Origin of the sequence: Phyllobacterium endophyticum (assembly GCF_003010935.1) — a bacterium.
Lineage (GTDB): Bacteria > Pseudomonadota > Alphaproteobacteria > Rhizobiales > Rhizobiaceae > Phyllobacterium > Phyllobacterium endophyticum.
Genome location: NZ_PGGN01000003.1, coordinates 691,249 through 748,919, shown reverse-complemented (window position 1 = coordinate 748,919; position 57,671 = coordinate 691,249). Strand labels below are relative to the sequence as shown.

48 protein-coding genes and 2 pseudogenes (2 of these 50 only partly in view) are annotated in these 57,671 nt (G+C 56.5%); 28 read left to right on the top strand and 22 right to left on the bottom strand.

What is annotated here, in order from left to right; genetic code table 11:
* Positions 1–570, bottom strand: partial view of a zinc-dependent alcohol dehydrogenase family protein gene (locus tag CU100_RS17705; protein ID WP_245419092.1) — the 5' portion only. The gene continues 441 nt to the left of window position 1, outside the view; the window shows 570 of its 1,011 coding nt (coding positions 1–570); it begins with the start codon at positions 568–570; its stop codon lies off the left edge, out of view.
* A gap of 96 nt (positions 571–666) precedes the next feature.
* On the opposite strand from CU100_RS17705, the pseudogene CU100_RS27735 reads away from it, so the two are divergent.
* Together CU100_RS27735 and CU100_RS17700 are read left to right on the top strand one after the other, a co-directional pair.
* A pseudogene (locus CU100_RS27735) lies at positions 667–846 on the top strand (helix-turn-helix domain-containing protein); the annotation flags it as partial.
* Between the two features lie 12 nt (positions 847–858).
* Complete coding sequence (locus CU100_RS17700; protein WP_245419090.1) at positions 859–1,629, top strand: LysR substrate-binding domain-containing protein; 771 nt, start codon at positions 859–861, stop codon at positions 1,627–1,629.
* Between the two features lie 216 nt (positions 1,630–1,845).
* On the opposite strand, the gene CU100_RS17695 is transcribed toward CU100_RS17700, so the two are convergent.
* Together CU100_RS17695 and CU100_RS17690 are read right to left on the bottom strand one after the other, a co-directional pair.
* Positions 1,846–2,220 carry a VOC family protein gene (locus CU100_RS17695; protein WP_170113879.1) on the bottom strand — a complete coding sequence of 125 codons (375 nt, stop codon included), beginning with the start codon at positions 2,218–2,220 and terminating at the stop codon, positions 1,846–1,848.
* Positions 2,221–2,245: 25 nt separating this feature from the next.
* The gene (locus CU100_RS17690; protein ID WP_210204107.1) at positions 2,246–3,229 is read right to left on the bottom strand and encodes an aldo/keto reductase; all 984 of its coding nucleotides are present in this window, start codon (positions 3,227–3,229) and stop codon (positions 2,246–2,248) included.
* A gap of 89 nt (positions 3,230–3,318) precedes the next feature.
* Between CU100_RS17690 and CU100_RS17685 the strand changes: the two genes are divergently transcribed.
* Positions 3,319–3,720: a MerR family transcriptional regulator gene (locus tag CU100_RS17685; protein ID WP_106717868.1), complete on the top strand. Its 402-nt coding sequence runs from the start codon at positions 3,319–3,321 to the stop codon at positions 3,718–3,720.
* Positions 3,721–3,754: 34 nt separating this feature from the next.
* On the opposite strand, the gene CU100_RS17680 is transcribed toward CU100_RS17685, so the two are convergent.
* A complete protein-coding gene (locus CU100_RS17680; protein ID WP_106717867.1) occupies positions 3,755–4,249 on the bottom strand; it encodes an Lrp/AsnC family transcriptional regulator in 495 nt (164 codons plus the stop codon).
* Positions 4,250–4,451: 202 nt separating this feature from the next.
* Between CU100_RS17680 and CU100_RS17675 the strand changes: the two genes are divergently transcribed.
* The 3 genes from CU100_RS17675 to CU100_RS17665 all read left to right on the top strand — a co-directional run bounded on the left by CU100_RS17675 (position 4,452) and on the right by CU100_RS17665 (position 9,290).
* Positions 4,452–5,858 (top strand): flavin monoamine oxidase family protein, encoded by a 1,407-nt coding sequence (locus tag CU100_RS17675; RefSeq protein WP_106717866.1) that lies wholly within the window; start codon positions 4,452–4,454, stop codon positions 5,856–5,858.
* A gap of 317 nt (positions 5,859–6,175) precedes the next feature.
* Positions 6,176–7,528, top strand: a complete 1,353-nt coding sequence (locus CU100_RS17670) for an epoxide hydrolase family protein (RefSeq protein ID WP_106717865.1) — start codon at positions 6,176–6,178, stop codon at positions 7,526–7,528.
* Positions 7,500–9,290: an adenylate/guanylate cyclase domain-containing protein gene (locus CU100_RS17665; protein WP_106717864.1), complete on the top strand. Its 1,791-nt coding sequence runs from the start codon at positions 7,500–7,502 to the stop codon at positions 9,288–9,290. The genes CU100_RS17670 and CU100_RS17665 overlap by 29 nt, the downstream gene beginning before the upstream one ends.
* Positions 9,291–9,450: 160 nt before the next feature.
* Here the strand turns inward: CU100_RS17665 and pepT are convergent, their stop codons facing one another.
* The 6 genes from pepT to CU100_RS17635 all read right to left on the bottom strand — a co-directional run bounded on the left by pepT (position 9,451) and on the right by CU100_RS17635 (position 17,218).
* A complete protein-coding gene (gene pepT, locus CU100_RS17660) occupies positions 9,451–10,689 on the bottom strand; it encodes a peptidase T (RefSeq protein WP_106717863.1) in 1,239 nt (412 codons plus the stop codon).
* Positions 10,690–10,739: 50 nt separating this feature from the next.
* Positions 10,740–11,978, bottom strand: a complete 1,239-nt coding sequence (locus CU100_RS17655) for a CapA family protein (protein WP_106717862.1) — start codon at positions 11,976–11,978, stop codon at positions 10,740–10,742.
* 116 nt (positions 11,979–12,094) lie between these two features.
* The gene (locus CU100_RS17650) at positions 12,095–13,732 is read right to left on the bottom strand and encodes a dipeptide ABC transporter ATP-binding protein (protein ID WP_106718039.1); all 1,638 of its coding nucleotides are present in this window, start codon (positions 13,730–13,732) and stop codon (positions 12,095–12,097) included.
* The gene (locus tag CU100_RS17645; RefSeq protein ID WP_106718038.1) at positions 13,729–14,583 is read right to left on the bottom strand and encodes an ABC transporter permease; all 855 of its coding nucleotides are present in this window, start codon (positions 14,581–14,583) and stop codon (positions 13,729–13,731) included. Before CU100_RS17645 ends, CU100_RS17650 begins: the two co-directional genes overlap by 4 nt.
* A 49-nt stretch (positions 14,584–14,632) precedes the next feature.
* On the bottom strand, positions 14,633–15,610 hold the full coding sequence (locus tag CU100_RS17640; RefSeq protein WP_106717861.1) for an ABC transporter permease: 978 nt from the start codon (positions 15,608–15,610) through the stop codon (positions 14,633–14,635).
* Positions 15,611–15,616: 6 nt separating this feature from the next.
* Positions 15,617–17,218: an ABC transporter substrate-binding protein gene (locus CU100_RS17635; RefSeq protein WP_106717860.1), complete on the bottom strand. Its 1,602-nt coding sequence runs from the start codon at positions 17,216–17,218 to the stop codon at positions 15,617–15,619.
* A 189-nt stretch (positions 17,219–17,407) separates the two neighbouring features.
* Here CU100_RS17635 and CU100_RS17630 point away from each other — a divergent pair, with 189 nt between their 5' ends.
* Positions 17,408–18,322, top strand: coding sequence for a LysR family transcriptional regulator (locus CU100_RS17630; protein WP_106717859.1), 915 nt, complete (start codon positions 17,408–17,410; stop codon positions 18,320–18,322).
* Positions 18,323–18,601: 279 nt separating this feature from the next.
* Here the strand turns inward: CU100_RS17630 and CU100_RS17625 are convergent, their stop codons facing one another.
* Both CU100_RS17625 and CU100_RS17620 read right to left on the bottom strand, forming a co-directional pair.
* Positions 18,602–22,150 carry an AAA family ATPase gene (locus tag CU100_RS17625; protein ID WP_106717858.1) on the bottom strand — a complete coding sequence of 1,183 codons (3,549 nt, stop codon included), beginning with the start codon at positions 22,148–22,150 and terminating at the stop codon, positions 18,602–18,604.
* Entirely contained in the window at positions 22,150–23,418 is a 1,269-nt protein-coding gene (locus tag CU100_RS17620; RefSeq protein WP_106717857.1) for a metallophosphoesterase family protein, read from the bottom strand. The genes CU100_RS17625 and CU100_RS17620 overlap by 1 nt, the downstream gene beginning before the upstream one ends.
* A gap of 782 nt (positions 23,419–24,200) precedes the next feature.
* Here CU100_RS17620 and CU100_RS17610 point away from each other — a divergent pair.
* The gene (locus CU100_RS17610) at positions 24,201–24,944 is read left to right on the top strand and encodes a hypothetical protein (RefSeq protein WP_106717856.1); all 744 of its coding nucleotides are present in this window, start codon (positions 24,201–24,203) and stop codon (positions 24,942–24,944) included.
* Between the two features lie 12 nt (positions 24,945–24,956).
* Here CU100_RS17610 and CU100_RS17605 read toward each other — a convergent pair.
* Positions 24,957–26,079 (bottom strand): annotated as a pseudogene (locus CU100_RS17605) (branched-chain amino acid ABC transporter substrate-binding protein).
* A 316-nt stretch (positions 26,080–26,395) separates the two neighbouring features.
* Here CU100_RS17605 and CU100_RS17600 point away from each other — a divergent pair.
* A complete protein-coding gene (locus CU100_RS17600; RefSeq protein ID WP_106717855.1) occupies positions 26,396–27,577 on the top strand; it encodes a Fic family protein in 1,182 nt (393 codons plus the stop codon).
* 378 nt (positions 27,578–27,955) lie between these two features.
* Here the strand turns inward: CU100_RS17600 and phnF are convergent, their stop codons facing one another.
* Together phnF and CU100_RS17590 are read right to left on the bottom strand one after the other, a co-directional pair.
* A complete protein-coding gene (gene phnF, locus CU100_RS17595) occupies positions 27,956–28,741 on the bottom strand; it encodes a phosphonate metabolism transcriptional regulator PhnF (protein ID WP_106717854.1) in 786 nt (261 codons plus the stop codon).
* 6 nt (positions 28,742–28,747) lie between these two features.
* A complete protein-coding gene (locus CU100_RS17590) occupies positions 28,748–29,920 on the bottom strand; it encodes an alpha-D-ribose 1-methylphosphonate 5-triphosphate diphosphatase (RefSeq protein WP_106717853.1) in 1,173 nt (390 codons plus the stop codon).
* A gap of 98 nt (positions 29,921–30,018) precedes the next feature.
* Here CU100_RS17590 and CU100_RS17585 point away from each other — a divergent pair, with 98 nt between their 5' ends.
* From CU100_RS17585 to phnE, 3 genes are all read left to right on the top strand, one after another.
* Positions 30,019–30,876, top strand: coding sequence for a PhnD/SsuA/transferrin family substrate-binding protein (locus tag CU100_RS17585; RefSeq protein WP_106717852.1), 858 nt, complete (start codon positions 30,019–30,021; stop codon positions 30,874–30,876).
* A gap of 73 nt (positions 30,877–30,949) precedes the next feature.
* Positions 30,950–31,699 (top strand): phosphonate ABC transporter ATP-binding protein, encoded by a 750-nt coding sequence (locus CU100_RS17580; RefSeq protein WP_106717851.1) that lies wholly within the window; start codon positions 30,950–30,952, stop codon positions 31,697–31,699.
* On the top strand, positions 31,692–32,486 hold the full coding sequence (gene phnE / locus CU100_RS17575; RefSeq protein ID WP_106717850.1) for a phosphonate ABC transporter, permease protein PhnE: 795 nt from the start codon (positions 31,692–31,694) through the stop codon (positions 32,484–32,486). Before CU100_RS17580 ends, phnE begins: the two co-directional genes overlap by 8 nt.
* A 63-nt stretch (positions 32,487–32,549) precedes the next feature.
* Here phnE and CU100_RS17570 read toward each other — a convergent pair whose 3' ends face one another.
* Positions 32,550–32,795, bottom strand: a complete 246-nt coding sequence (locus CU100_RS17570) for a hypothetical protein (RefSeq protein ID WP_245419124.1) — start codon at positions 32,793–32,795, stop codon at positions 32,550–32,552.
* Between the two features lie 271 nt (positions 32,796–33,066).
* Between CU100_RS17570 and CU100_RS17565 the strand changes: the two genes are divergently transcribed.
* Both CU100_RS17565 and CU100_RS17555 read left to right on the top strand, forming a co-directional pair.
* The gene (locus CU100_RS17565; protein ID WP_106717849.1) at positions 33,067–33,276 is read left to right on the top strand and encodes a cold-shock protein; all 210 of its coding nucleotides are present in this window, start codon (positions 33,067–33,069) and stop codon (positions 33,274–33,276) included.
* Between the two features lie 759 nt (positions 33,277–34,035).
* Positions 34,036–34,908 (top strand): LysR family transcriptional regulator, encoded by an 873-nt coding sequence (locus CU100_RS17555; protein ID WP_106717847.1) that lies wholly within the window; start codon positions 34,036–34,038, stop codon positions 34,906–34,908.
* Positions 34,909–36,329: 1,421 nt separating this feature from the next.
* Here CU100_RS17555 and gabT read toward each other — a convergent pair.
* Genes gabT through CU100_RS17525 form a run of 4 tightly spaced genes read right to left on the bottom strand, consistent with a single transcriptional unit; the run spans position 36,330 to position 40,670 of the window.
* On the bottom strand, positions 36,330–37,613 hold the full coding sequence (gene gabT / locus CU100_RS17540) for a 4-aminobutyrate--2-oxoglutarate transaminase (RefSeq protein WP_106717846.1): 1,284 nt from the start codon (positions 37,611–37,613) through the stop codon (positions 36,330–36,332).
* Between the two features lie 25 nt (positions 37,614–37,638).
* The gene (locus tag CU100_RS17535; protein WP_106717845.1) at positions 37,639–39,114 is read right to left on the bottom strand and encodes an NAD-dependent succinate-semialdehyde dehydrogenase; all 1,476 of its coding nucleotides are present in this window, start codon (positions 39,112–39,114) and stop codon (positions 37,639–37,641) included.
* A 5-nt stretch (positions 39,115–39,119) separates the two neighbouring features.
* Entirely contained in the window at positions 39,120–40,046 is a 927-nt protein-coding gene (locus CU100_RS17530; protein WP_106717844.1) for a 2-hydroxyacid dehydrogenase, read from the bottom strand.
* A 33-nt stretch (positions 40,047–40,079) separates the two neighbouring features.
* The gene (locus tag CU100_RS17525) at positions 40,080–40,670 is read right to left on the bottom strand and encodes an amino acid synthesis family protein (protein WP_106718037.1); all 591 of its coding nucleotides are present in this window, start codon (positions 40,668–40,670) and stop codon (positions 40,080–40,082) included.
* A gap of 172 nt (positions 40,671–40,842) precedes the next feature.
* Between CU100_RS17525 and CU100_RS17520 the strand changes: the two genes are divergently transcribed.
* The 10 genes from CU100_RS17520 (at position 40,843) to proX (ending at position 51,402) form a co-directional block, all read left to right on the top strand.
* Positions 40,843–42,648, top strand: a complete 1,806-nt coding sequence (locus CU100_RS17520; protein ID WP_106717843.1) for a helix-turn-helix domain-containing protein — start codon at positions 40,843–40,845, stop codon at positions 42,646–42,648.
* 140 nt (positions 42,649–42,788) lie between these two features.
* Positions 42,789–43,778, top strand: coding sequence for a flavin reductase family protein (locus CU100_RS17515; RefSeq protein ID WP_106717842.1), 990 nt, complete (start codon positions 42,789–42,791; stop codon positions 43,776–43,778).
* Between the two features lie 18 nt (positions 43,779–43,796).
* Positions 43,797–45,308 (top strand): aldehyde dehydrogenase, encoded by a 1,512-nt coding sequence (locus CU100_RS17510; RefSeq protein WP_106717841.1) that lies wholly within the window; start codon positions 43,797–43,799, stop codon positions 45,306–45,308.
* Between the two features lie 34 nt (positions 45,309–45,342).
* Complete coding sequence (locus tag CU100_RS17505) at positions 45,343–46,422, top strand: LLM class flavin-dependent oxidoreductase (RefSeq protein ID WP_106717840.1); 1,080 nt, start codon at positions 45,343–45,345, stop codon at positions 46,420–46,422.
* 1 nt (position 46,423) lies between these two features.
* Complete coding sequence (locus tag CU100_RS17500; protein WP_106717839.1) at positions 46,424–47,239, top strand: alpha/beta fold hydrolase; 816 nt, start codon at positions 46,424–46,426, stop codon at positions 47,237–47,239.
* Positions 47,232–47,621: a carboxymuconolactone decarboxylase family protein gene (locus CU100_RS17495; protein WP_106717838.1), complete on the top strand. Its 390-nt coding sequence runs from the start codon at positions 47,232–47,234 to the stop codon at positions 47,619–47,621. Before CU100_RS17500 ends, CU100_RS17495 begins: the two co-directional genes overlap by 8 nt.
* A 14-nt stretch (positions 47,622–47,635) precedes the next feature.
* Complete coding sequence (locus CU100_RS17490) at positions 47,636–47,959, top strand: NIPSNAP family protein (RefSeq protein ID WP_210280666.1); 324 nt, start codon at positions 47,636–47,638, stop codon at positions 47,957–47,959.
* A gap of 171 nt (positions 47,960–48,130) precedes the next feature.
* Positions 48,131–49,333, top strand: coding sequence for a quaternary amine ABC transporter ATP-binding protein (locus CU100_RS17485; protein ID WP_183635530.1), 1,203 nt, complete (start codon positions 48,131–48,133; stop codon positions 49,331–49,333).
* Positions 49,326–50,261 (top strand): ABC transporter permease, encoded by a 936-nt coding sequence (locus CU100_RS17480; RefSeq protein ID WP_106717836.1) that lies wholly within the window; start codon positions 49,326–49,328, stop codon positions 50,259–50,261. Before CU100_RS17485 ends, CU100_RS17480 begins: the two co-directional genes overlap by 8 nt.
* A 97-nt stretch (positions 50,262–50,358) precedes the next feature.
* Positions 50,359–51,402: a glycine betaine/L-proline ABC transporter substrate-binding protein ProX gene (gene proX, locus CU100_RS17475; RefSeq protein WP_106717835.1), complete on the top strand. Its 1,044-nt coding sequence runs from the start codon at positions 50,359–50,361 to the stop codon at positions 51,400–51,402.
* Between the two features lie 568 nt (positions 51,403–51,970).
* Here proX and CU100_RS17465 read toward each other — a convergent pair.
* Positions 51,971–52,945 carry an AraC family transcriptional regulator gene (locus tag CU100_RS17465; protein WP_170113878.1) on the bottom strand — a complete coding sequence of 325 codons (975 nt, stop codon included), beginning with the start codon at positions 52,943–52,945 and terminating at the stop codon, positions 51,971–51,973.
* A gap of 220 nt (positions 52,946–53,165) precedes the next feature.
* Here CU100_RS17465 and CU100_RS17460 point away from each other — a divergent pair, with 220 nt between their 5' ends.
* Positions 53,166–54,008 (top strand): VOC family protein, encoded by an 843-nt coding sequence (locus CU100_RS17460; protein ID WP_106718035.1) that lies wholly within the window; start codon positions 53,166–53,168, stop codon positions 54,006–54,008.
* A gap of 167 nt (positions 54,009–54,175) precedes the next feature.
* Positions 54,176–54,601, top strand: coding sequence for a putative quinol monooxygenase (locus CU100_RS17455; RefSeq protein WP_106717832.1), 426 nt, complete (start codon positions 54,176–54,178; stop codon positions 54,599–54,601).
* A gap of 214 nt (positions 54,602–54,815) precedes the next feature.
* On the opposite strand, the gene CU100_RS27105 is transcribed toward CU100_RS17455, so the two are convergent.
* Positions 54,816–54,989, bottom strand: a complete 174-nt coding sequence (locus CU100_RS27105; protein WP_183635528.1) for a hypothetical protein — start codon at positions 54,987–54,989, stop codon at positions 54,816–54,818.
* A gap of 330 nt (positions 54,990–55,319) precedes the next feature.
* On the opposite strand from CU100_RS27105, the gene CU100_RS27100 reads away from it, so the two are divergent.
* Both CU100_RS27100 and CU100_RS17445 read left to right on the top strand, forming a co-directional pair.
* Complete coding sequence (locus CU100_RS27100; protein ID WP_210204100.1) at positions 55,320–57,227, top strand: SDR family NAD(P)-dependent oxidoreductase; 1,908 nt, start codon at positions 55,320–55,322, stop codon at positions 57,225–57,227.
* 217 nt (positions 57,228–57,444) lie between these two features.
* Positions 57,445–57,671, top strand: the start of a protein-coding gene (locus CU100_RS17445; RefSeq protein WP_106717831.1) for a response regulator. 493 nt of this gene lie beyond the right edge of the window; only the first 227 of its 720 coding nucleotides appear in the window; its start codon is at positions 57,445–57,447; the stop codon falls past the right edge of the window.

The following is a 57,671-nucleotide window of genomic DNA, read 5'->3' as shown; positions in this document are numbered from 1 at the left end:
GGTTGCAACAACCTTCGCACCGAACGCCTTCGCCAGTTGCAGAGCGAACAGCGAGACACCACCCGTGCCTTGCGTCAAGACCGTATCGCCGGCACGGACGCCCTTTACCGCCGACCATGCCGTCAAGGCCGCGCAAGGTAGCGACGCAGCTTCTTCAAAGGACAAATGTTCCGGAACGGCAACAACGGCTTCAGCATCTACGACTTTATATTCCGTCAGCCAGCCATCGTGGTGCGCGACCCATTGCTCGGTGTCTGCGGTATATTTTCCGCCAAAAAGATTAGGGAAAAAGTTCCCCAGGACTCTATCGCCTACAGCGAAGCGTTTCACCCCGTGTCCAACTTCGATGACCTCTCCGGCACCGTCGGAGAAGGGGACGCGTCCCACCGGAATTGGAAGGGGATACCAGCCGTTGGCGATGATGATGTCCCGGAAATTGATTGAGCTTGCTCTCACGCGGAGTAGGACTTGCCCATGAGCCGGCGATGGGATTGCCTCCTCTTTCAGCGTCACGCCCGAAGCTCCCCCGAGCTCTTCTAGACGATAGGTTCTCATTGAAGATTTTGTCATGGTGTCGTTCCTTCTTGTTCAAACAAAAAGGTAATCCGACTAGCATTGTTACATAATCCGGTTCAGTATGCACAGCGTGTGTAGCAGGGCTGAACAATGGATCGATCGACGTTTGACGGGATGGCCGTCTTTTTGGCAGTAGCCGAGTTGCATGGTTTTCGGGCTGCTGCAAAGCGGTTGGGGCTGACACCTTCGGCGATCAGTCAGTCGATCCGCACACTTGAAGAACGGGTTGGTGCCCCCCTGTTTCTGCGGACCACAAGGAGCGTCGGCTTGACGGAGGCCGGAATGCGGCTGCTGTCGCATGCCCGTCCGGCGATGGAGATGTTAACGACAGGCTTGGCGGCCGCGTCCGATCTTGGCGCCGAGATCGGAGGTCGCCTCCGCATCAACGCACCGCGCCCGAGCCTGCCGCTTCTAGTCAATCGTCTCTTGCCGGATTTCCTGGAAGAGTACCCGAAAGTGCAACTGGAACTGGTCGGCGACGATAGCTTGGCGGATATTGTCGAAGAGGGGTTCGATGCCGGCATACGCCTCGGAAATTATGTTCAGCTGGATATGATTTCCATCTGGCTGACCCCTCCAGAGCCGTTTATCATCATTGGTAGCCCGGATTTATTTGCTCGAAATGGAAGGCCAAGTCGTCCCGACCAATTGAAAGATTTCCGTTGCATTGAGCTGAAACTTGACAGTGACGCGGATAGCCAATGGCACATGCAAGAGGACGATGTTCCTGTGGCCGTTCAAATTCGTGGAGTTCTCGTCGCTAACGATGTCGATACATGCGTGCGAGCCGCCTTAAGAGGTGTTGGGTTGTTTCGACTACCACGATCGATCGTGATGCACCATCTCGTTGCGGGAGCGCTTGAAACCGTCCTTGACGAGTTTGCGACTGGTATTCCCGGCCTGTCGCTCTATTACCCAAGTCGCAGCCAGTCGCTCCCAAAGTTGCGAGCGTTCATAGACTTTGCAACGAAACGCATGCGCCGGGAATTCCAAAGTGAGGATTATATCGCCATGGGGAACCCTGCCGGGCAACAAACCAACACACGACCGTGACGTTTCGCGTTTCAGACGTCAGGTCACCCAATGTGTTACGATCTGAGAAGGGAGCGAATACCAGCGGCAATGCGATTACTAACAACTGGGGCTTCGGACCGTCCTCTGAGGCCTCACCTTTGAGACACTCCCGGAGCCAAGTCACGCGTTCACCATTGACTTTAGAATGCTCAACGCAGCGGCGAGCCTCTCGAGCCATGTCGTGGCAATTTACTGTTACTTTTTAGACCAGTTTCCTGCCGGGATGGGCCGATCCTCGACGATCTCGATAAGGAGGCCGTCGGGCCCACGGACGTAAAAGCTTGTATGCCCGTGTCGCGGATCGATCTGCAGTTCCTGAACAATCGGAACACCGGCGTTCTTTATTCGCGTCAAGGCGGAGCCCGCAGCCACATATGAGAAGGCGAGGTGGTTGATGACGCTTCCCTCGGTCGGGCGGAAGCCATCTTCTGGCCACAGCTCCTTTCCGGCAAACTGGTTGCCGTTGTCAGGCGTCGGGCGCGCGAAAATTACGATGTCGACATTGTCGACCCGGACAACGTTCAGGAGCACACCGAAGAACTCGACGGCGCGCTCGTGTTGCGGCTTCATTGTCGGCAACAGGTCAAGCGATCGACTACATATCGTCTGAGAAGACCGGTCTGATACCCTGAACGGCATCGCCTAGAGGCTCCAGCACCTTCAGTTCGTCGTCTGTCAGATGAACGTCGATAGCCGCCAGGTTTTCGTCGAGACGACTACGTTTGCGCGTCCCGGGAATTGGCACGACAGTGAGGCCGTGAACGGTTGCCCGACCGTGAACCCACGCCATGGCGATTTGAGCCGGCGTCACGCCACGTGCTTGCGCGAGGGTCGATATGACCGACACCAGTCTCGCGTTTGCATCAATATGCTCTCCGGCAAAGCGGGGGAAGACATTCCGGACGTCACCAGCTTCAAGAGCGGTCGCCTTCACGGTGCCCGTCAACATGCCGCGGCCAAGAGGAGAATAGGGGACGAAAGCGATGTTCAGCTCTGCGGCGGCGGGGACAACGCTTTCCTCGACGTCACGGGAAAAGAGTGACCATTCCGATTCGAGGGCCGCGATGGGATGGATGCTGTTAGCGAGGCGAAGCTCTTCGCCCGTAACTTCCGAAAGCCCTATATATCGGACTTTACCGGAAGCGACCAAGTCGGCCATCGCGCCGACGGAATCTTCGAGCGGGACCTTACGATTGCGGCGGTGCATGTAGTAGATGTCGATCGTCTCGATGCCGAGGCGACGAAGAGAAGCTTCGGCTGCCTGAAATATATACTCAGGCCGGTTGTCGATGAAGTAGCCCTTCGCGGGATCATCATGGGGAAAAAAACCGAACTTCGTCGCCAGGACTACCCTGTCCCGATTGGCGCGAACGAACGGACCGAGAAACGTTTCGTTCGCACCATTGCCGTACATGTCGGCAGTATCGATAAGGGTTACACCACGATCAAGAGCGTGGTTGAGAGTGGCCATGCTTTCGGACTCATCTGTTGCACCGTAAATATCGGTGGCCATGGCCATGGCGCCGAGACCCTGCGCCCCTACGGTGGGGCCGTTCATCCCAAGTTTAACTGCTCGAATTTGTGTTTTGCTTGTCATCTCTGACCTCCTGATGTTGACAAGCAGGGTTTATAAGTATGGAGTATAGTCCATAGTCAAGAGGGTTTTTCATGCTGATCTCAAGTTTCGCGAAAGCGACCGAAATGACCACTGATACCGTGCGCTTTTACGTCAGGCTTGGTCTCTTGAAACCCGAAACGACAAGCAAGGGCGGCAGACATCCCTATATGATTTTTTCCGAGAAAGACCTCGATCGAGCTATGAAAATCTCGATCCTGCAATCTCTTGGCTATGCGTTGCGAGAAATTGCGCCCTTGCTTGAGCAAGATGCAGCCGGCATTCTGACTCCAGAGCGGTCGAAGGAGTTGCTTGCAGAGCAACTCGCCAAACTTGTCGACAAACGTGACCATCTGGATCGAATGATCGCCTATGTCGAGAGCAAGATTGAATCTCTTAATGATGTCAATCTGCAACCCCCAGACTTTCGAGACTATGTCGGACAACGAAAATAAGGCTGCAGGTCTTTTCCGCTTTGATCGAGATAAATCATCTGTTCCGTACCCTATCTAAGGGCAATGCTCGACCAGCGGAGTAACTACGCATGGCGAAACCTGATCGAATATCCCGAACGGTCGCCAGAGAAAGCAGCTGCCGCAGTACGGTTGCTTCGTATGTGGCCATGTCGGGAACGACGACCTCGACCAGAAAATCGACATCGCCTGAAACAAGATGACACGCTATGACCTCGGGCATGGCGAGGACCGCCTCCACAAACGCGTCAGCCTGGTCTTGTGCATGACGCTCGACGCGCACACCAGCGAAGACCGTAAGCCCAAGCCCCACCGCCTGGCGGCTTAGGACAGCACGATAGCCTTCAATAACACCTGCGTCCTCCAGCAACTTTACGCGCCGGGAGCACGGCGACGGCGAAAGTCCGACGCGATCGGCAAGGGTGATGTTGGGTAGACGCGCGTCAGTCTGGAGCTCGAGCAGAATCTTGAGGTCAATCGCATCCAAGGCAAAATTGGTGTTATTGCTCATTTTCGATCCAATAAATTCGTATTTCTGCCAATTTAGGCCATCCTTACGCGCGTCTTTAGCACCATCGTTATGCAACTATCCGCTACAAAAATCAACGTGGCCCACGGCGGCCGCGACTGCCAATAGGCTCAACATCGGCGAGGACACCGCAGTGATTCCAAGCCAGCCAAGCGCGCTCAACCATCGTAAGTGAGGACGACCCATGTCTATTTTGCCGCCGAGGCTTCCTCGGACCGATCACCCTAAGAAGATCATCATTGCTGGCGCTGGCATGAGTGGTTTGATTGCTGCTCTTGAACTCGAGCGCGCCGGCCACGACGTCACGATCATTGAAGCCCGCGATCGCGTCGGCGGCCGTGTGTATACACAGCGGGGAAGCGATGGCATGCCCATTGCCGAGGCGGGGGCAGGTAGAATACCCCGTTCTCACCGATGGGCCTTTAACTACATCGAGCAAATGGGCCTGACCGTTCATCCACTATATCCTAGTGGCCTGCGACCTGCGGCGCTAATAAATGGAAAGCGTTGGCCCATCGATCCAGACCTCGACCTTGCAACAACGGTCTCGTTGCCGGACAACGAGCGTGCACTTGGGTATGAAGGCCTCGTCAAGACATACCTCCTCGACAATGTGGAGCGGCTGCTTGCCGCCAAAGTGATCGACACGCCCTCATGGCCTCCTCATGACATGGCGGACCTGGATCGCTTCAACATTATAGACCATCTCCGCGAGCTCGGCGTATCACGCGAGGCCATCAAGCTTCTGACGCTCGGAGCGTTCCCGACGGCGATTTCGCCCCTTATGCTGTCCCGGGTTTTGGCGCACTACGACCGCAACAGCCTGTCGATCATAGACGGTGGCAATGATAGCCTCCCAAGGGCAGTCGCGGCGCGTCTCCGCTCAACGATTGTGCTGGACGCTCCGATCAGGGCGGTGAGGCAGTATCCCGATCGGGTAGAGGTCACCTTTAGCAGTGAAGATAAAACGGTCATGTTGGTGGCCGATGCGTTGATATGTACCATTCCATATTCTGTTCTCACGAACGTGACGTTCGATCCGCCACTGAGCCCGGAGAAACAACAGATCGTCGCCGAAATGCGCTATATCAACGCCTCAAAAGTCGCCTTTCGCACAAGCTTTCGATTTTGGGAGGCTGAACACTTCAGCGGATTTGCCCAACTTGATACCGGAGCCGAAGTCTGGAGCCCGCAGTGGCCGAGCAACGGCGAGAAAGGCGTGCTCCAGTTCTATCAGCAGGGAGACCGTGCCCTGGAGATGGATAGCATGAGCGAGACAGAAAAGACGCGGTGGGCGATAGAGCGCATCGAGGAGGTCTTCCCCGGCGCTGAACGGCATATCGAAGAAACTGTCAGTTACTCTTGGCAGCTCGATCCCTGGGCGAAAGGCGCCTATGGTATTGCGCGGGCCGGTGATCTGACCAGATGGAAAGGCAGGATTGCTGTGCCGGAAGGCCGTGTGCATTTCGCAGGCGAGCACACGTCGGAGTATGCCGCGTGGATCGAAGGCGCTGTGCGGTCGGGCCATCGGGCGGCGAGCGAAGTCAACGATGCAGCCGATCACCTCCCGTACACGGGCGCGCAAAAATAGTTCGACAGGTCTTTAGACAAACACGGCTGCTCTCGGCCCCGCCGGGACCAAGTTGGCAAGCGGAAACGCTATCCGCTCAGGCCGGGCTGAATGATAGCCGCGCTCTACATAAATCCATGATCAACCATCTGAATTTCAGCATTTTTCAGGTTCGCTAACATTGCTTAAGTCGACTGAAGAAGCACCGCAGCCTACGGTCGCAGTACAGTGTAAAGGCCGATCCTAGTGCCCCAACTCCACGAGCCTTTACAAAACATTGGTCAAAATGGCCAAGCCGTTGACAGTCGTTGTCGACGCAACCGAACAGGGAGCAAAAAATGCGTACGCGACTTGATGACGACAATATCGATCCGAACCGCCGTTGGCTCCTGGGAGCAGGTGCGATTGGCATGGCAATTGCGGGTGCTGTTAGCTTCGTCCCGTATTCCACCCATGCAGCCACGACAGACAAAATCCGCCCGTTCCGCGTCAATGTTCCGGAAGAGAAGCTCCGCGAACTTCGCCGGCGCGTTGCCACGACACAGTGGCCTGACAAGGAGACAGTCGCAGATCAGTCGCAGGGCGTCCAACTGGGGACGATGCGGGAGCTCGCGCAATACTGGGCTACGGATTACGATTGGCGCAATTGCGAAACAAAATTGAACGCACTGCCACAGTTCATAACAGAGATCGATGGGCTAGACATTCATTTCATCCACGTGCGCTCGAAGAACCCCAATGCCCTACCGATGGTCATCTCGCACGGGTGGCCAGGCTCGGTGCTTGAGCAGATCAAGCTCATTGGACCGCTGACCGATCCCACTCAACACGGCGGCGGGGTAGAAGACTCTTTTGACGTCGTCATTCCTTCAATGCCCGGTTACGGTTTCTCCGGAAAGCCTACGAGCACCGGCTGGGGGCCGGAGCGCATGGCCCGTGCCTGGGCAGAATTGATGAAACGCCTCGGTTACACGCGTTACGTTGCCCAAGGAGGGGACTGGGGTGCATTCGTCGTTGATCAAATGGGCTTGCAAGCACCTGCGGGACTACTGGCAATTCACACAAACATGCCCGCCACCGTTCCAAAAGATGTCGACAAGGCCCTGCTGGCCGGCGGTCCTGCTCCATCGGGTCTCACAACTGACGAGCGGCGCGCATATGAGCAATTGGTGAGAACTTTCAAGCAGGTTGATTACGCGCGGTTGATGGGCTCACGACCGCAAACCTTATATGGTATCGCGGACTCGCCGGTGGGCCTTGCGGCCTGGCTTCTCGATCACAATGACGCTGACGGTCAACCGGCGGCTGCGGTCGCCTCGGCGCTGAACAGGATCACGAGCAGCACAGGCGAACTCACTCGCGACGAGATTCTCGATAACATCACGCTTTATTGGCTGACAAATACCGGGGTTTCGGCATCTCGCCTTTACTGGGAATACAAAGGCGGTTTTTTCAACGCGAAGGGCGTTACCATCCCGGTAGCAGTTACAGTATTTCCGGGCGAACAGTATGAAGCCCCGCGTAGCTGGACCGAGCAGGCATATCCCAAGCTCATCTATTATAACCGTGCGGAGAAGGGCGGTCACTTTGCTGCATGGGAACAGCCGATGATTTTTACCAGAGAACTAAGGGCAGCGTTTTCACAAGTGCGCCAGCCAACGAATGGAGAAGGACGAACAGGGGACCTTTGAGCGTTTGCGCTCGGGACGCAAGGAACTTTTCGAGCCCGAAATCGCCCGCCATCATGGCCGCATCTTCAAGCTGATGGGAGATGGTCTCCTGGCTGAGTTCGGCAGCGTCGTTGATGCCGTCGAATGCGCGGTGAGCCTGCAGCGAGGCCTGGCGGAACGCAACGTTAACATTTCCGAAGATCGACGCATTAAGGTACGCATCGGCATCAATCTCGGCGAAGTGATTGTTGAGGGAGATGACTGTTACGGCGACGGCGTCAACATAGCCGCGCGGCTCGAACAGCTGGCCGATCCCGGCGGCATCTGCGTGTCGGCCAAGGTGGCGCGTGAGGTCGAAAAGACACTTTCCTTCGGCTTCGAGGAAATGGGGGAGCAGAAGGTCAAGAACATTACTGAGCCGATACAAACCTTCAGGGTCAAGTTCGATGGAATTCCTCTACCGCTCAGACGCAGTGGCAAAAAGATAAAATTTTGGCCGGCCGCGATGGGCAGTCTCTTTGCCCTGATGATTGCGGGAGGCGGTGCGTGGTACGCTCTGCAGCCTCCAAAAGCCCACGCAAGCGAACCGTCCATCGCGGTCTTGCCGTTTGCCAATATGAGCGGTGATCCGGCCCAGAACTATTTCGGCGCTGGCATCGCAGAAGACATCATCACGATGCTTTCGTCATTTCCAAGCTTGCGCGTCGTCTCGCGCACCTCGAGTTTCGTTTACGATAAGCCTGTGAAAGTGCAACAGGTCGGGGATGACCTGAAAGTCAACTACGTGATTGAAGGAAGCGTCAGAAGAGCGGGAGACAAGGTGCGGGTCACCGCTCAATTGATCAATGCATCCACAGGCGAGCATGTTTGGGCGAACCGTTACGACGAAGAAAGCGGTGACGTTGCGGCGTTGCAGAACAACGTTGCCAACAAGATATACGACACGTTGGCGGGGTTGAGTGGCAAAATCCGTAAGCAGGAAGAGGCGGATGCGTGGACCAAGTCCGCTCCAAGTCTGGAAGAATACGACTACTATCTTCGCGGCCATCAATTGTTCTTTCAGATCACTAAGGAAGGCAACGAAAAGGCGCGTGCAGTCTGGCAGGAGGGACTAAACAAATTTCCGGACTCGACACTGTTACGAACCAAGATAGCATTCACTTACATTCGCGACGTTTATTGGGAGAGTACGGACGATCCATGGGGCGTGACTGAAAAGGCATGGAAGCTTGGCACGGAGGCTCAGGCCACTGAACACAAATCTCGCCTAGAAACTTTGTTGTCACACTGGGTAATGGTGCCTTTGTATCAGTTGCATGAAGGTGATTTCGAACGCTCCGTTGTAGAGGCTATGACTGCTGGCGATCTCGTTCCGTATGATGCCTTCGCCCGCACTGACCTGGGATCATATTTGGTCAACGCTGGGAAATACGACCTGGCCCTACAATGGCTGGAGGACTCCATTCGACGCGACCCAACTCCTCAGGACTTTGCTTACGGAGCCTTGGGAATTGCCTATTATTTCGCCGATCGTCCATCGGATTCACTGACTGCTTTGAAGAAAATGAAAGAACCTTGGAAAACGAGTTTGGCTGTAGCCTACGTTCGCCTTGGAATGCTGGAGGAGGCACGTGCCATAATGGCGACCTTTCGCAAAGACAACCCGAACTGGACCATCGAAAAGGAAGCACTGTGGCCGACAACCAAGAAACCCCAGTACGCGGAACCATTCCTCAAGACATACTTAGCTGATCTCACGGTGGCGGGATTGCCCATGAAATAGCGAGGCCATGAGCGGCTGCGTGTGGTCACTTCCTGCAGGTGTTCTCGCTCGGTGCTTCGAAAATCGCATAACGCCTCCACTGGAACCCACCCAAGAAAACCGCATTGTGTGGGTCTGCGGATCGGCTCCATTCAAGCTTATCTCATTTTCCCGTCCTTGATCATCGAGGAATAGGTTCATTCGCGGCCAGCCGGCAGATAGTCAAAGCGACGTTGAACGATGCCTCGAAAGCCCGAACCGGAAGGAATTCGAAACGCGAATGGAAATTATAGGCGCCGGTGAAGAAGTTCGGTGTGGGCAGGCCTCGGCCTGACAGCGCCGATCCGTCGGTTCCACCGCGCATGGCAATCAGCTTCGGCTGGATTTTCAAACTTTCCAGCGCCGAAACAAGCAAGTTTGCCGGGCGACTGTTGCCGCCAAGGTAATCATTGATGTTGTGATATTGATCTTTGACCGCACAAGTTACCTTTCCTGCCGGATAAAGGGCTCCGATGGCTCGGACGGACTCCGCGATCTTCCGCTTTCGACCCTCGAAGGCGGCTTTGTCGAAATCGCGGATCATCGCTGTGAGGCGCGCCTCCGTATCATTGGCGATTAGGTCTTTGAACCAGATATAACCTTCCCGCCCGGCCGTTCGCTCGGGTGTTTCGGAGCGGTCAAAACGGGCGATGAAATCCATTGCCATCAAAAGCGGGTTGACCATGAAGCCCTTGGCCGACATCGGATGGGCGCTGACGCCGGTGAACACGATCTCTCCCCGCGCTGCGTTGAAGGTTTCGAACACGACTTCGCCTTGTTCACAACAATCGATCGTATAGGCGAAGTCGCAGGGAAAACGGGCAAGATCGAGCGCCTTTGCGCCACGCAGCCCGATCTCCTCGTCAGGAACGAAGGCGATGTAGATGTCGCCGTGTGGACCTGCCGCCTCAAGCCTGTTGAGCAAGGTCATGATGACGGCGATCGCCGCCTTGTTGTCGGCTCCGAGCACGCTTGTTCCGTCGCCGAAGATGATGTCCTCACCTTCCCAGCCGCGAATCTCCGCATGCTCGTCTACCCGAAGCCAGATATCCCTGTCCCTGTTGAGACAGAGGTCTGCTCCCTCGAAACGAAGGATCTGTGGCCGGATGACTGGCGACAGGCCGACATCGACGGTATCAAGATGCGCGATGAAACCGATGCGCGGCGCGTCCGGAACCGAGCCATGCTTCACCGCCACCACGGTGGCATGATCGTCGATCGTGACGTCCGCAAGGCCGAGAGCCTTCAACTCATCGTGCAGAAGCGCTGCGAGACGGGCCTGCCCCGGCGTCGAGGGCAGGGTGGAGGACTTCGCGTCGCTTTGGCTTTCGATGGCGAGATAGCGGAAGAACCGCTCAATCAGTTCGTCGCGAAGATCCATGATTAACCCGTCCCTGGCAGTTGTCCGAACGAAATATCCGAGAGGATAAACTAGCTTGTTCTCAGGATGCCGACGCCATCGGTAATCTCTATTCTCGATCCAAGTTTTTCCGATTGGGCTGCAAGTCTTTGCAATATACGATCGGCGCTGGCGCCGACTGCAAGGTGCGGCACAAGGCGCCGTTCCACGACCGGATCCTCCAGGGCTTCCTCGCCGCCGATCAGGACGGGATAGAGCTTCATGCCGGTCAGGCGATTGTCGGAACTGAAGGCGCAGAGGCCGACAACGCTCTCCCAGACTTCCCTGCGTCTCCAGGTCGCGACTTCCGACCGCGTATGGAAGATGAAATTACCCAAGCTGTAAAAGATTGGCCGCTCGCTATAGATCTCGATCGGCTGCAGCACCGGTGCACCATGGCTAACAAACATCGAGGCGCCGGCGTCGATGCACTTCCGCGCGAAAGCTCCGACCCAATCAGGAACCTGCAGCCAGTCCGATGCCCAGTGGTGGTGGTGGAGATAGGCGACTACCAGACGTCCGGCATTTGCCGCAGCGGAAATTGCTTCGAGATTTCGGGCGAAGTCCCTTTCGTCGATCCTGACCGTTTTTCCAAAGCGATCGGATCGACGAAATATAGCGCCTGCGATACCGATCTCGGTTTGGGGATCGACGGTGGGTGTGTCGTTCGGCTGGGTGTCGTTGGCAAGGTCCACAGCGGTGTATCCGATCCTGTCCCTGATTATGCTCAGTTGCTGAAAGGCCTCGGTGTCGACATCGAGGATCTGGGATATTTTGATGCGGTTGACACCGGGACGCTCTGGCCGGCTATCTCCCGCGTCAGCGGCGTACATGAAATCTGGCCCAGGTCCGCCGTCCATGGCAACAAAAGCGACGCTGCGACCGTCAATCTCACCTATGCCGGGTTTTGCCGCATCGGTGACATTCCTGCCGATACCGGCATGCAGGAAGCCGCGCCGCGTAGCTTCGTCAAGAGTCGAAAGCACGCCGGAGGGTCCAAGATCGAAAGCATGATTATTCGAAAGAGACAGTGCCCGGAACCCGATGTCGGTCAGTGCATCAAGCATTTCCGGCTTGCTGCTTCCAAAAAAGGATCCCTTGAGGGGCCAGCCGCCATGGCTTCCGATAACGGTGCTTTCAAAGTTGGTGAAAGCCAGATCGGCAGTCTTAATCAGACGCTTCACCTCCTCGAAGGCCGGCGCGCTTGCCTGTCTGGTATCGCGCTTGATGAGCGATTGGCCAGCGACGGCCAGTACAAAGTCATTTTTCATCGTAAATCCTCGTTTCGCTTGGCATGTATGCGGTTTGGCAAACCTGTCTTGAGGGCGCGGGTCTCCACTGAGCCGGCGACATGCCGCCGGCACTTCTGCTCTCTCTGATCAGGCTTTCAATGCGTAAAAATCTTCGGCCGGGCGTCGATCAGGCGCCGCGTATAGGCGTTCTCAGACCGCCCGAAGATAAAGTCTGACGGCCCGAAATCCTCCATCCGGCCGTCCTTCATGATGCCGACTGCGTCGCAGATGCCCTGGACGATCGCCAGGTCGTGCGAGATGAAGACCATCGAAAGACCGCTTTCCGTAACCGTTTGCTTGAGAAGCGAAACGATCTCTGCCTGGACGGAGACATCCAGGGCCGATGTCGGCTCGTCCGCGACGATTAGTGCGGGTCGAGCCAGGAGCGCCCGGGCGATGCACACCCGTTGCTTCTGGCCACCGGAAAGCTGGTGCGGGTAACGCGACAGCAGTGTACGCGCAAGCCCCATCCTGTCGGTCATCCTGGTGATCTCGTCGGGGTTGCGGGGACCTTCCTTCCTTGCAGTAAATCGCAGGCATTCGCGAAGTGTCTCTGCGACCGTCATCCGCGGATTGAGCGAGAGGGCAGGGTCCTGGAAGATCATCTGGACATGGCCAAGCAATCCTTCGTCTCCGCTTCGGGAGATGTCGCGCGCCCTGCCATCGAGTGTGACCTTGCCGGAGTCGCCTTTTTCGAGCCCGGCCAGTATCCTGCCGATCGTCGTCTTGCCGCTGCCGCTCTCGCCCACGATACCGAGCACGCTCCCGCGCGGGACACGCAGGCTTACATTCTTCAGCGCGAACTTGGCTGAGGGCTTGCCGAGAAGGCCGCGAATGTTGCCGCCGCCGAAGCTGCGAGACAGGTTTTCTACGACGAGGATTGGCGCAGGTTCCTCGGGCTGGCTGTGAGCCGCCGATGGCGACAAATGCAGGCGGGGCACTGCGGAAAGCAGCTGCTGCGTATAGAGCTCCTTCGGGTTTTCCAGAACGGTCGATGTGGCATCCTGCTCCACGATTTCGCCGTCCTTCATCACCACAACTTTGTCCGCGATCGCGGCGACAACGCCCATGTCATGGGTGATGAGAATAAGCGAAAGACCGATGGTATCGACCAGGTTCCGCAATATGTCGAGGATCTGTTTCTGCACCGTTGCGTCGAGCGCCGAGGTCGGCTCGTCAGCGACGATGATCGACGGCGAACCCGCAAGCGCTATGGCAATGACGACACGCTGCCGCTGCCCGCCCGACAATTGATGAGGGTAGCTGTCGTGGCGCCCGGCGGGATCCGCGATGCCGACCCATCCAAGCAGTTCGATGGTGCGGCGACGGATCTCGGATCGCGGCAGGCCGGGATGGATTGCCGATATCGTTTCTCCGAGCTGGTTTCCGACTGTCATCAATGGATCGAGCGAAGAAGTATGATCCTGGAAGATGCTTGCGATCGTCTTTCCCCTCAATTTCCGGCGCTCCCTGTCGCTAAGGGTTTCGAGCGCGACACCGTCTAGCCGGATCGTGCCGAAGGATTGTTCGAAGGATTTTCCGACGAGGCCGATGACGGCATTGCCGATGGTCGACTTGCCCGCACCGGATTCGCCGATGATGCCGAGCACTTCGCCGCGGCCGAGGGTGAAGCTTACATTTTGCACGATTGTCGTCTGGCCGCCCCTGCCGTTGTGCCGGAGAGTAAGGTCGCGCACTTCGAGAAGCGGAGTTGTGGTGGTCGAAGCGCTCATATCGATCTGCTCCTCGGGTCCCATATACGGCGCATATCCTCGCCAACGAAATTGATTGTTGCTATGAGCCCGAACAGCGCGAAGCCGGGAAAAAGGCTGATCCAGTACTGTCCGGTCATGAGGTATTGGAAGCCGTTGGCGACGGTGGAGCCAAGCGACGGCTGGTCGAGCGGGACGCCAAGTCCCAAAAAGGAGAGCGTCGCCTCCAGCGCCACCGCATGCCCGATCTCGATGGGCAAAAGCGTCATCGCGGGCGCGATGCTGTTCGGCAGCAGATGCCGGAAGATGATCCTGATCCTGGGCAACGGCATGGTCCGGACAGCGTCGATATAGGATTTGCCCGCTTCGCTGAGGGCGACGCTGCGCGCCACGCGGGCATAAGTCGCCCACTGAACGATGATGAGTGCGAGGATGATCCGATCGATGCCCGGTCCGAGCGTGACGATTGCGATCAGCGCCACAAGCATTGTTGGCAAACTGAGCTGCAGATCGACCACCCGCATGATCAGGGCGTCGACCCATCTGCCAAAATAGGCGGCGCTCACGCCGGCGGTCAGGCCGATGACGGCGGCGGCAAGCGCGCTGACGATCGAGACCAGCAGGCTGATCCTGAGCCCGTACATGATGGAACTGGCGATATCCCGGCCAAGACCATCGGTGCCAAGAAGATAGTTGAAGCCGCCCGAGCCCTCGGTGCCGGGAGGCAAGGAAGCTTCCCAGCCGTAGACCTGCAGTGGATCGTAAGGGTTCTGGTGGGCGATCAGCGGAGCGGCAAGTGCGACTGCCACATAGCACGCCAGCACGATGTTGGGCATCGTGAGGAATTGCCGATAGGACGCGCGATCCGGCATCTTGAAACCTGTCGGTTTGAAAGTCGAAATCTTCACCGTGCTACCTCGCTCAAGTGGAAATCCGCACGCGCGGGTCGAGCACGACATAGACAAGATCTACCAGCGTGTTCAGCGCCACGAAGGCGATGGCCGTGAAGGTAAGCGTCGCCATCACGACCGGGCGATCCAAGAGCTGAATGGAATCGATCAGCAGCTTGCCGACGCCGGGCCAGGCGAAGATCGATTCGACAACGACCGCAAACGCCAGCATGCCGCCAAACTGGAGCCCGACAATGGTGACGATCGGCAGGCTAATGTTCGGCAATGTATGATGGAACAGTATCCTTCGCCTTGACAGCCCCTTGGCGACGCAGAAGCGGGTGAACTCCATTCGTTCGACTTCGACCGTGCCGGCGCGTGCAAGGCGGGCAATCAAGGCGATGTTGGGAATGGCGAGCGCCAGGACTGGCAGAACGAGATGCCTCAGTCCATCGCTCGTCAGGAAACTCCAGTCGAAGCCGAGCAGGTTCGCAGTTAGACCGCGACCTCCCGGAGGGAACCAGCCGGTCATGACGGCGCCAACAAGAATGAGCATCATACTCAGCCAGAACGAGGGCACACTCAGCGCATAGACGCTCGACGTGACAATCACACGATCGAGGGGGCTTCCGGGGCGGGTACCTGCCAGCACCCCGAGCCCTAGGCCGAGGACCGTCGCGACGAGCATCGCAAAAAGCGCCAGCTCGAAGGTCGCCGACAGCTTGTCGAGAACCAGTCCGAAGGCCGGCTGATGGTAGATATAGGACGTGCCGAACGTGCCGGTCGCAACGTTTTGGACAAAGACCAAATATTGACGCCATACCGGCTGGTCGAGACCGAGCAGGATAGTTGCCCGCCGGATTTCCTCTGGCGTTGCTGTCTCTATGTTGACCACATTGTAGACCGGATTGCCGACGCTGTGGATGCCGATGAACCCGACCAGCGACATGACGAAGATGAGAAGGAAAGCTTGTGAAAGCCTCCCTGTAATGACGGAAAGGAGAGCCATCGGCGATCACTTGGCTTCTGTTGAGGGGGCAGCCTGCATGGCAGTGGTCCAGCCCCGCGGATGCATGGTATAGGTAGCCACCTTCTTGCCATAACCAAAGACATGGTCGAAATGATAAAGCGGAATGATTGGCTGGTCACGCAAAACGAATTCCGTTGCAGTCGCGATTGCCCCGTATCGTTCGGGACCAACCTCAATGCCTTGTGCCTTGCCAAGCATCTCGTCGAAGGCCGGGTTGGAGTATTTGCCGTAATTCAGTGAGCCCCTGTCGCCCTGGGAATTTGCCGTGCCAAGTAACGCGCTGACCAGGATATCAGCCGATTCTCCGGACCCTCCACCGTACCAGATGCCGTATTCACCCGCTGCCCGCTTGGTATTGAAGACGGAGAACGGAACCGCAAGCGGCTGTACGCCGACGCCTATGCGCGCCCAGCTCTGTGCGATCGCTTGCAGCGACTCCAAGTCGCCCGGATAACGTCCAGCCGGCCCGGCAAGAACGACATTGAAGCCGTTTGGATAACCTGCTTCGGCAAGGAGTGCCTTAGCCTCCGGATAGCGAGGGGGCTCGGTTACAAGGTTTGCAGATGTCCCAGGCAGGCCGTTTGGAAAGACCTGTGCCGCCGCAGTTCCGAACCCGGACAGGATCTTGTCGACGATCACGTTGCGGTCAACAGCCATGGCAAGCGCGCGTCTTACCTTGACATCGCGAAACGGGTTGGGAATGGACTTGCCAGCCTTATCGGTGACACCGGGTGCTTGGTCGTTCGCGACATCGAACTGCACGAAGTTCAAACGGGCCGCACTAATATTGGCAACTGTGGCCCCACGCTGCTTCAGCGACGGGACATCTCGTGCAGGTATGAAGTCGGCAATGTCAACGTCGCCGGTCGAAAGTGCTGCCACACGCGCCGCCGGATTTTCGATGATGCGAAACGTCACGTCCGACCAAGATGGGCGTCCACCCCAATAGTCGTCGTTTCTGACGACTTCGAAGCTTTCGCCAGATCGCCAGTTCTTGAATGTGTAAGGTCCGGTGCCATTGGGGGGAGGAGTGCCGCCGTTCAATTGTTCCGTTGTCAGAAAACCGGAAGCTTGCTTCGAGACGATGAAAATCGATGACAGAAAGAGAGGCAGAGACGGAAGGCTGCCGTTGGTCTCGAAGGTAACGGTAAGCGCGTCCGGCGCAGAAACACTCTTGATGCCTTTCACATAGGATTGGTAACCGCCGCTAGGAGGCTTCAGGAGGTTCTGAATCCGGTCGATGGAATGGACAACGTCTGCAGATGTAAACGCCGCGCCATTGTGAAACTTGACGTTCTCACGGAGCTTAAACTCCCACCGTGTCTCCGATAAACGTCGCCATGATGTCGCAAGGCTTGGCTTCATCTCGAGCTTCTCGTCCTGGTAGACGAGCCGCTCGTAGATCTGCGACAGGAGCGAATTGGTTTCGTTGAGGTTGGCGAAATGAGGGTCGAGCGTCATCAGCTTGTAGGACGTGGCGATGCGCAGCTCCTGCGCAACAACATCAGCCGGTGCCACACTGAAAAGCCCCATTAATATCGCACCGGCGCCGAAAGCGATTGGACGCACATGTTTTCCGATTTTCATTTAGGATCCCCTTATTATTGTGTGAAGCCTTGAGAGGGCCGCGCTGAACCAACGCGAAGCGCTGCCGAAAAGCCTGAGCGCTAACATTGAGAAAACAGCGAGAGTCGTCAATTTATTAAGATTTTACGCCCCTATATTAGATTGGCTAATATAGACCGTGCCGTGTTTGAGAAGGGAGATTGAAGTGAGATGACTGATATGCCGGAAGAGGCGGGCATAGGTTTGAGGCGAGCGCAGATTTTCAGGGAGATCATTCGATCGGGATCGACCCGGCGCGCCTCGAAAGTCTTGCGCATAACCCAGTCGGCCGTCAGCCAGCAGCTCAAGCTTTTCGAAGAACACGTCGGCGAAAAACTGTTCATACGGGATCGCCGTGGTCTGATCCCCACGACGCGCGCTGTCGAAATCTATAACAGGATCGACCGGTATTTTGACACGCTTGGCCATATCGAGCGCGAAATATTCGGGTCATTTGCTGTGGCACGGAACAGCCTGACAATAGCCGCTCCACATATCGTATGTCTCTCGCTGTTGCCGAAGCTTGTCGCCGAGCTGGAGAGAACTGACCCTTCGCTGGAGTTCTACGTCAGGGCGCAAAGCTATGACCAGATTGCCCAACTCGTGCTGACCGGAGAGGCGGATGTCGGTTTGTCCAGACTGCCGCTCGACGAGCGGTTTTTTGAATGGCAGTCGATTATGGCGAGCCGAAGCGTCTGCCTCCTGCGGCCGGACCATGCTCTGGCCGGTAAGAAATTTCTCACTGCCGAGGATGTAGCCTCCGAGCGCATGATTACGCTCGATCGCGAGTTTTCGTCCAATCTTATGGTGATGAACTCATTTGCTCACAAAGGGCATACCCCATTCGTCAACGTCCGGACAGATGCAGTGGGCTTCAGCGCAGCATTTGCCGCCTATGGTTCCGGCATCACGGTTGTAAACGACTTCATCGCTCGTCAATGTGAGGTATTTAACCTGAAGACTATCCCATTCCGTCCCGGTGTTGTTCATGAGTACGTAGTCTTTTGGCGTCGGGGCAGCGATAAAGTCTCAAGGCAGGCCGCGCTTATAGGTGCTATAGTTGATTATGCAAAAAGGTGCGCCTGATCGGACGCTTGGTGGTCACCGGGGAACATCTGAACAGGTGAGGATTCGGTTCGTTCCCATTCAAGGCGCTCATTGGAAATCGCACACCCGGACAATGCTCTGAAGCGTGATTGTAGAATTCTAGGAACCAATCGGATTCGGCGGAAAATCCGTTACTATCGGCGTTTTCAAAGGAAGGGTTATCAGTGCTTATCGACTTGAACAGATGCGCCAATTTCAAGAGTCCTAGAAATTTCCGCATGACGCGCCTCCACTACGGGCCACAGCTTCATACGCACTTCATCCCAGCACCAGAGACGGTTTCATGCGTTCAGGGGCGTTTCGTGGGGAATGTGACGTGTCCACGCCCAGTTCGTGAATACGTACCGTTGGCACAACCTTCTGAGCGATCTCGCAAAGGTGCCTATGATGGGTGAGATAGATAACCTGACCGATCTTCGCCATCTCCGCTAACAACCGGAAAACTTCCTCCGATCGCGGTTCATCAAAGGTCTCCATGATGTCGTCGGCGATGAACGGAACCGAGGGGCGAACCTGTGCAAATTCCTGATATCCGGCAAGACGCAGCGCCAGATAAAGTTGGAACTGCGTGCCCGTGGACATGGCATCTGACATTTTCGAGCCACCCTGCCGTGGAACGCCGATGAGAATTTCTTTATCCTTCTCGGGCTTTGCAGCGAGACCGGAATATTCGCCACGCGTGATCCGGCGGAACGCTTCCGATGCTCTTTTCATCATCGAGCTTCGATGCCTATCACGATAGAGATGCAATGCGTTCTCGGCGGCCATGGCACCGGTTCTCAGGCGCAGGTACTTTTGTGCCAGATCCTCGATTTCAAGGAGGACTGTTCGGCGCTGTAGCTCTATCCTGGCTACAGCACCGTCGCCGCCTACTTGCTCGACCTTATCCTTGGCACGTGTCAGATCGGCAAAGAGCAGTTTTGTTCGCTCCTCGAGGTTGTCGACCCTGGCCGATAGTTCAGCGGCCTCCGTTTCGATTTGAGAAACGTTGACCTGGGCAAGTAGCTCTTCTGCTGCGCCGAATGTTGTGGAACGTAACTCTCCCACGATCTGATCACTCAACTCGACAATACGGCGCTCAAACCTCTGTTTTTCAGCGACCTGTTCCAGCTTGTTGCTGACATCGGATAATGTCTCGACGCCAAAGAAGGTTGTGAGCGCCGTCTTGCGAGCTTCATGCACGGCAAGCTCCTGCTCGAGCCCACGTCGGGTCTCCAACAGGCGCGCATATTCATCCATTTTGATGGAATGGAATTGATGCGCCCTCTGGCTGGCGTCATATCTTATTGTAAGGGCTTCTGCCTCAGCGACGCATTGTGCAGGATCGAAGATTTCGCCAAGCTTTTTCAGAATGTGGCCGACTTCAGCCTGAAAAGCATTCCGATCATTCTCCATAGTCGCGATGCGCTGTGCCATCTGATCGCGCTCACGCAAAGTTGCAGGCAGGTCGGCAAGCGCCTTGAGGATTTCGCGCACTTCGGCGACGGTCGGTGCATTTGTTTCGAACCATGTTTTTGCAAGTGCATCTCTCCAATTGCCATCCCAGAGTTTTGCTGCCTTATCAGCGTCCGTGAAATCTTGCTGCCGCTCGGCCAGTTCTCGTTGGCGCTCGAGAAGATTTGTCGCTGCAGTCGCTCTTTCGGCCCGCAGGCTGACGGCTTGAGACAAGAGTGCGCCGGCCGCTTGCATCAAACCTGCCGCTGATAACGTTTCAACTCCTTCGACGCCGGCAACACGCATTGCGTCGACAAGTGCGGCGACTTCATTGCCAAATTCGGCCCTTGCCTGCGCGATGTCCTCGTCCACTTGTTGCAGAGCGTTCCACGCGACAAGCGTTGCCTTCCTACCACTGCTCCAGCGTTCAAGATATGAGAGCCAATCCTCCGCTGACCGATCCTCCGGCCATTCGATGGCAAGCGGAGTGGCTTTGCGAATTCGGGTGGAGAGTTGCAAGCGCTCAGCGTCCGCCTCCACTAACAGTTCTTCTTCGCGTACTATGGCTGACGCGTGCACCGCCAGTGTTTGCGTCAACTGCCGCAGCTCTGCCAAGTCTCGTGATCGCGCCAGACGGGCGTCGTTGAGGTCGTCGTCCGTTCGCATTTTCTGCTCGAACACTTGGGCCGTTGTTATGTCGAGATGTGCGAGATGCTCATCCCAGGCCTTGGTCCGAGCCTCGCGTGATTGCTGAGCCTTGGCATCATCGATCAATCCAGCTGCTGCCTGTATCGCCTCAATGCGCGCTTGAGCATCGCGTTGCTGCGTAATCAGATCGCGCAGCCGTTCCTTGTGACCTCTGAGGCGTTTTTCGACCAACAGCGCTTCGCTTCTCCACGATTCGATCTGCCGTGCCTCAGGCGGGGCAATAGCGTGGAGAGCTGTTCCATCTCCAGTCCACGGGCGCAAGTTGCTCAACAGATTTTCGTAGTTTCGCGCCAGCTGTCCGCGATCGCGTTCCGACACCCGCAACCTTGCCTGATGGTCGGTGCTTTGCAGTTTGGTGAGCGCTGTTTCAATCGGCGCCGTTGCTGCTTGGTCTAACACTCCGCCAGTCGTTGCAAATTTGGCGTTTTCTTCGGCGGCTCGATCAACAAGCTGCTTCGCTCTCGTTAATTCGCGCGTTGCTGTCTGAAGCGTGGCATCAAGTCCTGAACGCGTTTCGATCAAATCGCGCAAAGCACCAATGAGAGAGGCAGGCAACAGCAGCGCTTCTGGGGTCTTGTTGTCAGTCTGTTCAAGTGAAGCAAGGATGATTGAAAGGGCAGCTTCGTGTTCGGCCAGCGCCACGCGACGACGAGGCAGGTCGTTTTCAGCAGTTCGGAACCGCGCCCGTCCATCCTCCAATCCAAGTATGCGGTCGGCCACCGGCTCCAGCTGTTCGTCAACGTCAATGAGATCGATCTCCGCTTGCAAGCGGGCGAGTTCCTTTTCGACGCCGTCGATCTGCGTCTGGATCCTGGTCTGGTCTTTCGTCAGCTGTGGAAGTTCAGAGGCCCAGTCTGTGGGCGGTCGTGGCAAGTCGGCAAAGACAGCAAACTGACTCGTCAGACGGGCATGCTCAGCGGCAAGCGGGAGGGCGCGCATAATCCGCGCAAGTTCACTATGTTTTGTCCTGCTGTTACCAAGGTCGCCCATGGCTTCGCCATAGGATGATTGAGCCTGCTTGTACGTTGCAATCAGGTGCGAATGGATAGAGGCGAAGGTATCGATCTCATCGCGCTGTGCCTTCAGATTGACAAGCGTTTGTTTCAATTCTGCCAGATGCGTGTTGCGTCCCCGCTTCTTGTGAATGAGGTTCGCTTCCCCCGCTGTTGCGTCCAGTGTTTGACTGAGGCCGGCAAGACCTGCGCTTGCGGAAAACAGCAATTCGCCGAGATCACCCTTGCTCTGGATGATGGCGTTTCCGCCGTCCTCCAGGGAGCGCTCGTCAAGCGAAAACATCGTGCGGTATGCGTCGCGGCCGAGACCCGCAAGTGGCATGCCGAGCAAGGTCTCATTAACCGGCTGCCCATGCTCGTCGAGCAGCGAATTCGTCCGCTGCTTTGTCCGGACAAGTTTGCGCTCGGTACCGTTAAAGTCCAAGCATGCACCAATCTGCATGGCGCTGTATGGGTGCAGAAAATTAAAGCGGCTGCGTTCCTCGATGCCAAAGAGGAAATCGAGATAAGCTGCAAAGGCCGTCGATTTGCCGGCCTCGTTCAGGCCATAGACGATATGCAGGTCCGGTGTTCCAGCGACTGCCTCGCCAAAATCCAGTGAGTAATCCGTGAACTTGCCGTAACGCGTTAAATCGAGTTTGCGCAGCCGCATCACTTAGGCTCCCTTGCGGGAGCCTGGAGGCGGGCGATGATGTCGTCACCACTTTGCACCATCAAGTCATCGATGAAGACGTCGAATTCAAGTTCGTTATTTCCCGCAAACTTGCGGCTTTCGGCCGGCAAATCGTCGAGGAGTTCCTGGACCATCTGCCGGATGTCCTCGCGAAAGCCGTGGGAGGTCATGACCTCCGTTTGCATCAACTCGCCAAGTTCAATCAAAGGATCGGCGACGGCGAAGGTTTGGAGCAGGTCGGCTGGTCGGACACTAAGGTCGATTTTTTCCACCCAGGTTCTGCCAATGCCTTGTGCACGCTGGTCGGCCTCCGCCTGCAGCAAATCCAGGTCACGACGAAGACGCCAGGCCAGTCGCGTGTTGCCGATAAGTTTCAGGCGACCGACGAGATGTTCCGACCGTGTCCGATCGCGCTGCTTAACAAGGGCATTTTCAATACTGCTGATAACGTCCCGCCACTCCTGAATGTCCGTCACATCAACGACTAGGCGTTCGAATTGGGCAATGCTGGTCAAGCGCTCTTCAATGACAATGGAACGATCATCGCCTATGGTCACCAGGGAAACGGTTTTCTCGCCCGCCTCGTTGATGTCGCGACCCTGCGGCATTCCCGGCATGATTACCGTTCGCTGCCCGAGGTGATGCGACCGCTGATGAATATGACCGAGTGCCCAGTAGTCGAAATCCGAGGCATGGAGATCGGCGACGTTGCACGGTCCATAAGGATCATGGCCGGAAGCACCAGCGAGACTCGTATGCATGATTCCGATATTTATGCCATCTGCCACAGGCGGTCTGTATTTCGGCAACAGGCTATCCGGGGCATGCGGTTTGGCAAAGCTCAATCCGTGGATGACAATGTTCATACCATCGTGTCGCAGCTCCATGGCCTCGGCCCGAGATCCAAAGATTTTCACCGAGGGTGGCAAGACCAGTTCTTGCGTTATTTTCGACAACGCATCGTGATTGCCCCGAATCTTATAAACGCTTATACCGGCCGCATGCAGCCGCTCCATCTGCGTTGCCAGAAACCGGGCGGTTTTCATGGAAGTCTGATCGCCGTCGTAAAGATCGCCAGCGATGATCAAAGCGTGGACCTGTTCCTCTAGGCAAAGATCAACGATCGCGATAAGTGCCTGACGCGTCGCGTCCCCGATCAAGCCAGCCAGATCAGGATCGCGAAGCGACAATGAACGCAACGGCGAGTCCAAGTGAATGTCGGCAGTATGAATGAAACGAAAAGGCATGCATCCTTCGGGCAAGTTCTAGCAGTTTGAGCATCGCACGTTCCAAACATCGCGTCACTCGCCCGGGGACAATATGGAGGAATTTCCAGTGGATGATGTCAACAAATTGTCCTCCCTGAGCGACTCCAAGAGTGGGTAAGCTCAGACGTGACACTTGTTCGGGGGACATGACCGACCGGCGTATATCAGACGCGGCGAAATAATCTCCCCTACAGGGATTGTATCGCTGGGCGCGGCGCCAGGGCTGCGGGGAAAGCGAAGAATAAAAGTGCCTGCAGGCTTTTCGGGTCGGGGACGCGTCTACTGGGGTGGACGCTGATCTGGGCATGACGATCCGCTAGACAAACCTTGATGCTGTGGCTTTCAGCCGATCTGTGTGATCGTAAATATCGTCAAGTGTATTGATGATAACTCGATCTTCGACGTCCCCATCGAACAAACCCACATATTTCACTGACCGATTGAAATGCAAGCGGGCGAAGCCAAGACCGGGCAAGCGGCGGATCCTGGAATATCTCTTTTCGCCGCTCGAGGAGATTTCATCGCAGGCCATGCAGGAGCGGTAGCAGGAGAGACTCACAGCCATGGGACAGCTTTGTTTGATTTCGGTTCGGCCTGCGCAACAAGGAGTGAAATGCTGTCTCGGCTTTACGATGGCGACCTACTTGCAGGGCGCGCGTTCTAGACGTGGAGAGACCTTGCCAGATTCCAACCCGTGCTTGGCGCGGTTTGTGACGCGCGAGAGAATATTGGCGCCGTCTAGAGCTGTGAGCAGGCGGCTGATGACACCACGCGGCAAGCAGACCGCTGCAGTCGGCTTTTCCCATAGTGCTTGCCAATCTCACGAAGCCTTATTTCTATGGTCGAAGTTCCCGACATCGGCCAATGTTGCTATTGTTGATGTGTTTCGTAATCGCACCTTCCGCCTGGAGCAGCTCATGAAATTGTTTTGGGTAGGGGTTTGCATTTTTGCTGGAGTTGCAAGCGCACAGGCAGACGATAATGCATGTGCTGACCTCAACGGGGCGTACGAACACACAGTTAACACGGGGCGATACCAAATCGTCTCGACGGTTACAGGGCCGGGGCAGGATAGCGGAAAGCTTCGGAGCTGGGTCTATTTTTATGACCGGATCATCTATATCCGCGAACCAGATTCTCTTTGGCTCTCATATAGGCGTGGAACGCTCGATCGTATTTCCGAGTCTGGGCGGCCGGTCTTTCAAGGTTGCTCTAGGCTTGGCACTGAAACCATCAATGGAACTATTACGATGGTTTTCCAAGCCGATTGGCAGCGCAATGGCGCCAGAGCCAAGGGAAAACTATGGTTTTCGAAAGGGACAGGAAAATTAGTTCAAACTGAACGGTTCTTTACGGCGGTCGGCGAGTCCAGTGACTATTTTGGTTTTCTCGGTCGATCTTTAGTTGACAGATACACCTATGACCGCGGGCCGCCCCCACCTCTAGAAGCATACAACGCATATGTGCCACCGACCGCTCAGCCGGATTTGGGGAAAGCGAAATAGTCGGAGATCCATTCATTGCTGGTAGTAGCTGTATGATCCATCCGCTGCCTTCTGCCATTTGTACATCACATAACCCGGGAGAGTTGAGTCGCCTGTTTTGTCGTACGAGATCTCACCAAGAACAGTCTTGAACGGCCCTTTCTCCCTCATGGCTTTGGCCACCGTTTTGGGGTGGTTTGATTTTGCAGCAGTGGCCGCTGCGGCAATACTTTGGACGGCAGCATAAGCGTTGAAGGTGTAATCGATTGGCTCGATCCCCGCGGCACGAAACTTCTCGACGAGAATTTTGTTCGCTGGATTGTTGGCGGGTTGAGGCGCAAAGGTGTTTAAGGTCCCTGCAACGGCCTCGCCGGCAATCGAGGCGAGTTTGTTTGTAATGATACCATCACCGGAGACGAACTGGACCTTAAGGCCGTCATCAGCGAGCTGGCGCATTATCTGCCCAGCCTGCTTGTCGAGGCCGCCCCAGTACAACACGGTGACCCCGGCGTTTCTCACCCTCGCAACCAATGCCGAAAAATCCTCCCGCCGGTAATCCAGGCTTTGGCGGAATGCTTCCTTAACGCCTCTGGCATTCAGAGCCTTTCTTGTTGCGTTGGCCAGTCCCTTCCCATAGCGCGTTTTGTCGTCGACGATTGCGATCTTTGCATCTTTAAAGTTATCGGCAATGTATGCACCTGCGACATCCCCCTGCCGATCGTCCCGACCGCAGGTGCGGAATGTGTTCCAGAGCGGTTTGGGTCTATCGGTAAAATACGGATTGGTCGAAGCGGGCGACACCATGAGAATTCCATTTTTGGCATAGATGTCGGATGTAGGAATCGACACGCCGGAATTGTAGTGGCCGATGACGAACTTCACGCCATCGGCAACAAACTTATTAGCCACGGCCATGCCTTGCGCGGGGTCAAAGCCGTCGTCACCCACTGTGAACAGAATCCTTCTCGCCATTGATGCCGCCGGCGGCATTGATTTTAGCGGCAGCCGCTTCAGCGCCCTTCAGAATCTGGGTTCCAAACGCGCTGTAATCCCCACTGAACGGCGCACCGATACCGATAAGAATATCGCCATAGGCAAGACTGCAGAACGTAAGCATCGCCGAAAGGGCAACGCCGGCAAAAAGTGTTGGCTTCATTTCTATTGTCCCCTGGTGCGAACTAGCACGGGTCTGACAATGATATGAAGCGCAATAACTGCAAGGGCCCACGGTTGTTTTCAGTCGCTATTTCAACGAACCCGTTCAACCTGTGACCACGGAGCCCCATCGCGCCGCGTCTCTATAGGCTTATTTTGCAAATGTTCTCGATCTGTGCGTCGAAAACGCATAAGGGCTCAAGTGGAACAGACTTCGGTAAGTGCTCGGGCTTATTTAAAGGCGCTTACCTTAGGTTCCCCACTATTTAAGCGAAGGCCGTCTTGCTTAAATAGTGGCGAGAAACCATACTTGGTACATGTCTGATTCTGAACCAAATAAGCGGCTCGGCCGCTTTGTCGAAACACCCGTTGCAGGCGAGATGGTGCGGGCATTCGTACCTCCGCCTTTACCGCCCACACCGTCGATTGACGTCCTTTCACTTTTGGAACGGCTTAGTTTAGCGGAACGAGCCCTGGGACGGCTGGACGGTATCACGATGCTGCTCCCTCGCCAGGAGCTGTTTCTTTACATGTACGTGAGGAAGGAGGCTGTTTTATCGTCACAGATCGAAGGAACACAATCGACGCTGTCAGATCTTCTTCGTTTTGAGATGGAAGCGCAGGCGGGCAAGCCTATAGACGACATCCGCGAAGTCTCGAACTACGTTGATGCCATGATGTTCGGTCTGGAGCGGCTGGAAGCCCTACCGATGTCACTGCGTCTGATTCGTGAAATGCACGCGCGGTTGCTGCAAAGCGGGCGAGGAGGGACCAAGAGCCCTGGCGAGTTCCGTCGTTCGCAGAACTGGATTGGCGGCTCGCGACCTGGCAACGCACTCTTCGTGCCGCCGCCAGTCACCGAGATGGACGTCTGCCTGGATACGCTCGAACGTTTCATGCATGAAGATCAATCGCGACTGCCAGCACTCATAAAAGCCGGCCTTCTGCACGTCCAGTTCGAAACTATTCATCCCTTCCTGGATGGCAACGGCCGCATCGGTCGCTTGCTAGTCACGCTATATCTTTGTGTAAATGGTGTGTTGCGTAAGCCCCTGCTCTATCTCAGCCTTTACCTGAAGACTCATCGAACGGAATATTATCGACTGCTTCAACAGGTCCGTGAGCAGGGCAATTGGGAAGCTTGGCTCGACTTCTTCCTTGCCGGCGTCGCCGACACAGCTAACCAGGCATTCGACGCCGCCACCCGCATTGTCGATTTGTTCAAAGAAGACCGGGAGAGCATCACAGCCCAAAGCGACCGAGCCGGCTCGGCGCTGCGCATTCATGATCTCTTTCAGCAAAATCCTTTTCTGACAGCCAATCAACTTGTTCAGAAGACAGGGCTATCAGCGCCTACCGTCAATGCGGCACTCGCCGACCTGGAGCGTCTCGGCATAGTCGAGGAGGTGACGGGCCGGAAGCGAGGTCGTGTCTTCCGGTATAGACGATACCTCACAATCCTTAGCGAAGGCACCGATCCGCTGCCCGCAACCACGTGAGGAGATTTGCGGGGCTACGGTTGGATCCCCTTGAGGGGGCTGTTAAGTGATCATCTGGCTGGCTGAGCTGCTCTCGCAGAAAACAGGATCAAAGGTTTTGAGATGCGGCAATTGTAGCCTTTCAAGCATCAATAAAAGTCGGCCTAATACTGCTATTATCAGCATTTTCAAACGAAGGGTTGCTGGCAGTTTTGAGATTGAACAAATCGGGCAAACGGGGTTCTGGCACGTCTCCCTTAGGAGTTGCGGCGCGTTCTGTGCCTCATCTAGGATAAATGGCTCACCATCAGAAATGGCTTTCCCGACCAACTGCTGAATATTGGCCAACCTCGCCAGAGCTCAGGGTAAGTTTGGCCAAGCGGCTCAGATGAAAAACAATTAGAATACGAATTCGACGGAGGTCAGCGGCCAGCTGCCGCGCGTCCATTCGATGGGTACGCCATTGCCGTCCTCATTGATAGCATTGACGTGGAACACCGGCGTTCCGGGTGTCAGCTGCAGGATTTGCGCTTCATCGGAGGCGGCAAAGCCGCCGCTGATCCGCGTCTCAATCCTCCGATAGTTTTCGATCCCGTGAGTGCGGAAAACATCGGTAACCGACTGACTCACGCCATATACCTGTTCGAAATCGGGAAAGAGCTGCGCCGGAAAGACTTTGGTATTAACGTAAACCGGCTGCTTGCCGGAAGTTCGTATTCGGCAAAGCCGGATAATGGTGGCCTCCGCTGCGACACGGAGCCGCGCGGCCACGGCCGGTCCGGCCGGCTCGCGGATAATCAGCAGTGTCTTTGTATCGACCACCTCGCCGTGGGTTTCGAAACTATCGAGAAAGCGCCGCCCGTCGCGAACCGTGAACGTGGAGGGCAAGTTGCGCACGAAGATCCCCACGCCCTTACGAGCAGTGAGTTGACTTTCCTGTTGCAATTGTTGCAGCGCCCGACGAAGCGTAATGCGTGTGACTTTGAGTTTTTCCGCCAAATGCGTCTCACCTGGAAGCTGGCTACCCGGTTGAAGAAAGCCATCCTCGATCAGTCCAAGGATGTGGTTGTATATTTGTTGCCAGATTGCAGTGTCGCTGCGCGGGCGGAAGGTCAGCCCGTCAAAGGCTGAAAGATTATTCTCCCTGCCCTCAAGCTGTGCCGGATTTATGATTTTCTGGGTCACGACGTCTTATTCCGCGGCAATCGATACACCGATGGCCGATCTAACCCGGAGAAGCCGGGAGGAATAGACAATCTCTCCCTTGACCATTGTTGCAACCACATGCGGGTGGGCCGGATCTTCTGCGTTGACGAGAATCAGATCAGCCCGGCGCCCAGCTTTGAGCGATCCACGATCATTGAGCCCTGCCGCGCGCGCTGGGTTTGCCGAGACAAGATCCCAGATCAAAGGCAAATCGCTTCCACCCGGGGAAGACAGTTTGAAAGCTGCATGCAATGGCGAGGGATAGTGGTAATCGCTGGTCAGCACCGTGCAGAGCCCAGCCTTGATAGCTTCGGCGGCATTGAGCGCACCATTATGGCTGCCGCCGCGCACCACATTGGGTGCGCCAAGGATCACGTCCTCGCTCTTTTGCCGGGCAACTTTCGCTGTTTCGACAGTCAGTGGGAATTCCGAGGCCCTTGCACCCAGCGCACGAAAATACACCCGATCTTCTGGCGACGCCTCGTCATGGGCAAGCAGAACATTTCCGTTTGCCCGCGCGGCCGAAGCCAGTGCCTCGATTGCCATCGGCACTTCGTCCCGGCGTGACCAGACCTGGTCGAGCAATGACATATAGTCGGTCCGGTTCAGGCCGGACCGTTCGGCCATCTGTCCGATCTTGCGGGCAATCGTGCCCTTCAGCACCGAACCGGTGGTATGATCGTTGAAGGCGAGGATCGGTCGCGGGGTGAGCGCCAGCCACTTCATGACTGTCGCCATTTGATCAAGTGCAAAAGTTTCCCAGCGCAGATGCACACGCGTGTCGCATGCAAGATTATCGCGGATACCGACCAGCACGCTGATCAGCTCTTCGGCTGCTTGGACCGAACGCAGTCCGGGTTCCCACGACACCGTGATCCCGTGAAAGGCTGTAGTTATACCATTGGCGACAAGCTGACGGTCGGTGTCCCTTAGCGCCAAAGCGATGTCAAAGTGAACACCGGGACGAGGCATGATTTGTCGCTCGAAACTATCGCCATGGATATCGACTATTCCCGGAAGCACAAGCAGACCAGAGGCATCGATCACGGACACATTGCGTGCAGGAGCCTCTGTCAGTAGACCGTTGGTGACACTCAAATCCCGTGTCGCAAGCTTCTGGTCGGCAAGAATGCGCCCTGCCTGAATGTGCCAATCCATTAAATTCTCCAAACAGGGGCAGCCGTCACGAACACGTCATGTGATGCGTATAGAGATAAGCGGACAGCCGCCTCCTGTCTATACAGCAAAGGAAAAAGATGATCCGCACTCTCGCCACCGCACTGGCCATCACGTTTGCCTCTATAGCTCCGGTTCTGGCTGCACCCGTCAAATTCGCGGTTACCGATATGGAGGGACTGGAAGCCCTGCAGCAGGAATTCGGTGCCTTTCAGACCGCTCTCGAAGAAGCCACCGGCCTTGATATCGAGCTCTATCCGGTCAGCTCGCGAACCACAGCCGTTGAAGCCATGAACTCCGGGCAGGTTGATCTTGTCCTGACAGGGCCAGCTGAGTATGTGGTCATGAAGGAATTGAGCCAGCCGAGAATCGTTGTTGCCTGGCAGCGTCCCGACTACTTCGCCCAGATCGCCGTACTGGCAAACGGACCAATTCGTTCCATTGAAGACCTGAAGGGCAAGAAAGTTGCATTCGGTTCGGTCGGCTCCACCTCACAGCATCTCGGCCCCGCACAAGCACTGGCTGATTTCAATCTGAAATATACCGCCGATTACGAGCCGGTGATCATATCGCGCAATATTGCTGCCGAGGCCCTTATTCGTGGCGATATCGCTGCTATCGGCCTGAACTTCGGTCACCTTAACTCGGTGCGCGAAGCATTTCCCGATATTGCTTTTTCGGTTGTAGCCCGGGGCCGCGACCTGCCGAATGATATACTCGTGGCGCGTAAGGACATCGCAGATGATGTGCTCATCAAGGTCCGTAAGGCGTTTGCGGAAAAAGGCACCGAACTGATGAATGCAGTTTTGAACGGCAAGGACAACCAGAAATTCAAAGGTGGCTTCTTCCTGACCGAGGTCAAGGATTCGGACTATGACTATGTCCGCTCGATGTATCGGACAATCGGGATCGAGAGCTTTACGGACTTCGTAAACTGAAGCTTGTCCTTTCCTTCAGCTTAAAAGTCTGGTCTTCGGCGACCGGTCGAGGGCCGAAAGGCTACGGGGCACCATGACAGCAATCATTCTTGCACGTGATCTTGCAAAAAACTATCCGAACGGAAAGGCCGTGTTCTCCAATATCGGCCTGAATATAGTAGCACGCGAACGCGTTGCCTTGATCGGTTCAAACGGCGCTGGAAAATCCACACTGCTCAAGTGCCTCATCGGCCTTTTGCCGTCCAGTGATGGCGAGATCGTCACCCTGGGCGAACGTTTCCGCTCGACGCCATCCCTGGCTCAGTTGCAGCGCATACGCAGGCAGATCGGATTTGTCTTCCAGCATCACGGACTGGTGAATCGCCAATCCGTTCTTACCAATGTTTTGCAGGGCAAGCTTGGCCTTCCCGGTGGCTGGCGCGCCTGGCACCATTCCATTGCAAAACAGCATTGGCGCGAGGAGGCAATGCAGTCACTCGCCGATGTGCGGCTTCTCGACAAGGCCGGAGCCCGTGCCGATGCGCTTTCCGGCGGGCAGGCGCAGCGGGTGGCGATTGCCAGGGCGCTGGTTCGGCGTCCGAAGCTCCTGATAGCAGACGAGCCTGCGGCAAGTCTTGATCCGACGGCAGGACGCGACGTGATGAGCATCTTTTCCGATCTCGCCCTGGAACACGGTATCACTTTCATCTACACCACCCATGATATGCAGCATGCGCTCGAATATTCCGATCGCATCATTGCGCTTAAAGCCGGCAAGGTCTTTTTCGACCGGTCGACCGCCGACGTGACACGCGCTGACCTTCGAGACGTCTTCGATGCATGATCGCCTGATGCTGCGGCGGCTGCCGCCGATCTCGCCGATCACCTTCAGCCTTGCTGTCGCTCTTGCCGCTCTTGTGATTGTCTCCGCCGGGCAGGTTGCCCCTTCGCCTGGACAATTGGCTGGCGGGATACCCCGCATGGCCAATCTCGTCGACCGCATGATGCCACCCAATCTCGAACCGGATTTCCTGTTACGGGTGTTTTGGCGGATGGTCGAAACCTTCCAGATAGCACTTGTGGGAACAGTGGTCGGTGTGGTGCTAAGCTTGCCGTTTGCCTGGCTCTCGGCAAGAGACATAACGCCGATAGGCCCTTTTCGGCATATTTCCAGGATGCTGGTCTCTCTGTTCCGAACCGTTCCGGACCTCGTGTGGGCGCTGCTGTTCGTGTCCGCCGTTGGTCTCGGTGCAGTAGCTGGAACCATGACCATCGTCATTGATACGATTGGATTCTGCGGACGGTTCTTCGCCGAGGCGATGGAGGACGCCGACAAAAAGCCTCAAGAGGCGCTGTTTGCCATTGGCGCCAAACGGTTCTCGGTGCTTTGCGGGGCAGTCCTTCCGGACGCCATGCCATCCTTGATCAATACCACGCTCTTTGCACTTGAAAAGGCCGTGCGTTCCTCCGTGGTCCTTGGCCTTGTTGGAGCGGGCGGCATTGGCCAGGAACTCAAGGTCGCCTTCGACCTGTTCCAGTATAGGAACGCCTCGACCATTATTCTCGTCATCTTCGCCATCGTCGTAGTTATGGAGTTGGCTACGGATCGCTTGCGCTCGAAAGTTCAATAGGTAAGTTCTACTGCCCGCACCGGTGCATCGCGCGCTCGCCGTAGCGGCAAAGAGGCCAACAGTTCAGGTGCTGGGGCCATTCATCAGCCGTACGCAATCATTGCCAGAGCCGGGCGCCGCACTCCGTTGCTTATTTACCGCCGGTGACATCGAGGAACGTGCCTGTGATGAAGGAGGCTTCGTCGCCTGCCAGCCATAGGATCGCCCGGGCACCTCTTCAGGTTGGCCGCCTCGTCCCATGGGTATCGAGTCCTTGACGCGATCCACCCGTGCCGGCTCTCCGCCGCTGGCATGCATGTCCGTGTAGATGTGCCCAGGGCGAATGCAGTTGACGGGTATGCCTTCCCGCGCAACTTCTTTGGCAAAACCGAGAGTGTCCAGCCGCCATGATGAACGAGTTGAATAGCTGTCGACCCAGATCGCGGTTAATCCATGCGGCCTCCAGATTTTATCAATGGCAGGCGAATTTGAACAAAACGTTCGATGCCGAGTATCACGACCATATCGAGCGACGTCCTTGTGACGATGGGTATATCGCGCTATCGATGTGTTGCTCCGTATTGCGACAGGGAGAGTTCACATGGCCAAAGGCACCGTTAAGTGGTTCAATTCGACAAAAGGCTTTGGCTTTATCCAGCCCGACGACGGCGGCACAGATGTGTTTGTCCATATCTCTGCGGTTGAGCGCGCGGGATTGCGCAGCCTCAATGATGGTCAGAAGATTAGTTACGAGCTTGTGCAGGACAAGAGAGCAGGCAAAACATCAGCTGATCAGTTGAGCGTGCTTTGAAGCAAGGACTCAGCAAGAAATCCTGCGGGCAACAGCACCTGTCCCATGCGATAGCCATGGGCCAGCGTGGATCGTCTTTGGCTGATCCCTGTCTATTTCCCTTGGGTCAGCTCGGACTCCTCGAAGGCAAAGAATTCCATATCGTCCGGGGTGATCCTAAAAACAGGCAGGATGACTGACAAACACGGAAGAACCCTTGCTTTGATTTCAGTAACGGACGCGACATCGGCACCACGCTTATACAGCGCCAGCTGGCTCGTCAATGGAAGGGCAGGCGTTTGCCATGCTGCTGAATGCTGCCGGCCAGACGAAATGAGTTCCCTTCCTTATCGCCAGCGATTTCGTGTGTTGGGCTGACGTAATCGGCCTGCCTCCGGAACAGTTTCAGTGTGGTATCCCGCCCCTCGATGGTATCGAAAATCAAACCATCGGTGGTGCACGCATTTTGGAGATACATTGCGGGACAGACGAATGCCACTAGAGCGACGTCTTCAAATTGCCGCGAACGACCCGAAGTGCCTCCTCCCTGGTGATGCCGGCGTCGACGAGCAATCGATCACCTGGCTTGCACAGGATGTCCATTAATAACCGCCGCTCACGTCTGGCGGCCCTCCAGGTTTTGAAGAATCTTATCACACGATGTCGGACGTTATGCATTCTGGCGCTCCCGGGACCGATAGAGGATCGGCCGCGGCTTGACATTTAACAAACAAATAGAATTCATGGCTGTCATCTGAAATTTTTATCGCGAGCATCTTTGTGAATCTGCCATTAGACAGTGAACTGCTGCGTACGTTTGTGGCCGTGGCTGCTGCCGGGAATGTCACCCGCGCCGCAGAACAAGTCGGCAGAACCCAATCGGCTGTCAGCATTCAGATCAGGAAGCTGGAAGAAACCTTGGGTGAAATTCTTTTTGAGCGGGGTTCACGCGGCGTGACGTTGACTCCGCAAGGAAAGCGCCTGCTCACCAGCGCCAACCGGATTATTGGATTGCTGGACGAGGCGGCCGCCGCGATCCGGGCAAAGCCGCTCGGGGGTCCTGTCCGGATCGGTATTCCGGAAGAGTATGGCTACACTATACTGCCGCGGGCGTTGGCAGCCTTTGCCAACCAGCATCCGCATGTCGAAGTGACTGTGAAATGTGGCTATTCGGCCGCACAGCTAGCGGCCATCGACGCAGACGAACTCGACCTCGCGGTAATTTTCGACCAGGAACAGCCGACGAGCGGGGAGGTGCTTTTTGTTGATCCGACGGTTTGGGTGACTTCGGAAGTGCACTGCGTTCATGAGAATGACATCGTCCCGGTTGCGATCTATGAGCGCTCCAACTGGTGTAAGAAATTCGCTATCGGATCCTTGGACAAAGCCAAGATTAACTATCGCGTTGCCTATAGTTGCGACACGAGTGGCGGCCTCAAGATCGCAGCCGTATCGGGTCTGGCGATCGCGCCCCTTGCCAGCAGCAATATCCCGGCCGGTTGCCGCGCCCTTACGGAAGCAGATGGCTACCGTCCGATTGATTCCTCGAACGTGGTTCTCAGACGCAATCCTCGCATGAAAAGCGCCGCTATCGATGGTATGGCCACGATGATCAGGGAGGCGTTTCGGCCGATCAGCGCAGGGCGGTCGTGATTGCAATGGAAGCCACCCAAAGCGCGAATTAAAACTCGGCACACGCCGGTGGTCCAAAAAAGCCCGATCTAGCGTGGCATTATTGACTGGACAGCACGCTGGATACAAGAGCCTGCGGCTCTTGGGTTCCATCAAGGCACAGCACGGGGGCAGTTTGCCGCTCTAACCAAGCGTTGTGCCGAGCGATATTTCGTTCCGGGAAGTCCGGTTTGTCGTACTGGGCGGCCCAAGCGGCAAAAGCGGTATGGATTTCGTACATATCGCCCGAAGCCAATACCTAGTCCCCATGCCATTCCCGGGAAATAAGGCGTTCCATCCGTATGGGCGTAGGAGCGTAGACAAACACGATCATATCAACCTCCTCGATAAGAGTGTCTCCCAACCATCGAATGAGCCGGATAATACCCAGCCCTTCTCTTCCAATGCTTCTTCTATCAAGCCCACGCGATCCGCAGGTGGACGCTTGGTCGTGAACGGAGGACTTGTCGAAAGCCATCGAAATCATCGCAGTCCACATGGGCCACCTCCGATGATGCAGCGACAGCGCGACCGAGCGTCGTTACGCCCGAACACGATGCGCCAGTTATATAGATGGCGGGTTTCACCATATTTATCGTTTCTCACAATACCTGCGATGCAACGGGTCCAGGACATTGATGACAAAACATGAAGCAGATCGCCATGCCCGGTACTCAGGTTTGGCGCTCCGTTGGTCAAATTCCACCAGAACAGTTCTAAAGGTATAGGCACACCTCCTCCCGTGATGTTCGGCATGTTGCCAAGCCGTTCCTGTAATATTGGCGTGGAAGAAGAAGCAGTGATGTTGTTGGTTTTTTCCCGGAAGGCCGCGTGTCATAGGTTGCAAAAACCTACAAATCTCAAAATCGAATAGTCCGGTTTCTTCGTGAGTTCTCGACGCGATGCTACTGAAATATCAGCGATATTTTCTTGTCGGTAGTTTCTGATCATCTTCACGTTGCTACCGGGCTAATGGCCATATGGTGATACCGCCCGTCCGATGGGCGCACCAACACAGGAGCAAGGACGGGAGAGGGGGGAAGCCTTTGCGAAGGGGGCGAGGGAACATCGCTCCCTTTCCAAACTGCGTTATGCCGCCTCGATGTCGGTTTGTGAAAAGTCATTGCCCCTGAAAAGCAAGGATAACCGATGATCCTTCGCACAGGCATAGGAAAAGCCATGGCCAAAATTCAGCCGTGCTGGATGGGCAATGCTGTAGCTCCCTGATTGAAGCGCGGGAAATAGCACCATTTGGTGATAAAAACTATCCGGTTGCAGCATTTTGAGGCGGTGGGTTTTACATGCTGGCCGATTTACCATCCTCAATGGTGGCCACGGTTCGTATTCTTTCAAGGCGCCCAGTGAAAATAATCCTTCCCGATAGTCTCTTCCTGGATCGGTCGTTAATCAACGCGCTCCAATGCTTCGCCAAGGGCGGCCAGCGCTTCATCGATTTCAGCTTCAGTAGCGACAAGCGGTGCGAGAAAGCGAACCGTGTTGCGATGAATGCCGCACTTAATGAGAAGCAGTCCGCCTTTGCGGGCTTCATCGAGCACATGTTGTGTCCGATCGGCATCCGGTGCCTTCGTTGCGCGATCGCTGACGATCTCGATAGCCAGCATAAAGCCTAATCCTCTGACATCGCCGATGAAGGCATGTCTTTGCTGGAGGGCTATCAACCCTTTTCGTAATTGCGCTGCGCGTTGTCTTCCGTTCCTAAGTATATCATCCCGTTCGAATGTCTCGATGACGGCCAATGCGGCAGCACAGGCGAGGGCGTTGCCACCATAGGTTCCGCCAAGACCGCCCGGTGTTGGCGCATCCATGATCTCTGCTTTCCCAACGACGGCTGACAGAGGGAGGCCTCCGGCCAAGCTCTTAGCAATGGTTACGAGATCGGGCTCGATGCCCGAGTGCTGAAAACCGAACATCTCGCCTGTCCGTCCAAATCCTGTCTGTATCTCGTCCAGAATAAGGACAATGCCGTGCTTGTTTGTTATCTCACGGAGCGCCGCGACGAAATTCACCGGGGCAGGATGGAAACCCCCGTCGCCCTGCACAGGCTCGATAATGATGGCGGCTACGCGCTCCGGGGCGACGTCTGTTGCGAAGACCTCTGCAAGGGCCGCGAGCGCATCGGCAGTGGTTACACCCCGATAGGCATTGGGGTACGGAATATGGAAAATCTCTGGTGCGAACGGACCGAAATTCTGCTTGTAGGGCTGGCTCATTCCCGTCAGCGAAACACCTAGCAATGTGCGGCCATGAAAGCCGCCACGAAATGCAATGACGGCCGGGCGATTGGTGTAACCGCGAGCAATCTTCACCGAATTTTCGACAGCCTCCGCGCCAGAGGTGAAAAAGGCGCTTTTGTAGTCCTTTCCAATCAAGGTATTCAGTTTTTCCGCCAGCGCGACATAGGGCTCATAGCCGAGAACCTGGAAACAGGCATGGGACAAGGTCTCGATCTGTCTCTTCACGGCGTCGACGACCCGCGGATGGTTATGCCCGACATTGAGGACTCCGATTCCACCAACGAAATCCAGATAGCGTCTGCCCTCCACATCCCAAAGTTCGGTCCCTTTCGCCTTGCTGGCAAGAATGGGGTGAGCGGTAGCAATGCCGCGCGCGATATTGCGGTCACGCCGCTCAAGCAAATCCTGCGTCTTTGGGGCGGTACTGGTCATCAGGTGGTCTCCGGTATTTGTGCAGCTAGTAGACGGCGTCGAGGCCGGCGATGTGAAAGCTTTTGACTTCGAGATATTCCTCGATCCCCAGTGCGCCGCCCTCACGGCCTATGCCGGATTGCTTGACCCCGCCGAAAGGTGCAACTTCCATGGAAATGCTGCCTGTGTTGAGGCCAACCATGCCGAATTCTAATTGTTCGGCGACACGCCAGGACCGGTTGAGATCGCGCGTATAGAAATAGGCGGCGAGTCCGTAAGGGGTTGCATTGGCTATATGAATAGCCTCGCTTTCTGCTTGGAAGCGAAAGAGCGGAGCAACCGGGCCGAACGTTTCCTCATTGGCAAGAAGCATGGCGGTCGTGGCATTGCCGACGATGACTGGCGATACGATGCGGCCGCCACCTTTGTCCGCGTCTGCGGGCGTGAGGAGTGTCCCGCCTTTTCCAAGCGCGTCGCTTACATGCACGCGTACCTTCGCGACCGCAGCCGCGTTTATCAGCGGTCCAATGGTGCTGCCGGCGACAAGCCCGTCACCAGTGCGCAACTTGCCGACTGCTTCCACCAGTCTTGTAGCAAAACGATCGTAGATCTCGTCCTGCACCAGGATACGATTTGCGCATATGCAGGTTTGACCGGCATTGCGGAATTTGCTGGCGATAACGCCGCTAACCGCAAGCTCGATATCCGCATCGTCAAACACGATAAATGGAGCATTGCCACCCAGCTCAAGACTGAGGCGTTTCAGAGTCGCCGAACTTTGCTGCATCAGCATGGCACCGACGCGAGTTGATCCGGTAAAAGAAATTTTTCGCACGGTGGCGCTTTCTGTCAGCATTGCTCCAATGGCTTCCGGACGGCCAGTGACGACGCTGATTACCCCTTCCGGCAAACCGGCACGTTCGGCCAGCACCGCCAACGCCAGCGCGGAAAATGGTGTGAGTTCCGAGGGTTTGACGACGATAGTGCATCCGGCGGCCAGCGCCGGGGCGGCTTTGCGGGTGATCATGGCATTTGGAAAATTCCAGGGGGTAATGGCAGCGGTAACGCCGACAGCTTCCTTCATCATCATGATTCGCCGGTCAGCCGTCGGAGCGGGAACGGTAAACCCGCAGATGCGACGGGCCTCTTCGGCAAACCATTTCACGAAGCTTGCGCCATAACGCACTTCGCCTTCCGCTTCCGCCAGTGGCTTTCCCTGTTCCGCAGTCATGATCCGTGCCAGATCAGGAGCATTGTCAATGATGAGCGCGTGCCAGCGCTCCAGGAGCGCTGCTCTTTCTGCTGCCGGTCTGGCACGCCAGTTGCGCAAGGCAAGATCCGCGGCGGCAATGGCTTCAGAGGTATCATCGCGACCGCAGTCAGGCACGCTGCCTATGATGGCGCCAGAATATGGATTGTCTACGTTAAGCGTTTGGCAGCCGGATGCGTCTGTCCATCTACCGCCGATATAGGCTTGCTGTACGAACAGGGTCGGGTCGTTTAGTCCAAGCGGGTTCATCATATTCCTCAATAAGAACGAGTCCGGTCGACGAGACCGACCATTGCAGTTCCACTGCGATGGCGGCGAATGTTGGCGATCACCGCGTCAACCGCCGTGTCGGGCTGGGTCATGCTGGCTATGTGCGGCGTGAGCAATATTTTCTCGTGCGACCAGAAAGGATGGTTCGCGGCAAGGGGCTCGGGGTCGGTCACGTCGAGAACGGCACCCGATAACTGGCCCGTCTCGAGAGCCACCAATAGATCGGCCTGAACCAGATGTTCACCCCGCCCGCAATTGATCAATGCGCTGCCCTTTGGAAGCATATTGAACAGGGTCGAATTGAGGATGCCGGCGGTCTCACCGGTCAGCGGCAAGAGACAGATCACGATATTGCAGTGCGCAAGGAATGCAGGAAGTCCAGACTCGCCTGAATGGCAGTGCACGCCCTCGATCTGATGGGCCGAACGGCTCCAGCCAGACAAAACATAGCCAAAGGGACGCAGCCTGTTGATGACGGCCCGCGCAAGGACGCCGAGGCCCATTATGCCGACGCGCAGCTCCGCAGCAGGACCGAACCGGATGCCGCGCCAGTCGCCATGCCTTTGCTGCGAAACATAGGAAAGGAGATGCCGGTGCAGCGCGAGAACTCCAAGGGTGGCATATTCTGCCATGCCGTCGCAAATTCCGGGTTCGATCATGCGCACGACAGGCAGATCCGATGGCAAGGCGGCCAAGTCAATCTGGTCCACACCAGCACCCAGTGAAAACAGAACCTGCAGGTTGGGATAGGTTGTGACGATATCAGCCGGAGGATGCCATACGCCGAGATAGCGCACATCAGCAGGATGGGTCTCATGCGGCCGAAAAGAAAAGGCAATATCCGGTGCCCTTTGCGCAAAAAGGGCAGCCCATTCCATGCCCCGCTCGGCGTCCGCGTGGTAGAGAAACGTCATTTTCTGCAATGCTCCCGCCGACGAATCGCAGTATCAGACCAAGGCCTTTTCCTGTTCCATTTCCGCCATGTCCTGAAACCGGTCAGCAATGCGCGGGTGCGCGCGGCCATTGTCGCAAGCGCCTATAGCGATCAGCACCTCGTCGGGTGCGGGCGCATCGTTTATCTGGAATGTTGCAGTCAGGAAGTGCGAGCGTTTGCCGGTTTCGCTTTTGTGAGTCATCGGCAGAGACAAGAGCGAGCCCGGAGCGTTGCGGGTGTTGGTGAAGCTGAGATATGTCGTACCATTCACGGCTTCCCGCAACATGTTGCCGAAGCGCAGTGTATGGATCAGCGCGGAAGCATGCTCGATCTCTCCGTTGACGCCAACAGCCGCAGCTTTCCCGTAGGCCTCGACCTTGTCAGCGGGCATCAACGCCACCAGACGGCGGGTCATTTCAGCCCCGAGCGGTGGTGCCAGACGCAGGATTTCCGGGCGCAGGTTCTCGACGAAACCTTTGCCTGCCCAGGGGTTCTTCAAAACTGCTGCCACAACGACCATGGTAACGGGGCGCTCGGCCTTGCGGCCACCCTCGATCATGGTTTCTTCCACAAAGGTGGCGATCTTTCTGATTTCAAGTGTCATCTTGCAGTGCTTTCGATCCGGTCGGTGATGCATGAAGCTAACGGTGCGGCAGACGGGATGTCTTCCTATGGTTGCGAGCAAAAAGCTGCTGGCTTCCCCTCAGAAGCGGTGTAGCATTCACTGCCAGCAAATGAATTAAGTTGCACCGCGCGACGCGGGAGCTTGGAACAAGGTGAACTACAAGGATCAGATAATATCGCTTCGCGAAGCCGCCAGCCTGATCAATTCGGGAGGTGATCTGACGACTGTGCTGCGCCATCTGTTGCAGGTCGCCTGCCGCCAGGCAGGCTGGACGATGGGCTCGATCATGAGCATCGATGCAGCGCATGGTTATGCCCACGTCATGCTGCGCCACGATCCGACATTGCTGCAACGGGTGCTGAAAGACCGCTGGGAGCTGGCAACCAGCCCCTCACTGATCGCGCTGAAGCGCAACGAGCCTGTTTACATACGCGACGCCCGCGTTTCGGAAGAGTTTCCCGGCTATCGCAAGGAAGCCTTTGAGCGTGACTACCGCACCGTGCTGGTTATGCCGATGCAATGCGCCGATGCGGATGGCCGGCCCATGGTACTCAATGTAGTTTCCCGCGAAATCGTGGACGTATCCGATGATGACCTCGCCTTTCTCGGCATGATCGTACACCTGGGCGCCATAGCAATCGAAAAGCAGCACCGGCTTCGGGCCGAGCGTTTGGCCGGCGAGCGTTTGCAAACTGTTTTGCACGCGCACACGTCACTGCTTCAGGATGTGCTGGCAGGGGGTTCCATTCCCACGCTGGCCACAACGATTGGCGATCTTCTTGCCAATCCGGTGATCGTGGTGGACTTCAACGCCAATTTGTTGATCGGGGGAAAATCCCCCGATCCCGCGCATTTCACCGATGATACATGGCACAATGCCACTGCAACTTCTCTCAACCGGCAGCTGATGAAATCCGCGCGCGAAGCGGTCGACAATCCCCGCGCCGAGCCGCAAACACTGTTCCTCGACGATGGGACGAGACGGTTTCATCTATCGGTTCGAATCGAACCGCTGAGCGTCGATGGCGAGGCAGTCGGCGCCCTCTTCATCTTTCCGACGGCACAGGCGTTCAGCGATCTCGATCTTCTGCTGCTTGACAGCGCCAAATTTGCACTGAGTGTGCAGATGATGCGCAGTTTCATCCGTTTTCGTTTTGAAACGCGGACCCTGACAGAACTGTTCATGGAACTGGTCGAGCATCGCTGGCGCGATGCCAGCGATCTATTGCAGCGAAGTCAAAGGCTCGGCTTGAACCTCACTTCCCCCTCACAGATGATCGTAGTGGACTTTCCGGAACAGACACGCACACTTGCAGGCAAGTCGGCTGACCTGCATCACACGGTCCTGCGCCTTGTCCAGCAAAATACGGCTCACGCGAGTGTCGTCTCAATAGCGGACGGGCTTGTCTGTCTTGTGCCATTCGAAGCCGGCAAGGGCCAGGAGCGAACAGCGAAGCTGATGCGCCGCATCGCCGAGGAACTGAAACGGCATCTGGAGGAGGAACCAATCGTCGTTGTCGGCAACCGGTGCGTGACCTTGACCGATTATCCTGAAAACTGGGACAGGTGCTGGCGAACGATAAATATCGCACGGGCCTTCGGGCGACGCGGCGTTCTGTCTGGGCAGGATTTCGGGCCCCTTCCCATGTTCGTCGCTGCAGCCGATGTTGGAGAGGTGAAGGGGTTCGTCGAGGAGTCGATTGGCGCCATCGTTGCGCATGACCGCACTCACGAGACTCCTTACCTCGAAACGCTTTCAGCTTTTCTCAAGGAGGGTTGCCGTAGCCAGGCCTGCGCCGATGCGATGGGTCTGCATGTCACGACCCTGCGCTATCGCCTGTCGCGGATACACGACCTGTTCGGCGTCGAGGTCGACACGCCCGACCGGCGGTTCGCAGTGGAACTCGCGATCCGCCTGCACAGTGTCATCGACAGCCATTCCCCGCGTCAAAACTGAGATCGGCCTGCTCGATGTCTCGTCCTCTGTACCGGAGGAACATTGCGACGAAGCTTTCCGTCTTATGGGAGGAAGAACGGAAAAAGAATAGCGCCTAGCCTGCTTCCATGACGAGCAGAGAGCAGCAAGGTAACGTGTGCATGTTGGCACCAGCCCCGCAAACCGAAACAGCCATTGATCCCATCGCCTTGCGCAGGGCCTTCGGGACTTTTGTGACCGGGGTGACGATCATCACCACCATCGACTGCGAAGGCAATCCACGAGGGATGACTGCCAATTCCTTCACCTCGGTATCCCTCGATCCGCCATTGCTGCTGGTTTGCGTTGGCAAGGGCGCCACGAGTTTCCCGGTGTTCAATCAAGCTCAGTTTTTTGCGGTCAACTTCCTGCATGAGGGGCAAGCGGAAATATCAGGCGTCTTCGCATCGAAATCGCCGGACAAGTTTCAATCGGTCAGCCATGACCGGGTCCATACCGGTGCGCCGGTCCTGACCGATTGCCTGACCTGGTTCGACTGCACCACGCACAACAGTATTGATGCCGGTGATCATATCATTCTCATCGGCCAGGTGCGCGCGTTCGGCACCAGCCCTTCGGCGCCGCTTGGCTTCTGTCGCGGGCGTTATGCCAATGTCAAAGATCCATTGCCTGCGGGGTGGCTCGCTTCTCACGGCATGGTTGTTGGCTACCTCATCGAGGCGGAGGGCAATATCCTGCTGCGCTCGGACGCTAGGGGTGGATGGGTGCTGCCCAGCGCAAAACGCCGTATCGCCGACAATGAACTGAAGCTCGACGATGGTGGAGCTCTTACTCTGCTTCCAGATAACACCTTTCTCTATTCGGTTTTCGACGTTGCCGACAGCGATCCAGGTTACCTGATCTATCGTGCCCGGCTTTCTCAGGATTCAATGGGCGTCGCATTGCCAGCCGACCTCAAATTCTTCCCCATCCAGGCGCTTCCCTATGATGCCATTCCAACACGCGAGCTGCGCGCAATGCTGCGCCGTTACGTGCGCGAGAGGCTCGATGCACGCTTCGGCATCTACATGGATTCAAGGGACGGTGGACGCCTCGCAATGATCGAGGGTGATGCCCAGCCCTGGCAGAAAACTATGCGCGAACAATCTTAGCAATGCAGGACCCAGCCTATGCAAACGACGGTAAAGACACTAGAGGGCTCACGCCAGAACCTGTTCATTGGCGGTGCTTTTGTACAACCGGCAAGCGGCGTCTATATTCCCAGTTATGATCCGACCAATGGTGAAGCCTGGTATCAGCTGGCGGACGCGAATGAAGCTGATGTTGACAAGGCGGTGAAAGCTGCGCGCGCTGCGCTGGTAAACCCGGCATGGCGACGGATGACGCAGACGGATCGCGGCAAGCTGGTACGCCGTCTTGCAGAACTCGTAACCGAGCATGCCGATGAATTGGCAATGATCGAAACGCGGGACAATGGCAAGCTGCTCAAGGAAATGCTGGCGCAGATGCGCGCCATGCCCGATGCCTATACATATTTTGCAGGCATGGCCGACAAGCTGCAGGGTGATACCATACCCGTCAACAAGCTTGACATGATCAACTTCAATATGCGCGAACCCCTCGGGGTCATCGCCATGATAACACCGTGGAACTCGCCGCTCATGCTGCTCACGGGGACGCTGGCTCCCTGTCTTGCCATTGGCAATACGGTTGTCATCAAGCCTTCCGAACACGCCTCCGCCTCGACATTGGCGTTCGCCGAACTGATTGCAAAGGCGGGCTTTCCGGCGGGCGTGGTCAATGTCGTAACCGGCAATGGCGCGACGGCTGGCGAAGCCCTTACCCGCCACAGGGGCATCACGAAGGTTGTATTTACCGGAAGCACCCAGACAGGTCGCCGGATCGCCGCAAACGCTGCCGCCAATCTCGTGCCTTGCCAGATGGAGCTGGGCGGAAAATCACCGCATGTCGTTTTTGGCGACGTGAATATCGAACGTGCGGTCAATGGCGTTGTGGCAGGGGTGTTCGCGGCAGCCGGACAGACCTGCGTCGCCGGATCGAGATGTTTTGTCGAAGCCAGTATTTACGACGAGTTCATGGACGCGCTTGTTGAACGCACGCGCCGTATAAAGGTGGGTCATCCCCTTGATGAGGATACGGATGTCGGACCGCTGGCGCTGTCGGCGCAGCTGGAGAAAGTCGAGGCCTATGTCGCCTCTGGTGTGCGTGATGGTGCAAAGGTTGCTTTTGGCGGAGGCAGGCCGCAATCGGAAGACCTGGCGCGTGGCTGGTATTACGAACCGACCATACTGAGCGATGCGCACAACGACATGGGGTTCATGCGCGACGAAATATTCGGCCCCGTGGTCGGCGTCATGCCTTTTTCGAGCGAGGAAGAGATGATCACCCTTGCCAATGACACGAACTACGGGCTGGCTTCCGGAATCTGGACCCAGGACATCGACCGGGCGATGCGCTTTGCCCGCAATATCGATGCGGGGACGGTGTGGGTCAATACGTACCGGTCAGCTGCTTACATGTCGTCGAATGGCGGCTTCAAGGAAAGTGGATACGGAAGACGCGGCGGTTTCGACGTCATGCGGGAATTCTCGCGATCAAAGAACGTGGTGATCGATTATTCGGGCGCCATGCAGGACCCGTTCGTAATCCGGCTCAAATAGCAATCACATCGAAAAAGCCCGGGAAGGGACAAACATGAAATTTGCAGTCTCACTCAGCATGGAGCGGTTTTCACCCGAAACACCAATGAAGAGCGTGCTGGGCAATATGCTCGAGCTCGTAAAACTGGCAGATACAGGTGGCTTTGAAACATTGTGGACAGCGGAGCATCACACGATCGAATGCACGATCTCGCCCAATCCCTTTACAGTGCTTACCTGGCTGGCGCAGCACACCGATCGGATAAGGCTTGGCACGGCGACGCTGGTTGCGCCTTACTGGACGCCAATCCGGCTGGCAGGAGAGGCCGCGCTTTGTGATCACCTGACCGGCGGGCGGCTCGAATTCGGCATCGCCCGCGGCGCTTATCAATACGAGTTCGATCGCATGGCCGGCGGTATCCCCCAGCAGGAGGGTGTCGCCTATATGAAGGAACTGGTGCCAGCCGTGCAGAAGCTTTGGGCCGGCGACTATGCCCATGATGGTCACTACTGGAAATTCCCTTTGGCTACATCCGTCCCAAAGCCGTTGCAGAAGCCGCATCCGCGCATCTGGGTCGCTGCAAGAGACCCCGGCACATTCGACTGGGCCGTGGCCAATGGTGCGAACATATTGTCAACGCCGCTCTCCGCACCAGCCGCGGAAATTGCCGTGCTTGGTGAAAAGTTCCGCAAGGCTGTTGCGGATCATCCCCATGTTCCTCGGCCGAAATTTATGATGCAACGTCGCACCTGCGTCTATGCCAAGCCTGACGACTGGCAGGTGGCAGTCCAGCACAGCATGGATTATGGCAGGACTTTCGAGAACTTGTTCCAGAATATCGGTACTGTGACCAACGGGTTCCCGGAAGCCGTGCCTTTCGACACCGTCAAAGGCCGCGACAATTATAATCCGGAGAGTATTCGCAAGAATCTTATGTTCGGGACGCCCGATGAGGTGATCGAAAAGCTGCTGGACTACGAGGCAGCCGGCGTCGATCAATATTGTCTTGGTCTGTCATTCAACCTGCCATTTGAATTGCAGAAGAATACATTGCGATTGTTTGCTGAAGAGGTGATGCCCTTCTTTGCCCGGCGCGAGCGTGAAAGTACCCGCCTTGCCGTTGCAGGTGAGTAAGATGGTCGGCCCGCTCCACCACCGCGTAGGAAGCGTCAATTTGAACTACCGTGTCGATGGAAACGGGCCGGATCCTTTGGTCTGCATTCACGGCGTTGGTTCCTCCCTCGAAGCGTGGAGCGGAGTCGTTGAACGGTTGGCGGGCGACTTCACGATACTGACCTTCGATCTTCGCGGGCACGGCGATTCCACCAAGATCAAGGGCCGTTACGATATAGATGATTTTGTTGCCGAGACATTGTCACTCGCGGATCATATGGATTTTCAAAGCTTTCATCTCGCCGGCTTTTCGCTTGGCGGTCTGATCGCGCAGCGGCTTGCCCTGACGCATCTCGATCGCATCCGCCGCCTCGTTCTGCTTTCCACTGTGGCCGGACGCACGCCGGACGAGCGAGAGCGTGTGCTGTCAAGGCTTGCCGCACTGCAGGCAGGTGAACCGGGCTCCCATTATAACGCTTCGCTATCGCGCTGGCTTACCGAGAATTTCCAGGCGCAAAATCCAGAAAAGATTGATGCCCTGCGTGCGCGCAATGCATTGAACGTTCCTGAATGTTACGCCTCTGCGTACCGCGTGCTGGCGGAGACGGATTTTGGTGGCCTTCTTGATCAGATTCGTTGTCCCACATTGATTGCCACCGGCGAGGAAGACGCCGGTTCAAATCCGCGCATGGCACGCTATATGCATGAACGCATCGTCGGATCACGGCTTCAGATCTTGCCGGGCTTACGCCATTCGATCCTCATCGAGGCGCCGGAGCTTGTTGCTGGCATGATGAAGGGTTTTCTCATGGAGGAGGATTTGGTAGGCCATGGATAAGCATTTGCAACAGGAAGGCGAGGCGGTCAGGCGCAAGGTCCTGGGCGATGATTATGTGGACCGGGCGCTGAACAATGCGGATGAATTTTCGCGGCCGTTTCAGGATGTGCTGAACGAATATTGCTGGGGTGCCGCCTGGACGGATGAAGCGCTCGATCTTAAGCAGCGTAGTCTGCTCAATCTTGGTATGTTGGCAGCGACAGGACGCATGCACGAATTCGGCGTCCATTTTCGCGGGGCTGTTCGCAACGGGCTGACGGAGGCAGAACTTCGTGCCGCCCTGATCCAGATCGCGGTCTATTGCGGGATACCGGCCGGAGTCGAATGTTTCCGCGTGGCTCAGGCCATCCGTAACGAAATGAAAGCGGAGCAGCGGCCGTGATAGGCGAGCAACGCATGAACCGGATCAAGTCTGGCAGGCTCGCGTGCTGTTTGAAGCTTGTCAGACAAGAGGGGCTGGCTATCCAGCAGCCCATTCTCGCAAACCCGATCGGCTGCTTTACGACAGAGACCGGAACACTCAATCAAGGCAACCATCTGTGGGGTTATAGCGATTTCGAGCACCGGATGCGTCGGCGTAAAATCCTGGCTGAAGATACGCGTTGGCCGGCATTTTTCCCGCGTTTGACGCAGAATATCGCAGGCCTCGCAACAGGCTTCTTCGCCAATGAAAGGGAAGAGTTCAGAATGAACGATGCCGTAACGAAATTGCGCGTGTAACCAAATAAACGCGTTGTTCTGGCCAGGGACCGTTCCGGTTCTTGTAAGGAACGACCGTCGCAATTCTCCTACGCATCGCTGGAAGACGGATCATGCAGTTAGCTTTTTCATTAACAATCAGCGCCGGAGCGTCCGCAAAGAGAGCAAGCGCCAACAAGATGGGAACCGATCGTGACAGAGTGTCTAAAGATTGAGAATCTCTACAAGATTTTCGCTCGATCGCCGGATCGGGCAATGCAGATGCTTGCGGCTGGCAGCAACAAGGATGATGTCCTTGCCAAGACTGGCGCGGTGGTCGGCCTGAACAACGTGACCTTGTCGGTCCCGGCGGGGGCCATCTACATGATCATGGGCCTATCGGGTTCCGGCAAGTCGACGCTGGCCCGCTGTATCAACCGGTTGAATGAACCCAGTTCGGGAAAAATTCTTCTTGACGGCGAGGATCTAGTCCCCCTCGATGAAGAGCGGTTGCGTGAAATTCGCCGGACCCGCATTTCTATGGTTTTCCAGCATTTCGCTCTGCTGCCTAACAAGCGTGTAATCGAGAACACGGAATTTGGATTAAAGCTGCGCGGCGTTCCCCTGCAGGAGCGGCGTAGGCGGGCTGAGGAAGTTCTATCCGTTGTTGGTCTTGCGCGTTGGGCCTATCACTTCCCCCATGAACTTAGCGGCGGGATGCGGCAGCGGGTCGGGCTCGCCCGTGCGCTGGCGACTGATGCCGATGTGCTGATCATGGATGAGGCATTCAGTGCGCTCGATCCGCTGATCCGGACGGAGATGCAGGACGAACTCCTGCGCTTGCAGCGAACCTTCAAGAAAACCATCCTGTTCATCACACATGATTTTCAGGAAGCGCTAAAGCTCGGTACGCGTATCGCGATCATGTCCGAAGGCGAACTTGTGCGCGAGGGGACGCCTCAGCAGATCGTGCTTGAACCCGGCAGCGACTACGTTGCCGCTTTCACCCGGGAAATAGACCGATCCAGACTCTTCGATGCACGCTCGATCATGACAGCAGCTCAGGGCATATCGCAGACAGCAACGGGCAGTGTCACGACCAAATTTGCTGCTACGGGCGAACCAGTCTTTATCGTCGATGCAGACAATCGTATTCTTGGCGCTCTCAGTGCCACAGACCAGCGGCGAGTCAATGGCGGAACATCCCCCGGGCCGCTGCTCTCAGGCGAATATGTCACCGTTCCTGCCAATGCCAAACTCGTCGACGTGGCGCGGGTCTACAGGTCCGGCCAGCCAATGGCAGTCATAGACGAGAGCGGCAAGCTCATCGGCACGCTTGCCGCAGAACAGATATTGTCGCGCATCGCCGCGACTTCCCATCCGCAACCATCCTCTCCTGGTGATCAAAATGTTTGACGCTGAAGACCTTTACATCTTCCCCGTAGACGTGTGGATACAAAAGGGAGTCGAATGGCTTGCGCTCAACCTCCGGCCGATCTTTCTTGCCATCAAATGGCCGGTTGAAACGCTGCTTTCTTTTAATGACTATGTGCTGCACCAAATCCCGTTCCCGGTTTTCGTCCTTCTCATTGCTTTGCTGGCTTACAGGCTGGCAAGCCGGGGGATCGCCCTTTTCAGCGCTGTCTCCCTGATTGCAATTGCCTTCATGGGTGTGTGGTCCGAAGCCATGACCACCCTGTCGCTCATCACAACCGCAATTCTTATCTGCACGATCATAGGGGTGCCTATCGGTATTCTATGCGCCCGCAGCGATTCTGTCTGGAACATTGTCCGACCGGTGCTCGATGTCATGCAGACCACGCCGACCTTCGTCTATCTGGTCCCGGTGGTTATGTTGTTCGGTGTGGGAACGGTGCCGGGCGAAGTTGCGGTTGTTACTGCCGCTGCGCCACCGCTCATCCGCTTTACCAACATAGGCATTCGCATGGTCGAGAAGGAAATGGTCGAGGCCGGGCTCGCCTTTGGTGCCAATAATCGTCAGTTACTTTGGGAAATCCAGTTGCCGCTTGCCATACCCACCATATTGGGGGGGCTCAATCAGACGGTTCTGACAGCGATGGTCATGTCTGTCGTGGTCGCAATGATTGGAGCGGAAGGACTTGGCCTTGTCGTTCTTCAGGGGCTTGGACGACTGGATGTCGGGCGTGCCGCTGTTGGCGGTATCGCCATTGTTCTCCTGGCCATGATGCTGGACCGGATCACTCAGAAAATGGCGCAGCCCAAGGACGTGAAGGCAAAGTCCTGGTTCCGCAGCCTTCTTGCCCTGCTGCAGATCGGTCGTGTGCAACAGCTGCCGCTTCCCACAGGGCGGCGCACAGTTTGAAACACGCTACCACGCGGATCTTGGAGAGAGGAGATTGAATCGTCACGAAGGGATGCACCAACAATGAAAAAAGAAACGATCCAGAAGGAGAACGCATATGAAATTCATCATCAAAACAATCATGCGAGCGACGGCGGCATTGGCTATTGCAGGAGTCATGACCTGTGGGCAGGCCGCAATTGCCCAGAATCTACCGGGTAGCGGCAAGACAATCCGTTTTGCACAATCCGATAGTCTCGGGGCAAATTATGTGACGGCACAGATTGTCATGGCTGCCTTAAAGGAGATGGGTTATGACGTAAAACTCAGCACCATCAATACGACTCTGTTCTTTCAAGCCGCCGCACAAGGTGATCTTGATGTCGCATCGGACATCAATTTCCCCCAACGTGAACCGGGCTACCTCAAGGTAGAAAAACAGGCCATGGCCATCGGCGACGGTATGATCGTCGGCGGCGGTATTAATGGCTATCTGATTGACAAGAAGACAGCTGATGCCAACAACATCACCTCACTGGAACAGATGAAAGATCCGAAGATAGCGGCTCTTTTCGGCAAGAAGGGCAAAGCAGATCTCATCAACTGCGATCCAGGCTGGAGTTGCGGGGATGTTGTGGATTTTCAGCTGGAGAAGTTCCAGTTGAAGGACACGATCAATTCCGTCAGAGGCAAGTATGAAGCGCTCATGGTGGAAGCTGTCGCCCGGGTGAAACGCGGGGAGCCAGCGTTCTTCTACGCGTGGAGCCCGTCATGGGTGAACAATGCACTGGTTCCGGGCAAAGATGTTGTTTGGTTGCCAACGCCCTTCGATGCGCTTCCTCCATCAGTGCCGAATAAAGGATCTGCCGAGGTCAAGGGTGTTACAGGATGTGCAGGCGGTGCAGATCCATGCCGGATGGCGATGGCCTCATGGAACTGGATTTCCGTAGCCAATCGCGAGTTCATTGCGGCCAACCCGCAGGTTAAGATCCTCCTTGAAGAAATGAAGTTTCCACTTGCAACGTGGTCGGAGTGGGAACACACGATTAATGAAAAGGGTGGAAGCACCAGTCAGATCAACAAGCTGGCCGACAGCTGGATATCCGACAACAAAGAACAGTTTAAACAGTGGGTGGCGGCTGCCTCCAAAGCAACCAACTGACAATCAGAACTCACCCAGCCCTGATCCGGGGCTGGGTGAGTTGCCCGAGTTCTATTTGATGGGCGAAATCTCATGCGATGGGTCGATCATTTTGCGCCAGGCGTCCTCCTTCAACGAAATCAAGTTAGTAATGGATCTTTCCTTTCTGATTGCCGCCGCGGAATTCTGCGTCGAACCGGACACGATGCACCCGCTCTTATCGGCACCTTCGAAACCGTCGTCCCGCCGGTCGCATCGCTGAGTTGCAATGGTTCTTGCCAGGTTCTCCAAAGATCGGACAATGGGTCGTCTGGAATAGCACTTCAGAAAACAGCATTGGCGGGTCTGAATTGGGTTGGCGCTTGAGGCGGGGATTTAAGTGAGTTTTTTAGTAAGCCGTGGATAGCGGCAACTAAACTGATGCTATCCATAGAGATGGCGCCGGTTGCAGACAGGCAGCTTCAGGGCATCCAAGATGGTAGCGGATATTTGATCGGGTGAGAACACACTCTCCAACTGGCTGTCTTATGAGAGCGGATACCCATCGCACCTGTGATACCTTTTCGTCGGTTCCTATCGTATTGTCGACCTAGAATACTGCGCGCCGGCGATATTCGCCGGGGGTGAGGCCGAGACAACGGCGGAACACGGTCGTCAAATGGGACTGGCTGGAAAAACCGCAAGCAAGGGCGACATCGACGAGCGGCGCGCCTCCCCGGTGCAACAAGGCTCGAGCCCGCTCGATCCGCCGTACCAGCACATAAGAATGGGGCGACATGCCAATTGTCTGTTGGAAACTATGGGCAAAATGATGAGTGCTCATCCCTGCGATCGCAGCGAGCGTTGACAGTCGCAGATCGTGGTCGATCGCATCTTCGATATAATCGACGACACGTGCAACACCCCTGGCCGGAAGCTTGCCGAATGGTCCGTGCCCGTTTCGCTCGCCGTGACTCGATAATTGCAAAAGGAATTTTTCAGCGAGGATCGCCCAACTGTCGAGGAGAAGATTGCTAGGCTCGATCATTGAGGCCGTATGCCGTATGCGCTCCAGGCAGTGGTGTAGCTGGACATCGAGTACATCGGCAGGCATCCGGATATGATCGTGCGTGAGGTCTTTTCCAAACAGTGAAAGGCAAACCATGCCCATCAGCTCGAATGGAATGTGAAATTGCATGAAGCTCACCGGCTGCTCAAAGCGCCATTGTGCGCCCTCGAACGGCAACATGGATATTAGGCCCGACGAAGCCGCATCGCGCCAGGCCGTCGCTGCGCTCGTTCGGAGCGAGGCACTGACGAAGTTCGGATCACCCTCTTGCGGGGAATCCTCGATCGTCGAGAACCAATAGCTCAATTTGAGCGACGCCGTTCCGGCGCCGATCATGCGTACCGGTGCGATCAGATGATCCGTCCAGTATCGCGGCACCGCAGACGTATTGATCGCCCTGCAGGAAGCAAGCCCGGCGCCGTCGCCTTCACTGTGGCCGAACTCCCGCCAGGCCTCGTCGAATTTCAACCGCCCGCCCTCCAGGCCGCCCAAAGGCTTTTGGTGGCGCAAATTCATGCGAAGCATCGAAGCGCCTGTCGCTGCAAAATAGCAAGATTCTGAAATACGCGCCAGCCGCGGGCCCCTTATCTGACATCGGCGTTCACTTCGTGTGGCGCGTGGGGATAACGAAACCGCGGGAGTGCACGGCAATCATGTGAATGACGCAACAGGGTTGCTGCGTCAGGCAGCAGCAGGTCGGGTCGCCGCGCGTGCGCGCAAGTTCAGGGAGACAACGATGGTAAAAAATCATGGGCAGATTTCAGGCGGCCTCAATCGCCGGGACGCGTTGAAAAGCACAGGCGCGGTGCTGGCCGCATCGATGACCGGGATGGCAACGCCAGCCGCCGCGCAGGGGCGGCAGACGGCTTCGTCGGCCCACCCCCAGCTACCGATTGGCCGGCGATTGCAAGGCGTCCAGCATTTCGGCCTGACGGTCCAGGACATGGAACGCGCCTTCACCTTCTATACCGAGGTCCTCGGCGGCACCGAGGTAATGCGGGACGGTGATTTTCAAGGTGAGCGTATTCACAATACGCTGTTGACCGGTCAGGAAATCGAAGCGCACGCACGCGGTGTCAATCCGCGCACGATGGGAATTCCCGACCTTCGCGGCGGTGCCCAGCGGCTGGACGTGCGCTTCATCCAGTTCGACAATGTCGTCATCGAGCTTCTGCAATATCGCGACGCCGACCAGCCAATGGGCGGTCCGCGAGCGTTCGCCGAGCCACTCGATCATATGAGCCCCGCCTTTCCGCGGATGATGCATATCTGCTTTCACATTCGTGACGATGTCGACTTCAACCAGTTCATCGCCGACCTTGAGGCGGACGCGGCACGGCGCGGCATGACGCATGTCCGCGCGAACCGCGTCGTAACCGTAACGAGCGAGTCGGAACGGAGCGCAGCCCCGCTCGACGCCAATTCCAATCCGATCACGCAAGGCAAGTCGGATGGGTGGCGGCTGATCTACTGCACCGGCTCGGAAGGCGAGCAGCTCGAGTTCGTGCAGGCGCTGGGTCCGGTCAAACAAACCTTCGACAGTGCGCTGGAAGCGCGGCGCAAAATGGTGGCGCGCTGAGCGGAGTGCAGGCAATGAACGACCTTGCCGCCAACCTCCTCCGCATAGGCGTCTATACACCGATGACGGGCGAACACACGACCGAGGAAATGTCGGCGAGATCGGTCCGGCCCTCGAGGCCGCTATCTGCGACCCGGTCCCAATCCCATGAAAGAAGGAGATTAGAAATGCCCCGGAGAGTCCTGTCTCACATCGCGCCGGCAGCGCTGATTGCGGCCGCTTTTGCAACGCCCCCGGCGATTGCCCACGACGCCGGCGGCCTGCGCTACGCCGATATGCCCGCCGACGCCTATGCCGTCGTTGCGCAGGTTCACGCCAAGCCTGGCAAGGAGGACGCGCTGCGCGCCATCACATTATCGCTCGTGCCGAAGGTCCGCGCCGAACCGAATAACCTGCTCTACTTCCTTCAGGAGAGCCGCGAGGCGCCCGGGCATTTCATTTTCTATGAGATCTTCGCCAGCCAAGCCGATTTCGAAGCGCATAACCAGACGCCGCATGTGCAGTCTTGGTTCGCGCGCCTGCCCGAGCTGGCCAATGGCGGGGTCACCGTGATCCGCATGAGTATCCTCAACAACGCGGCGAGCGCCCGCTGAAGTGATCATGGAAAGCAGCCCAGCGCTGCCGCTTCGTCGACAGTACAAACGCCCGCGCGGCGGCCGTAACCGTGCACGGGTCGCAGTACTGTGTCGAGATCCGCTGAAGATACGGGAGGTTCAGAAACATCCAAACTTGCGCTCCCGATGACCCAACTCCCCAACCGATCGCGTCGGTCAAGCCGGCTGTGGACGGTGCCGTTCCAAAGGTCGGCTAAATCGACGCAAGGTCGCGTCGGCAAACCGGGAGCGCCGCTTCGTGCTCCTTACCCATAAGCGCCGCGCCGCAACGGCTGGCCACGCCAAGGAATGAATGATCCGCTATTCCATCTTCGAATCGAGCGACCTCGACATGACGGATCACTTCAGAACGGCGTTTCAAAGGCACCTTGATTTCTCCCGTGCGCTTCAGACAACTTTCGGTGTCCCGCGTAGCTGGTTGAAGAGTTTTCCCGCTCACGATACTCGCGTACGCAGTCGATCCCTTCCGAAAGACCTTCGTCACTTCCTCCTTGGATGCCCAAGCACCTTAGCATCGCTTGCGATTGTTTGCTGAGTGCTCCTCTTGCCGGGGGCTTTGTTTGATCGAAGACACTTTGAGACAATTTGGTGACAGTTCGGCACATTTGCACGACAAAATGATAGTAATCACTTCGCTAACCTGCTGGGTGCGCGTCTCCAAGATATTGGTTGCGCGCACAGGAGAATTGGCGCGACCTTGGAAACTGTTCCATTACAATATTCGTTTGATCAGGAGGTCTTTTCGTTCACCGCCGTGGGCGTGGGGGTCGAAGCCGATCGCCTCACGGTCTGCGACGTTTGCATCGCCGGGGAGAGAATCCCAACGGTTCCAACGGTGACGCGAGAGAATAGCGAAGCACCTCACCTTGAGAATGCCAGTGGACTGCCGGCCCGCGCGGGAACGATGATTGAGGCGGTCTATACGACGAGGGCCAACGACCACAACCCGATAGAGCGTCACTCGACGGCCGTGGTTTGCTTGAAGATCGACGAAGGTACCCAAGGTTCCAGACTGAAGGTGGCAGTCGCCCACCTGCCTCTGTTCGACCCTACGCCTGTCGATGGCATCATCGTTCACTTTGTCGAGGTGTATGTCGGGGCCAGCACCCGGCGGGTCCGAGTGCCACGCACGACCGCAGACAGCCGGCCGATCGTCGGGTCACGCAATGCCCAAAGCCAGGTGCAAGGCGGCGTGGTGGGGGCCTCAGGAACGCATGAAGCCGATCAGCGATTCGGCTGGCGGAATGCGGATACCAGCGAGTATCGCGTCCCCGTTAGCGCCGACATGGGCAAGCTCGGCGTCTCCTTCATCGTGCTGGTGTCGAGGGTCTCGGCCAAGGCACCCTTGTTGGAGCAGCCGGCGCTCCCGCCAAGCGAGTTTGCACGTAATTGGCTATCGTTTGCGGAAGATGCCGTCGGCGCCGAGCCTTTCCATGCCAACGCGAGCCCGCTTTGCCATTCCATCGCCCACCCTTTCAACCAGGAGAATGACGACATGACCGATCATAAGAAACTTTCTGCTTTCTCACGTGCCACTGCATCTGTGTTGATTGATCGGCGGCGTTTCCTGGCGCTATCTGCGACGGCCTCGTTTGCAGCCGCCATCGGAACGGGTGCCGAAGCACAGGTGTCTGCCAACAAGTCAGTGGCGCCCGGCTGGAGCGCTGTAGACATTCCATCTCAAGCCGGGCGCACCATCGTTATCACTGGTGGAAACGGTGTTCCAGTGACCATCCCGACCGGAACGTTTCCACCTAGCGGCATCTATAGTGGCCTCGGCTATCAGGATGCGCTGGCGCTTGCCGGCAAGGGAGCAAACGTTATCATCGCCTCAAGGAATGCCGACAAAGGGCGCGAGGCGATTTCTCTGATCAAGGCGCAGCATCCGGGCGCGAATGTCCGATTTGAACCGCTTGACCTTAGCGATCTGGCATCGGTGACGGCGTTCAGTGAGCGACTTCGGACGCAAGTCGATCGCGTCGATACGCTGATCAATAATGCAGCAACTGCCGGGACGCCCGAGCGAAAGGTAAACGGCGCCGGACAAGAACTATGCTGGGCGATCAATACGGTAGGCCATTTCAGCCTCACCGCTCATCTATTACCCCTCTTGCGAAAGGGCGAGAGTCCCCGCGTTGTGTTCCTGAGTAGCGGTGCGGCAAGACGCGCCAAAGATTTCGAGGATCTGCAAACCGAAAAAGACTACACGCCGTTAAAGGCCTACGCTCTTTCTAAGGCAGCAATTCTCGTTCTGGCGCGAGACCTCAATCAGCGCAGTACCGAAGCAGGTTGGGGCGTCCACGTCACCGCAACTCATCCGGGCACCGCAAAAACCTTCCTGATTCCGAGCGGCCCCGGCCCCGATAGCGACTTCGGGCGCAGTCTCACATCTCACCCGGAGCGCTTTAAACCGTCTGAGCTCGGGGCGCTTTCGACACTCTTTGCCGCCACCGATCCGGCAGCGCAGGCAGGGGCCTACTACGGTCCTGTAAATGATCAGGGCGAAGTCGGGATCAGCGAAGACCACGCGGCTGCCATCAGCTCCAAACTGGCTCCGCAACTACACGAGGAGCTTGCCAAGACGACCGGTCAAAGCTTCTTCTGACGAGCGGTTCAAATCCTTGGCAAGGGTGCTCTCGTCGGCCACCGCTATGCCGGTTCGAGGATGTATCGGGGTCCGGTTTGTGACGGGGGATTCGCAGCATGCAAGGTCGACGGCTCGGGATGGATAAAGCGGGCAAAAATTGGTTAGATCCCAAGAGCATTGGTTCTATGGCGGCAATCGTGTTCCAGTGTAGAATGCCCAAGAAAAAGGTAGGGTAATGCAAGACCCCATACATGTCGTCGTTGTTGATGATCATAACGACATCCGTGATCTGGTTCGACAATATCTCGAGCAACAAGGCTACAAGGTCAGCGTGGCGGAGGGTGGGCCGGCCATGCGGCGAATCCTTGAACGGCAGGTTGTCGACTTGATCATCCTCGACGTCATGATGCCCGGCGAAGATGGCATTACGCTGTGCAGGCAGGTTCGAGCTTCCGGTGACAT

Coding starts and splice junctions, on each gene's coding strand:
- CU100_RS17700 (WP_245419090.1), top strand. CDS start 859: ATGCGGCTGCTGTCGCATGCCCGTCCGGCGATGGAGATGTTAACGACA.
- CU100_RS17695 (WP_170113879.1), bottom strand. CDS start 2,220: ATGAAGCCGCAACACGAGCGCGCCGTCGAGTTCTTCGGTGTGCTCCTG.
- CU100_RS17685 (WP_106717868.1), top strand. CDS start 3,319: ATGCTGATCTCAAGTTTCGCGAAAGCGACCGAAATGACCACTGATACC.
- CU100_RS17680 (WP_106717867.1), bottom strand. CDS start 4,249: ATGAGCAATAACACCAATTTTGCCTTGGATGCGATTGACCTCAAGATT.
- CU100_RS17675 (WP_106717866.1), top strand. CDS start 4,452: ATGTCTATTTTGCCGCCGAGGCTTCCTCGGACCGATCACCCTAAGAAG.
- CU100_RS17670 (WP_106717865.1), top strand. CDS start 6,176: ATGCGTACGCGACTTGATGACGACAATATCGATCCGAACCGCCGTTGG.
- CU100_RS17665 (WP_106717864.1), top strand. CDS start 7,500: ATGGAGAAGGACGAACAGGGGACCTTTGAGCGTTTGCGCTCGGGACGC.
- pepT (WP_106717863.1), bottom strand. CDS start 10,689: ATGGATCTTCGCGACGAACTGATTGAGCGGTTCTTCCGCTATCTCGCC.
- CU100_RS17655 (WP_106717862.1), bottom strand. CDS start 11,978: ATGAAAAATGACTTTGTACTGGCCGTCGCTGGCCAATCGCTCATCAAG.
- CU100_RS17650 (WP_106718039.1), bottom strand. CDS start 13,732: ATGAGCGCTTCGACCACCACAACTCCGCTTCTCGAAGTGCGCGACCTT.
- CU100_RS17645 (WP_106718038.1), bottom strand. CDS start 14,583: ATGCCGGATCGCGCGTCCTATCGGCAATTCCTCACGATGCCCAACATC.
- CU100_RS17640 (WP_106717861.1), bottom strand. CDS start 15,610: ATGGCTCTCCTTTCCGTCATTACAGGGAGGCTTTCACAAGCTTTCCTT.
- CU100_RS17635 (WP_106717860.1), bottom strand. CDS start 17,218: ATGAAAATCGGAAAACATGTGCGTCCAATCGCTTTCGGCGCCGGTGCG.
- CU100_RS17630 (WP_106717859.1), top strand. CDS start 17,408: ATGACTGATATGCCGGAAGAGGCGGGCATAGGTTTGAGGCGAGCGCAG.
- CU100_RS17625 (WP_106717858.1), bottom strand. CDS start 22,150: ATGCGGCTGCGCAAACTCGATTTAACGCGTTACGGCAAGTTCACGGAT.
- CU100_RS17620 (WP_106717857.1), bottom strand. CDS start 23,418: ATGCCTTTTCGTTTCATTCATACTGCCGACATTCACTTGGACTCGCCG.
- CU100_RS17610 (WP_106717856.1), top strand. CDS start 24,201: ATGACACCACGCGGCAAGCAGACCGCTGCAGTCGGCTTTTCCCATAGT.
- CU100_RS17600 (WP_106717855.1), top strand. CDS start 26,396: ATGTCTGATTCTGAACCAAATAAGCGGCTCGGCCGCTTTGTCGAAACA.
- CU100_RS17590 (WP_106717853.1), bottom strand. CDS start 29,920: ATGGATTGGCACATTCAGGCAGGGCGCATTCTTGCCGACCAGAAGCTT.
- CU100_RS17585 (WP_106717852.1), top strand. CDS start 30,019: ATGATCCGCACTCTCGCCACCGCACTGGCCATCACGTTTGCCTCTATA.
- CU100_RS17580 (WP_106717851.1), top strand. CDS start 30,950: ATGACAGCAATCATTCTTGCACGTGATCTTGCAAAAAACTATCCGAAC.
- phnE (WP_106717850.1), top strand. CDS start 31,692: ATGCATGATCGCCTGATGCTGCGGCGGCTGCCGCCGATCTCGCCGATC.
- CU100_RS17565 (WP_106717849.1), top strand. CDS start 33,067: ATGGCCAAAGGCACCGTTAAGTGGTTCAATTCGACAAAAGGCTTTGGC.
- gabT (WP_106717846.1), bottom strand. CDS start 37,613: ATGACCAGTACCGCCCCAAAGACGCAGGATTTGCTTGAGCGGCGTGAC.
- CU100_RS17535 (WP_106717845.1), bottom strand. CDS start 39,114: ATGATGAACCCGCTTGGACTAAACGACCCGACCCTGTTCGTACAGCAA.
- CU100_RS17530 (WP_106717844.1), bottom strand. CDS start 40,046: ATGACGTTTCTCTACCACGCGGACGCCGAGCGGGGCATGGAATGGGCT.
- CU100_RS17525 (WP_106718037.1), bottom strand. CDS start 40,670: ATGACACTTGAAATCAGAAAGATCGCCACCTTTGTGGAAGAAACCATG.
- CU100_RS17515 (WP_106717842.1), top strand. CDS start 42,789: ATGTTGGCACCAGCCCCGCAAACCGAAACAGCCATTGATCCCATCGCC.
- CU100_RS17510 (WP_106717841.1), top strand. CDS start 43,797: ATGCAAACGACGGTAAAGACACTAGAGGGCTCACGCCAGAACCTGTTC.
- CU100_RS17505 (WP_106717840.1), top strand. CDS start 45,343: ATGAAATTTGCAGTCTCACTCAGCATGGAGCGGTTTTCACCCGAAACA.
- CU100_RS17500 (WP_106717839.1), top strand. CDS start 46,424: ATGGTCGGCCCGCTCCACCACCGCGTAGGAAGCGTCAATTTGAACTAC.
- CU100_RS17495 (WP_106717838.1), top strand. CDS start 47,232: ATGGATAAGCATTTGCAACAGGAAGGCGAGGCGGTCAGGCGCAAGGTC.
- CU100_RS17490 (WP_210280666.1), top strand. CDS start 47,636: ATGAACCGGATCAAGTCTGGCAGGCTCGCGTGCTGTTTGAAGCTTGTC.
- CU100_RS17480 (WP_106717836.1), top strand. CDS start 49,326: ATGTTTGACGCTGAAGACCTTTACATCTTCCCCGTAGACGTGTGGATA.
- proX (WP_106717835.1), top strand. CDS start 50,359: ATGAAATTCATCATCAAAACAATCATGCGAGCGACGGCGGCATTGGCT.
- CU100_RS17465 (WP_170113878.1), bottom strand. CDS start 52,945: ATGAATTTGCGCCACCAAAAGCCTTTGGGCGGCCTGGAGGGCGGGCGG.
- CU100_RS17460 (WP_106718035.1), top strand. CDS start 53,166: ATGGTAAAAAATCATGGGCAGATTTCAGGCGGCCTCAATCGCCGGGAC.
- CU100_RS17455 (WP_106717832.1), top strand. CDS start 54,176: ATGCCCCGGAGAGTCCTGTCTCACATCGCGCCGGCAGCGCTGATTGCG.